This is a genomic window from Bacillus cereus group sp. Bc031 (assembly GCF_027716265.1).
Classification (GTDB): domain Bacteria; phylum Bacillota; class Bacilli; order Bacillales; family Bacillaceae_G; genus Bacillus_A; species Bacillus_A paranthracis.
In genome coordinates, this window is the sequence record NZ_JAQFUL010000038.1 from 1 (window position 1) to 48900 (window position 48900).

The following is a 48900-nucleotide window of genomic DNA, read 5'->3' on the forward strand; positions in this document are numbered from 1 at the left end:
TGTTGAATACAGAAATCATCTTCTTGATGCCGCCTAACTTTTTTTAAAATGTCCTTTACAAAGGGTACGGATTAAATCACACCTACCTTTTTTATTTCATCTTAATCTTTTCTGGTTGAAACCAAATTGGCTTTAATAGCTCAAAGTCTTTATGATCCTCTAAAACTATAGTAAGACGTTCTAACGTATCATCTAACATATGCGGTGCTGCTCGTAATGTCCAGACAACTGAAGAGAAAACTGTCATGCCAACGTACACTGCATATAATTTCCAGAACTCCTCAGGTATTCTTCCGTTATAATATCCAGTAATTTGCCCAATCGCATATGGGATACTAATGTCTCGTCCAAATAGTGCGATTTTTACGAAATCATGAAGTGGGTCGCCCCAATCATAGCCATTAAAATCAACAACACCTACATATTTCCCATCTCGCACAATTATATTTTCTAAATGAAAATCATCGTGTTGAAATCGATTTGGGCGGTTTTGTAAATACATTTCATTTTCATCGATAAACTGTATGATTTTATCATCATTTTTTATTTTTATTCCGCATGTTTTATATGCCTCTACATATTTTCGATGTTTTTTCATTGCTCTTTCATACCATGGAAGTAAATCCTTAGGAGCTTCATATGTATGCATTTTTGCTAAATCTTTTCCTGCCTCTATACCAATTTCATATTGTTCTTTTGGTGAATACGTGGGCAATAGCTTCTTTGCATCTTCCCCTTCTAAATATGAAAAAATACTATAGCATACACTTTCATCTTCCAATATACCTATTTCAATCGGCTTTTGTGCCTGTATGTTACGTTTTGCCATTTCATTTAAAATTTGAAACTCTATTTTTCTTCTTTCATACTCTTGTATATCGCCAATCCGTAACAAATATTTTTCCTCATCAATTGTCGTAACTATATATTTCTTATCCGGTGAAAAACCTTTAGAAATTTCTACAATATTCGTTGCATCTTTTACTATTTGTATATTGTTTTGCCATGTTGTAATTGTTTTCATGTATATTCCTCCTTACATTTCTACATTTGGTGTATAAGCCACTTCTATAATAAACCCATTCGGATCATAAAAATCAATCGTATAGTACCCTTCCGAATAATGATTCATTTCCATCGGACCACGTATTATCTTTATTTTCGTGCTAGAAAGAAATTCTGCTACCTCATCAACTATTTTTCTATTAATAGCTTGGTAACAAATATGTCTTGGTCCTAAAGTTCTTACGATTTCTTCATCTACTTCTTTAAAATATATTTCACTTTCTCCTGTGCTATATGCTACTTCATTTAACTTTCTCCAGCCAATTATAGAAAATAACATATCATAAAAAGAAATGGACTCCTCTAAATTCGCTACCCAAAATTCAATATGATGAATACCTGCTCAAAGTGTATTCATATTAAGAATACGCCCCTTGTACTACTTGCACAATTTCCATCGGTTTATTAACCATATAATCTGGTGCATCTTTTTTCACTGTTTCAATGACATCATATCCCCAAGATACCCATATTACGTTCACCCCAGCCTTTTTACACGCTGCTACGTCTCGCTGTTCGTCACCGACGTATAACATATCTTTCTCCGTTATCTTTTTCGATTTTAAAAACCTTTTAATCATTTTATCTTTACCGAACAAATTTTTAGAACAATACACTTCTTGTATATTTTCTATATCATTATTGTGTAAAAACGCCCGAATATGCTCTTCTGAGTTGGATGATATGACTGCAATTCCGTAACCTTTTTTATGTAGTTCATCTAATACTTCCTTCATCCCATGGAACAAAATAAGATCTTTTATGGCAGGTTGATACAATTTATAAAACTCCAGCGCTAATATTGGTAGTTTATACAGCGGTACATCAAGTTGTTTACATCTTTCTGGCATCGTTAATTTACGTAAATACTCAATTTCTTCTTCCCTTACCGTTTTATATCCGTTCTTTTCAGCAAGTTGATTATAAATTGGTACAAATATATTTTGTGAATCTACTAATGTGCCATCAAAGTCAAAAACAATATATTTTTGCATTGTCCTACTCCCTTTACTTCTTTTTCTAAACCTATTTTATTCAACAACATAGTCGTCTTACCCTTCTATAAACATAAAAAAAGAACAAGATTTCTCTTGTTCTTTTTAAGAAAGCCATTTTGGCGGCACATTCGTATTCCAATAAATATTTCCCAACTCATGATGTCCGGAGTACCCATCATCAAAACGGTGATAGTGGAAATTAAAATAATACCCATCTTGCGGTGGATGATCTCTTCTTACGTGGAAACGCAATAAGTCATTTCCTGTTTTCGTATCGTAAACGTGAAAAATCTTTTCATTATTTCCACCAGCTGGTTTTTGAGAAATCGCTAATGATTGTAACGAATCTTCCGGTACATCATTTGCTAGTTCAGCAATTGCCTCTTCAATCTTCGGTAATATTACATCTTTAAACTCATCTTCAATTACTGGACCAATTTTAGTACCAAACTTTTGCATCGACTGTTTCTCTGCTTCTTGCATTGCATAAGTAATAAAAGTATCGGTGGTTAACCTGTCATTCGTTTCTTCATATGTATAGGACGTACTCTCCAAATTTTGTTGCCCAGCTGTGCTCGTAGGCTTGTCCGCAGCTTTGGCATTATCAAGCAATATGGAAGGAGGCGTCACTAAACCAAATGTAAATACGGTAATTAATGCGACTAAGGTTTTTCTAAACCAATTTGGCATGTATGTTTCCTCCCCTTTCACTCATTATATTTTATATAACGGTTGTTTTCTCTATTATACAAAATGATTGTAATTTTTGCACTTTACAATTTTGTTAACGTTCACATATTTTTCACTTGAATATGAAATTGTAAGATTTCATACAATAAAAATACAACAATAATGAGGAGGAGCTCCGATGACTTTAGATGCCATGTATTCCGCCGCAAGCATACTCGTTTTAGTATATTTTATTTATCAATGTGTTACGGATTAGAAAAAAGAGCCATTTTTCGGCTCTTTTTTCTATGGTAAGAATACTATCCAACCAATCCATACTATAAAAATGACTCCAGCAATTAAAGCTGGTAATAAATAAAAATGAGAAAGTATAACTATTCCATATAAAAGTATTACTGGAAGTAATAAATAGCCATCTGCCCTCCATCTTAACAATAGTAATTTTCCTTCATCACAATATAAATGAAGAAACATTTTTTTCGCAAACTCAGTCCAATAATCGCGTGCATAGCGGGAAATTGCAAATAAAGCAAATGCAAGAATAATAGCGGCAATCCATTTCGGACTCATAATAATACTGACAATGCTTATACATACAATTTGAATATAAAATATTCGTGCACTACTTGTACGGAAAAATTCTTTTAAAAAGGATTCAACAATACGATAATCCGTTTTCTTTCCTAAAAACTTTTTAGAACGCGGAAACATCCACGGCTTTTTATTCGAACTACTCGGTTTAGCTGCATGACCACCAACTTGCATAATCCCACTCGTCCAGCGCATACTTTCTTCTTTTTCTCTCTCAACTTCTTTAAAAAAGCAATTTTTATAATTTAATTTTTCTTTTATCAATATGATAATTAGAAACACTGCTAGACCGATACTTAGTATAGAATACAATGGATTTTTATAAATAAGAAACAAACTCAATCCAAAAAAGGATAGACTTATAGAAAATATTACATTTTTTATAATCCATAGTAGCCATCGTTTCCCCACACGTACATGAATAAATCTCGTTAATAACGCCAACAAAAATCGAAATATAGTAAAGAATAGCCAAAATAATACGACTTGTATCTTCGTCACTCCAATACTTTTCATCAACACTGGTAACATCGCAACAACAACTACTACATTCGTTATTGCTATTCGAATAAACGTATATGTCATGCCATACTGGATTAACTTTTTCATGTGAACAGGATACGAAATTAAAAATAAACTATCCGCTTGCTCAAAAAATGAGCGAACTCCTCTTGCATATGTAATCACATAAAATGCGAGTAGGCCTAATCCGAAAAAAACCGTCTCTCCTATCGCTAGTTCTTCCATCCATAGTGAACGATAATAAATTCCCATAAATATAAGTGCCGGAATAATAATATATAGCGCAACCGTCCAATCAGTTATAGAACGTATGGACTTCCATTTGCGCCCCAGTTCATGGCGTAATCTTTTATAAAATTGTTTTTTAATCATGCTGTTCACGCCTTACGATTACATCAAAACAATCTAATAATGAACTTCCTGGCATTTCTGCTAACGTTTGAATTGCCTCTAAATGGCCATCTGCGACTAATGTACCTTGAGAGATGAGTAAAAATCTTTCGCAAATTCTTTCAGCTGTATCTAATACGTGCGTACAAAGTAAAATTCCTGCCCCGCGTTCTTTTTCTTTATATAAATAACTTAAAAACTCTTTCGTAGCTACTGGATCTAGTCCGATAAAAGGTTCGTCAATGATATAAAAATCTGGTTCTGTTAAAAACGCTAATATAAGCATCGATTTTTGTTTCATACCTTTAGAAAACTTTGATAAATACTCATGTTTATGCTTATCCATTCGAAACATATGTAATAACTCTTCAGCTTTCCGTTCCCAGCTTCCGGCTTCGTTCTCGCGAGCTGCCATTAATAATTCAATATGTTCCCAAAGCGTCAAATAATCATAATATGTCGGGTGTTCTGGCACATATGCATACGGATTTTTCTTCTCGCCAAATGATATTTCACCATCCACATTTACAAGTAACCCGAGTATCGTTTTAATCGTCGTACTTTTCCCGGCACCATTTGCACCAATAAGAGCAACTAATTCACCTTTTTCAATAGAAAAAGCGATATCATGAATTGTTTTTTCACCTATTTCATATCCAGCAGAACGGATATTTACTTCTAACATACATTCCCCTTCTTTCCATTTCCAATACAAACAAGGAAAAGAATAATATATAACTATTTATATATCATTATAAAATATTTACTTTCCTAGCAGGAAAAAATATTTTTTAACAGAATAATAAATGTTTGATTACATTTTATTGGAGTGGATAATATGTCTTTTCAAATTCGTGAAGCGACGATAGACGATATAGATGCGCTTTGCTCTTTGACGAAAGAATTAAAAGGTTCCTCTATTTCCTATGAAGATATGAACAACCGATTGCAATTCGTACAAATGAGTCCTTTTGATTTTTTATATGTTTATGAGGAAGAAGAAACTATATTTGGATTACTTGGGTTTCGTATACGTGAAAATTTAGAAGATGTAACTCGTTATGGGGAAATTTCAATTATTAGCGTTGATTCTACAATACGACGAAAAGGCATTGGGCAAGTATTAATGGATTATGCAGAGCAATTAGCAAAGAAGCATAATTGCATTGGCACATGGCTAGTTAGTGGAACAAAAAGAGTAGAGGCTCATCCTTTTTACAAAAAATTAGGATATGAAGTAAATGGTTACCGATTTGTAAAATATTTTTAAACTACTTTTTAACGGAAAGGACTATAACTATGACAAACTTTCAAGCAATTTTCATTGACCGTGACGGTACAATTGGTGGCGATACTACAATACATTACCCAGGATCATTTACATTATTTCCTTTTACAAAAACATCCTTGCAAAAACTAAAAGCTAATCATATAAAAATTTTCTCTTTTACAAACCAGCCAGGTATCGCTGACGGGATAGCAACTGTAACCGATTTTGTACAAGAATTAGAAGGCTTCGGTTTTGATGATATTTATGTATGTCCTCATAAACACGGTGATGGTTGCGAATGTCGTAAACCAAATACAGGCATGCTGCTACAAGCAGCTGAAAGACACGGGCTTGATTTAACACAATGTGCTGTAATTGGTGATCGCTGGACTGATATCGTTGCAGGAGCAAAAGTGAATGCGTCAACGATTTTAGTACGAACAGGCGCTGGATACGACGCTTTACATACGTACCGAGACAAGTGGGCACATATTGAACCAAACTACATTGCAGAAAACTTTGAAGATGCGACAAATTGGCTTTTAAGTCAACTATAATGCAAATGAAAAGAGACGCCTTCAAAATGAAAGCGCCTCTTTTCATCTAATATTTTTTAAAACGTCAATTCATAATGGAAATAACGATTATCTCTCAAATAACCATTTTCAGCGTATAATCGCTGCGCTGATAAATTATCAATCTCCGTTTGTAATTTTACACCTTTTGCACCATTTTCTAAGGCAAATTCTTTCGCAGCTTCTAATAATTTTTTTCCTGTTCCTGCTCCGCGCTTAGCAGCTTGCACAAATAAATCATTTAAAATCCATAATTCTTTCATCGAAATAGAAGAAAATGATGGATATAATTGCGTGAATCCAATATATTCCCCGTCTTCAACTGCCACGAAAATAACTGATTCTTTTTTCTCGATTCGATTTCTTAAAAATACTTTTGCTCCTTCTAAATCGGAATCTTGTCTATAAAACATACGATAGTTATTAAAAACTGATGCTAGTCCATCTAAATCTGCAATTGTTGCCTCATATATTCTCATTTTACTCCATTCCCCTTCCAATACTGTCTCATTATATCCGTGGCCCATTTAGGCTGTACGATTTCTTCTTTCGGCATAAACTCTTTCATTATCGGCTTTATATCCAATATAGGGGTACCATCAATAGCATCTAACCCCTCAACAATAATTGATTTACCTTCTCTTTTCATTACCTTTACAATGGTTGCTCCTATACGATTCGGACGATTTTTCCCGCGCTGTGCAAAAATCCCTACTTTAGGATAATCATGATTATTTCTAGGATGTCTAGCAACATATTGAATTTGTTCATCAGTTACTTTGTGAAAATAAAAAACTACTTCAATATGAGAAAAATCTTCAATCCCTTGTATACTTTCTTCTGTATACATTTCCGTTAAAGTAATATAGGATTTTACTTCTCCCCACTCATCGTCTTTTATTTCCTTTCTTTCATTATGTACAAATGCGATTGGTTGAACTGAAAACATACGCATTCCCCCTTACATGTAACCACTTACATTATAAAATATTTTCTGAATGTTTTCCACATATACAAATTAGGTTACATAATATAATTATAATCTATTTCCTACAGCGAAATTAACTGCTTCAACTGCATGTATATAAGTCGTATCGAATATTGGAATGGATACGTCTTCCTGCTTTATTAATAATCCTATTTCTGTACATCCTAAAATGATACCCTGTGCGCCTTTTTGCACTAAATCTTCTATAACTGTTTTATAATACTCTCTGGATTGAGATACGATTTTTCCTAAACATAATTCTGTATATATGACTTCGTTTATTTTTTCTCTATTTTTTTCTAATGGCACTATGACTTTTATATCATTCTCTTTAATACGTGATTTATAGAAATCTTGCTCCATTGTATATTTTGTTCCAAGTAAACCAACAGTTTGAATACCTTTTCTTTTCATTTCTTTCGCAGTTGCATCTGCGATATGTAAAACTGGAATATGAATATTCTCCTTTATTTTCTCAATTACTTTATGCATTGTATTTGTGCAAATAATAATAAAGTCTGCGCCTCCCATTTGTAATGAATATGCTGCATTCCCTAGAATTTCTCCTGCACTATCCCAATCACCGCTAGACTGGAATCCTTCAATCTCTTCAAAGTCTACACTATTAATTAAACATTTAGCTGAATGTAACCCACCTAATCTACTTTTTATTTCTTCATTTATGATTCGATAATATTCAGCAGTTGATTCCCAACTCATACCACCAATAAGACCTATCGTTTTCATTAAACCCACACCCACCTTATACTATTTATTCAAGATAATTTCGAAATTTTATTATGTATATTATACATAATAAAACAAGACTTTACGTTTGATATATAAAGTCTTGCTTTAACTATTTCCAAGGAAATTTTATAAGAATATTCTGAAATTAATCACCTAATGTTTTTATAGAATCTTCATATCGATAATGAAAACATTCTCGATACAACTGTTTAATTTCATCATATGATGGCACACGTGGGTTATTTGCTGGACTTCCACTTTCAATTGCATCTGACGCCATTTTAGAAATAGCTTTTTCAAATTCAACTTCACCAATTCCGTATTCTTTTAAATTTGGAATACGAAGATCAAAACAAAGTTTTTTTATTTCCCCCAGCGTGTAGTCGGCTACTTCTTCATCACAATAGGAATACAAATCTTTATTTAAACAGCGGCCGATTTCCGCTAATCTTTTTACCGCACTACCTTTTGTATATTCTAAAACTGTAGGTAATAGTATTGCATTTGATATACCGTGTGGTACATGAAATAATGCCCCAACTGGCCTCGACATTCCATGAACTAACGTAACAGATGCGTTTGAAAATGCAATTCCAGCTTGTAAGGAAGCAATCATCATCGCTTCTCTTGCCTCCATATTCTCCCCATCTTCATAAGCAATACGTAAATATTTCATAATACTTTCAATTGCTGAAAGAGCGAGTACATCTGTAAGTGATTGTGAAACTTTAGAAATATATGCTTCGACTGCATGACATAATGCATCGATCCCTGTTGCTGCTGTAATATGAGGTGGTACAGAACGTGTTAAAATCGGATCAATAATCGCTACTTGCGGGGTAAAACTCGGATGCTTCATCATCATTTTTACATCTGTTCGTTTATTCGTAATTACTGCTACACTTGTTACTTCTGACCCAGTACCCGAAGTTGTTGGAATTGCAATGAGCGGTAGCGGATCATTGTCTATTTCCATATCCTTTTGGACATAATCTTCTACTTCTCCGCCATTTGTATATAACACCGCAACTGCTTTTGCTGCATCAATACAACTTCCACCACCAAGACCGATAATAAAATCACACTTTTCTTCTTTACAAATAGTTAACGCCTCTAACACGTGTATATTTGTAGGCTCAGCATTTACCTTATTATATGTAATAACGGTAATACCTTTTGTATTTAATTGTTGTATACAACTCTCAACATATCCTAAATTCTCCATAATTGTATCCGTAACTATAAACGCTCTTTTCCCGAATTTCTTGGATTGTTCCCCCAGTTTTTCAAGCGAATTTCTTCCATATAATACAGACTTCGGCATACGAAATTCAGCAACTTCTTGCAACTACTCCACCTCTTCTTTCCCTAATTCATGTTTTCGTCTATAAAATATCTATTTAATAAATCCCTGTTAAAGTATAGAACGTGATAACTAAAAATACAGCAAGCGTTTTCAAAACTGTAATTGCAAAAATATCTTTATATGACTGTTTATGAGTTAATCCGGTTACTGTAAGAATAGTAATAATAGCCCCGTTATGTGGTAGTGTATCCATTCCTCCTGATGCCATTGATACGATACGATGCATTACTTCTAACGGAATATCAAATTGATGAGCCGCTGCAATAAACTTATCTCCCATTGCACTTAAAACGATTCCCATTCCTCCTGATGCAGAGCCTGTAATACCGGCTAAAATATTAGTCGTGACTGCTCCATTCACGAGAGGGTTTGTGAATGTGGCAGAAATGCCATCTCTCATGATTGCAAAACCTGGAAGTGCGGCGATGACACCACCAAAACCAAACTCAGCTCCTGTATTCATTGTCGCAAGTAACGCTCCGCCAATACTTGTATTCAATCCAGCTTGAAATCCTGTTACGACTTGTTTCCAATATAATAATAACGTTGTTACAATACCTATTATAAATGCCAATTCTACCGACCAAATTCCAACTACTGCACTTAATTCTACTTTGCCAAATGCTTTCATACCAATTGTAGAAAAATCAAAACCATTCGGATACCACTTCGGTATCATGATAGTAAAAACTTTATTCATTACACCTACTAAAACAAGTGGTATAAAAGCAATTACTTGCTGTGCTCTTGTAATTTCAAGGCTTTTCAGTAACGGCATATCTTTTTGTTCTACTTGTAAAGAAGCTGCCATTTCCGTATTCCCATCGTTAAAACCAAAATATCCTTCTCCAGCTGCTTTCGCCTTCTTACGTCTACTCTCTAAATATAGTAAACCTAACGTAAGTACAAAAATTGCTCCTACAATACCAAGTACCGGCGCAGCATAAATGTCTGTTTTAAAAAACGTTGTAGGTATTACGTTTTGAATTTGTGGTGATCCAGGTAGCGCATCCATCGTAAACGTGACTGCTCCAAGAACAATCGTTCCAGGGATTAAACGTTTTGGAATATTCGCTTGTCGAAACAGCTTTGCTGCGAATGGATATACAGCAAACACTACTACATACACACTAACACCGCTATATGTTAAAATAGCCCCCATTAATACAATTGCTAATATCGTACGTTTTTCACCAACTAACTCTATAATTGTCTTTGCAATTGAGTCCGCAATTCCTGACATTTCTACTACTTTCCCAAATATTGCTCCAAGTAAAAATACAGGAAAATATAGTTTAATAAAACCTACCATTTTCTCCATAAAAATATTCGAAAAGAAAGGTAATACAAAACTAGGCTCTGTCAAAAACACTGCAAATAAAGCAAAAATCGGTGCAAATAAAATAACAGAAAAGCCTCTATAAGCTACAAACATAAGTAAACTAAGTGCTAATAATATAATAACTAGCTCCAATTATACCCCTCATTTAACAGAATATTCAAACTTTTATCGATAAACTTCTACTACTAATCTTTTGATTCTGACATCCCTCCTCTTATTCATACAAATTTTTCATGCTAAAAATGTCTAATTATAAGTATTCGATTACATATGAAAAATCCCTTTAAACAAAAAACGATTTCATCATCATACGTTATAAAGGGATTATTAGTCTCTATATTTACTTCTTTATCAAACTATTTTCTAAACAAAAATGATGTAGTTCTTTTACATCATTTACGATATGAGTCGCACCAACTTCAGTCAATTCCATTTCACTACCATAGCCATATAAAACGCCAATCGATGCAATTTCATTATGATTCGCGCCGATTATATCGTGCTTTCTATCTCCAATCATAACAATTTCTTCTTTATTAAGTTCTTCATTTGTTTGTAAAATATGAGCAATGATTTCTTCTTTTTTTATTCTTGTACCATCTAAATTACTTCCAATGATACCTTCGAAATAATTTGTTAGTTGAAAATACTCTACAACTTGTTCAGCAAATATAGTAGGCTTTGAAGTTGCTATAAATAAACGATTTCCAGTATCTTTTAATTGTTTTAAAAGATTTGGAATACCCTCGTAAACATTATTCTCCAACAATCCACGTTGCTTTAAATATTCTCTGAAATAAAAAACAGCTCGTTCAACTTCTCCTTCATTCATATTATATCTCTCTACAAATGATTGCTGGATGGGTGGACCAATAAATGAATCTAACTCGCTTATATGTAATTCTTCAATGCCAACCTTTTTTAATGCATACAATACTGAATTGACAATCCCTTCTTTCGGATCCGTCAATGTTCCATCTAAATCAAATAAATATGTTGTGTACACGTTTCAATCCCCCACTCATTTTACTTTATAAGTAACCTATAACAGATCTCCCCTCTTTCCCTTCTATTATAATACTATCATTATCTTTTTTTCTGAAAAATTACTTTTCCTATGTCACATACTTTCAGTTACAAAAAAAGATACATATGGTAAAGTGAAAAAGTTACAATTATTTTAATAGAAACTGGTGAAACAAATGTCAATTACGTTAATTTTTATAATGGCTTTCACAATTATTATCCATGCGGTTGAAACTAGCTCTTATAGTATTCGATTAGCTGGTGTACGTTTAAAAAAGATTGCCGTTGCCTTATCCGTCGTAGGAATGGTACTGCTTATTTCTAGAACATCTAACTTACTACAAGCCTTTTTAATCGGTGGTATTGTCGATGAAGCAAAACTAGATTCTTCTATTGATTTAGAGCATATTATACGTCTCGTTCTATTATCTGCTTCTATCGGTACATTACTTGCGATTATACTGTATCCAACTTTGACAAAACTATTTGGATACGTCATTCAAAATTTTGAAACAGATGGTTCATTCATTCGAATGATGAAGACGAATAACATTCAAAAGTTAAAGTACACAAAAAAATATGTACGCTTTCCAAAGTTAGAAATGATTCATAGACTACGCATTGGTGGTATTCCAAAACGTATTATGCTTATTAATATGTTTGCTACTGCCATTTATACAGCAGGTGTTCTTTCTGCCCTTTACGCTTCATTTCTAAATCCAGATTATGCAACAAACGCAAGTACAGCTTCTGGTCTTGTAAATGGTTTTGCTACAATTTTATTAACCGTACTACTCGATCCACGCATCGCTCTTTTAACAGAACGTGCTTTACAATCAGAGAATGGTGCTGAGTCTATGAGTAAAATGTACGGTTGGCTAATGATTTCTAGACTTTTCGGTACATTATTAGCACAACTACTATTTGTACCAGGTGCTTACTGGATTTTATGGATTATTGAACTAATACATTAATTTACTAGAAAGGTGAATATATCAATGAATATCCAAACAGAGCAACATATCATTCGCTTAATAGAAAACGACGAATGGATGATGGACGTATTACAATTAGCAAAATCACTAGAATTACCTGATTGATGGATTTGTGCCGGGTTTGTTCGTTCTAAAATTTGGGATACTTTACATAACTATGAAGCTAAAACGACTATGCCTGATGTTGATGTGATTTATTATGATAGTCTACATAAAGATGAGATATACGAACAATCATTAGAAACGAAATTAATGAATATGGATGCTACTATCCCTTGGTCTGTAAAGAATCAAGCTCGTATGCACGTAGTAAATAATATGCCACCGTATTCTTCTTCTGTTGATGCTATTTCTAAATTCCCTGAAACAGCAACGTCTTTAGGGGTTACATTAGACGAAAAAAACAATGTTATATTAACAGCTCCGTGCGGCATTGAAGATGTTCTTTCCTTACAAGTGAGACCAACAGCTCATTTTCTGGAATCGAAAGAGCGTATACATATGTACAAAAACAGAGTTATTAAAAAGAACTGGCAAAGTAAGTGGCCTAGCATTACAATCACATATCCAGAAATTTAGAAAGGATGCTTCTTATTTAGAGAAGCACCCTTTTCTTCATTTCAAAAAATGTATGACTGTTTCTGCAAACCTATTTGCTTCCTCATAATGAGGTGAATGACCACTTTCTTCAAATACGATATACTTGCCGTTTCGGGCATCTTTATTAAATATTTCAATTTGTTTTTCACACGTTACAACATCATATTTTCCTACTATTAATAACATTGGATTCTGTACATCTTTTATTTTAGATAATAATGACGTATGACATGCTCCCTCTAATTTTAATCTATCAAAGTGAATTTTGGAGCGATTTGAAAATTCTTCCCACTCTTCATCACTATATAAACTCTCATCTGTCTCATCTTCCTTATTATTGTAAATCTCCATTCTTTTTTCTTCTAATTCATCACTTAATCTTATATAAGCTTCTAACAACTCTTCTGAACAAGCATTGCTAGATGAATAAAATAAACACGCTTTTGCTACTTCTTCTTTTCCATATTTTTTTAATAAGTCCGCTGTCTTTTGTAATAAAGCTCTACTTGTTAATGCAAAATCGAAAGTTGGCCCTTCAAATATTATTTTCTCTATTGAACTTGGATATATCGACGCATATAACAATGCTACATATCCACCGAAAGAATGTCCAATTACAGACCACTTCTCAATTTGTAATACTTTTTTTAACTCCTCACAGTCTTCAATTAAATCTTTTAATCCAAAATCTTCGTCCTCAGTAATTTCTTCTGAGCGACAAACACCTCTTTGATCTATCATAATTACATATAAAGAATCTTTTAAACGTTCCGCTTGATGAAATGAAAAATCGTAACAACTTTCTCCTGGTCCACCATGCAAGTATAGAACTGGTTTATTTTTAGGGTTTCCATGCGTTTCAACGTATAGCTTTTTTCCTCTAATATGCATGTATTTCCCTGCTTCTATCAAATTCGCCTTTATGATCATCACCTTCTTTTTTTACTGAATATTATAACATCAACTGTTAAATAATCCCTATTATATTTAAAAAGACGATAATGATTGCGAGTGGTGCTACAAATCGAAGTAAAAACGCCCAACAAGTAAATACTTTCTTTCCATAATTTCCACCTACAAAAAACTCTGCTTCTAATACCTTCTTTTCCATTTTAAATGAAACGAAAATACTAATGAATAGTGCACCAAGTGGCATTAATATATTACTAGATAAGAAGTCTACTGCATCAAAAATATTTTTTCCGAAAATCGTAATATCACTCCATACTCCAAATGATAACGCTGATGGTATACCTACTAAGAAAATGCAGAAACCGATCATCCATGATAACTTTGTTCTTCTTTCTTGTTCGCCATTTGCTACTGCTGAAACAACTGTCTCTAATAGTGAAAATGCCGATGTTAATGTCGCAAATGTAAATAGTGCAAGGAATACTGTTAAGAAAAACCCACCAAATGGAATTTGACTAAATACTGATGGTAATACGATAAATAGTAATCCAGGCCCTTCTGTTGGCTCCATTCCTAATGAAAATACGGCCGGAAAAATTGCAAGTCCTGCAAATAATGAAACAAATAAATTCAATCCAACAATTGTTATTGCTGATTTTGGTAAACTTTCTTTTTTATTTAAATAGGAACTATACGTGACCATAATCGAGATCCCGATACTAATCGCAAAGAAAGATTGCCCCATTGCGAACAAAATACTTTCTGAAGTAATCTTTGAGAAGTCTGGTTGTAAGAAAAACTTCACACCTTCCATTGCATTATCAAGTGTTAATGAGCGAACAATAAGAGCGACAAATAAAACGAACAACGCTGGCAACATATATTTACTTGCTTTTTCAATTCCGTTTTGTACACCTTTTGATACGACCCAAATCGTAATGAACATAAAAGCGAAATGTCCCATAATTGCCCAAACAGGATTTCCAATTGTTTCAGTAAATAATGAACCGTAATTTTGTCCTGGAGTAATAAGTTGTCCCGTTACTCCTCTGAATAAATAAATTAACACCCATCCACCTACAACACTATAAAACGAAAGTAATATAAAACACGTTCCTACGCCAAGGCGTCCAATCCAGTGCCACCCTGTATTTGGTGCAATACTTTTAAATGCGCCAACTGCTTGTTTCTGCGTACTACGTCCAATCATAAATTCAGCTATAAGTAGTGGTAATCCAATTAATACAGTAAATAATATAAAGATTAAAAAGAATGCTCCTCCCCCGCTCTTGCCGGCGATATAAGGAAACTTCCATATTGCGCCAAGTCCAATTGCCGATCCGGCTGCAGCCATTATAAAACCTAATTTCGAAGTCCATTGCTCCGTCTGTTTCATCTCATTTTCCTCCTAATAGAATCATTTTATATAAATAATTAAATTTTATAGACCAATCCGAATAAACCCTCCATTTCTATTTCCATAAAATAAAAAATGGCTCAACGTCTCTATATAAAGAGACGCTAAGCCATTTACTTAACGCGGTACCACCCTTATTGATTCCATTATGAATCCACCTTAGTAGTAATCGTTTGATTACAAACCTAATATCGAAGGTTAACCGTTAAGATTTACTAAGAATGTGATTCCGTTCCACCTTACTGCTCCTAGGCGAGTTCAGGATGTCATTTGACTATGTCACACCAACCCATAGCTCTCTGTACAAATATACGACCTTACTACTCCTATTCAACACATTTAAATATTTAGAATATATTTTCTTTTGAAATTAATATGAAGTATATCGGTTATATTAGTAACTGTCAAGGGACATATTAAATTTTAATGAGAAAATGCGGAATTCCTTCCCCTATTATTAAGGGATAAGCCTTGTACAGTCCCTTGGAAAAGCACTTGCCTCTCGTACGTTTGTTAATTCTAACAATTTGCAAACAACTCTCTCTAAGCCAATTCCAAAACCACCGTGCGGAGGACAACCGTATCGGAATGTATTTAAATAAGATTGAAATTTATCTGGATGTAATCCTTTTTCTTTAAAAGAAGCAAGTAACATTTCATAATTATGAATTCGCTGTGCCCCTGATGTTATTTCTAATCCTTTATATAGTAAGTCGAACGAATCAGTAATAGATGGATTCTCGTTATTCGGCAACGTATACATCGGTCTCGCTTCTTTCGGATAATGTGTAATGAAAACAAATTCACTCTTATATGTTTCCTTCACATATTTCCCTAGTAACTTCTCACCTTCTGTATCTAAATCCCCAATTGGCGATTCTTTCCGATACTTACTTTTCAAAATTTCTTGCGCTTCTAACAATGTGATCTTCGGTATTTCTGTAATGACAGGTACTTCTATTTGTAATAGTTGTAGTTCTTTCTCACAGTTTTTTGCTACTTGTTGAAACATATATCGTAATACATCCGTTTCTAATTGCATCACTTCATGAAAATCATTTATAAAGCCAATCTCTACGTCTAACGATATATATTCATTTAAATGACGGGAAGAATTGTGATGTTCCGCTCTATATACAGGTGCAATTTCAAAAACACGTTCTAATCCTCCCGCTACCATCATTTGCTTGTAAAACTGTGGTGATTGAGCTAAATACGCTTCTTTTTGGAAGTATGGAAGCTTAAAAACATTTGCTCCTCCTTCTGCCCCTTGCGAAACAATTTTTGGAGTAAATATACGTGTGAAATCGTTCTCTATAAGGAATTCACTAAAGCTCTGGACGAGCGTAGATTTCACTTTAAATATAGCAGCGGTTCGCTCATGTCTTAATGATAATACCCGTTCATTCAGTAGTTGATCTAAGCCAACTTGTAACTTCTTTTTATTTATTTCAAATGGAAGTGGTTCTGCGCCATTTAATATTTTCACTTCGTGAGCAAGCACTTCAATCCCTAATTCTGTTTTCGAAGTCTCTACTATTTGGCCTACGACTTGAACAACACTCTCCACATCTACTTTAAATCCAGCTAGCTCGTTTTCTAATACGCATTGCATAACCCCTGATCGATCCCTTATTAATAAAAAACTAACATTACCTAGATGACGAATCTTTTTTACCCATCCTTGAAGTAATACAACCTTTCCGCTTTGCTTCGTACATTCTTTTGTGAGTGAACGCTTCATTATTGACTCCATTATTTTTCCCTCCTGTAATTTTATATTTATTTACGTTATTGTTGTCATCGTCATCATCCACGGTCACTCACCTCCCTTAAAAGAATACAAAAATCCGCCCCTATAAATAGGGACGGATTTTTCCGCGGTACCACCCAAATTGTCATAATGACCATCTTAGTCCTGATAACGGTAGGTACCGTTTGCTTTTACTAATTATCACGTTCAAAGCAACACTCACAGGTGTCTTTCCATCATGCAGTATCGCAATCTTCTCAGCAACCAATTGCTCTCTGTAGACCTTTGCATCATGTACTTTTCCTGATCATCACTTTTTGTATTTACAGAGTATTCTATCTATTCGCACTATAAAATGCAAGCACTTTTTAAATATATTTTAATTTTTCACATCCAGTTTTGTACAATTTCCTCTAAAGCCATTCCACGTGAACCTTTCAGTAAAACAACATCCTTTTTCGTTATTACTTTTAATACTTCCTCTGCTATCTCGGCTTTATTATCAAATGATTGTACTTTTCCTGCATGATAGTTCTTTCTTGCTTCTTCCGCTACAATTTCGGCTAACTCTCCATACGTAAATACATATTGAATACTCTCTTCATTTAACATTTTACCAATTTCTCTATGATATGTTTCACCTTTCTTCCCTAACTCCAACATATCCCCAATCACTATCATTTTTTTCTTATAGGCATTTAACTTCTGTAACGTTTCAATTGCAGCCTTCATGGAGGAAGGACTGGCATTCCATGCATCGTTAATAATCGTAAAACCTGCTTTAGCGGTTAAAAACTGAAAGCGCATTTGTGTAATATTTATTTGTTGCAATGCTTCTTGTATTTTTTCTGTAGGGACTTTGTAAAATTGACCTACAGCGATTCCGACAATCGTATTAAAAATATTATGTTTTCCATATAAGGGAACATCGTACTGTATTTTTGAATGATTTAATTTAAAATGAACACCATATTCATCTAATTGTACGTTCGTTGGAAACAAATCATTTGTATACTTTCCACCAAACGACTTACTTTCTATACCTAGCGTATTAATATGTTGAGAAAGTAATGGCTCATCACCATTATATAAGAACAGTCCACCGTCATGTAATCCGTCTACAATTTCAAATTTAGCCTTCGCAATCTCTTCTCTTGATCCAAGCGTCTCTAGATGTGACTGTCCAATCATTGTAATAATCGCTACATCTGGCTGTGCGATTCGTGATAAATTTCGAATTTGTCCTTTTTCACTCATTCCCATTTCAAGTATCAAAAACTCAGTATCTCGTTCCATTTCTAAAATTGTTAACGGTAAACCGATTTGACTATTAAAATTACCTTTTGTTTTATGCACTCTATAAGTTGAACTTAAAATGCTTCCTATTATATCTTTTACCGTAGTCTTGCCATTACTACCTGTAATTCCTATTACTTTTACATTTATCTCTCTTCGATAAAATTGTGCCAATTGTTGCAAAGCAAACAAAGTGTCATCCACAAATATAATTGGAATCCCTTTTGGCGGAGTACCGTAAGACTTTTTCCACAAGGAAGCGACAGCTCCATTATCCATTGCTTCTTTCACATACTCATGCCCATCTTTCATCCTAATGATTGGAACAAATAAATTTCCTTCTTTCATGTTTTTGGAATCTATGCAGACACCATGTATCTGTATAAGATGAAACGATTCTTGTAATCCTTCTCCATTTACTACTTCTTCAAGTTTTTTCAAATTCATTTGAATCAAAGTATCACCTTTTTCCATTAAATTACATATTTACTGTTTTATTTACACATATTAATAAAAATTTTATATCGAGGTGTGTATATGCAAAAAGCGATTAGTTTCTTTCTCCTATTGTTTTGCCTAATTGTAGTAAACGAAACGTACGCCTATTCACCAAAATCTTTACCAATCTCTCAAAACTCTGATCAATGGCAAGTGAATATTGATAAACCGAAAAAAACAAACAAGAATATGCTTCAAGCTAAAAAAGATGAATTTCAAACATATCAATTTTCATTGAAAAATGTTGGAAACAGTGAAGTATATAATGTACAAGTCGAAGTATTCCGCAACGAGCCAAAATCAAAAACGAAATATGAACTCTTTTCTCTAAAGGAAAGTCGTTTAGCAAGTGGAAAAACTGGATTTGAACATGCTAATTTTCCAGTTGCTACAAAAGCGGATGAAGTTGATGTAATGATTACTTGGCAAGAACACCCTTTCCGCTCCATGAGAAATGGTCAAAAAGTAGAGTCTAGAAAATTTAAAGAGCATTTTGTTTTTAAAGACGAAAAAAACAAATGAAATGCGAATAAATTTACATTATCATTCATATAGCTTACTTTACTAGTACCAGTTCTTAAGCAAATTAAAAAGTCGTGGCTTATACATGCCACGACTTTTTATATTAATTCGTACTAATTCCTCTCGCTGCCCAAATACGATCGATATCAGCGGCATGTTGTCCGCCATATAAAAGAGCATCTGCTTGCTTAATCGCTTTCGCTCCATCACTGAATTTAGAGTTTGGTGTTAACGACCAGTGCGATTGTAAAATAATTTTCGTTGCAACATCACGACCAAATGCTTGCGCCATCTCATATTGTCCTTGAGCCCAAATTTCTCCATCATCATGTACTTCATTCGTAACATCTTTCGGATACACTTTATTATTATCTAATCGGCGTAAGCACGTTGGATCTGAACTAGAATAAGCAGTCGCATCCCATTCTCCAACACATGCTTTTCCGTAGCCTGTTGTCGATACTGCATCTTCATACGTAGCACCTAAGAAATCACCAAATCCTTCTCCCATCGCTCCACCTTCTGCAGAACTACCGAAGCCAGGAACTTGGTTATCTTGAATTGAATGTCCATATTCATGTGCGATAATACCTGCATCTTCTGCATCATCTACTCCGCCAGTACCAAAGGTTAAAGCTTTCGTTGTCGGAGAATAAAATGAGTTGTCCGCCGTTGTTCCATTCACATTCACTTTAATAGAGCGATTATTAATATTTTTAAAACCTAGACTTTGAATGTAACGTTGTAAAGTATCAATATGATAATACGACATCACATCTTCAAAGCTATCATTTGCACGTGTATAGTTAAATTGTAAGTTTGTAGATTTCGTTTTTGCTTTTGAGGAAATCGTTACATACTCTCCAATTAAAAATCCTGTCCCATCTAAACCTTTTAACGTAACAGTCTTTAATTGGTTCGTTAGTGCTGTTGAATCTGCATCATTGTTATCTTTTAAACCTACTTTACTACCGCTAGATACGACTGGATTAGGTAAAAATACTTTTCCTGATCCTTCTGCTTTACGGTTTATATCAACCTTTTTAATTAACTTTCCATTTTCTGCATCAACAAATGTTTCCCATGCACCAAATGGATTATTAGAATGGACTACAACTTTATATACTGGACGAGCAATTCCTTCTTCAACAATATATCCAAATTCTTTCTCTGTAGGAGCCCATAAGTTTTGTTCACTTACTTCTCCAACATACGCCATTGATTTTTGTATTGCATCTTTTTCACTAATTTTTGTAGTAGCTTCCTTCACACCTTTAACAGATTGATAATCAGAAACAGCAAGTACTCCCTTTCCCTCTCCGTTAAGAGTAACTGTAATTTGTTTTGAAAATACAGGCGCACCATTCACAACTTGTTGGAACCTAACATATGAAGCTACTGACGTTTCTGTTGTAGAAATATATTGTAAGTCTGAAAGGTCTGCTTTTAATCCATACTGCGCAGCATTTTCTTTTAAATATTCTGTTGCTTTTTTCTGCGGCGAATAAGCTTCTAGCTTTACTTGCTGTTGTTTTTCCAATGCCGAAACTGTAGAAATTGTCCCCATTACTAACGGCACAGTCATTGCCATTGCCACCATTTTTTTATTAAACATAGAACCACTCCCCCTAATAAAGTAGCTCAACCTTATCCCATTACCACTAGGCAATCATTCCCCATAAAATGGGGGGAATAAAAATTGAATCTACGAGTAATTCTCTATGAACAATTCTATTACCTTTCCATTTAGGGGGAGTGAAATTTTCTCAATATTTATGTGTAAAGCGAAAACAATACTTTAGAAAGAAATTTTCTTGAGGTCCTATCGAATCGATTATGAAAAAATTAGCCAGATAAATATCTATCATACAAAAAGGAAGTTGGAATGATTCCAACTTCCTTTTCTTTACTTAGTCGCGCTTAATTTAATACGAACTTTCGTCTCACCTAAAGATAGTTCATCATCTTCATTCGTTAAGTGACCAAATGTAAATTGTTTAACGAGTAAGTTTTCTTCCAACAACTCTTTATGATTCGTTAACGTTTGCTGTAGTTCTTCCTCTGTATCAAGAATTACATCTACTCGTAAATTAACAGGTAAATTCAACTGCTTACGATATTCTTGAACGGCGCGAATGAATTCACGTGCTACCCCTTCTTGTAGCAATTCTTCCGTTACATTCGTATCTAACATTACTGTATATTGTCCGTTAGTTGTATTAGAGAATCCAGATTTCGCAACTTTCTCTACTAATACATCTTCAGTCGTTACAACTATTTCTTCTCCTGATGCTACTTCGTAAACTGCTCTTTCTGTAGAGACAAAGTTTTGTACCTCGTCTTGTGATAATTGTTTTAGCCAGCCATTTACTGCATTCACATTTTTACCGAACTTCGGCCCAGCCGTTTTAAAATTCAGCTTTAATTGATAAGATGTGTATTTCGTTTCATCGAGTTCAACATGGAACGCCTTCACATTTAACTCATCCATAACGATATCACGGTAAGATTCCCAATCCATATCATTTTCATTATGCTCAAGTAATACAAGTTCCGCTAACGGCTGTTTTACTTTTAAAGAATGTTGATTACGATTACTTCTTCCAAGTTCAACAACTTGTAAAACTGCATCCATTTCCGCTTCTAATTTCGGCTGAAGTAGTGATTCATTTACAACTGGATAATCCTCTAAATGAACGCTACTTCCAGTTAAATTCAAATGAATATCTTCAGCGACAAACGGTGTAAATGGTGCAATTAGTTTACTAATTGTTACAAGCACTTCATGAAGTGTCTCATACGCAGCTGCTTTTTCAGCATTCATACCAGATTCCCAGAAACGATTACGTGATCGTCTTACGTACCAGTTACTTACTTCATCTACAAGCGTCGCGATTTCACGAGCTGCATTCGTAAATTGATAATCATCAAGTGCAGTTCTCACTTTTTTCGTTGTGCTATGCAATCTTGATAATACCCATTCATCCAATTTCGTCCGCTTTACGTCATACGTTTCGTTCGGATTATACTCATCTAAATTTGCATATAAAACGTAGAAGCTATACACATTGACTAATGTATCTACAAATTTAGATTTTGCTTCTAATACTGTTCTTTCAGAAAAACGCTTCGCATTCCACGGAGCACTGTCAACGAGTAAAGCCCATCTTAAAGCATCAGCACCAAACTTCTCTACTAAATCAACTGGATCTAGTGCATTCCCTTTACTTTTAGACATTTTCTGTCCTTCCTCGTCTAGAACATGCCCTAGTGATAGCACTCGTTTATACGGTACTTTTCCAGTATATAGTGCTGATACAGCTAATAAACTATAAAACCAGCCGCGTGTTTGATCAATTCCTTCTGCAATTACATCTGCTGGAAACTGTTCTTCAAATAACTCTTTATTTTCAAACGGATAATGATATTGCGCAAATGGCATCGAACCACTATCAAACCAAACATCAATTACTTCTGGTGTGCGATTCATTGTACTTCCGCATTTTTCGCAGCAAACTTGCACTTCATCTACATATGGCTTATGCAATTCTAAGTCTTCAGGTGTCTCTTTCATACTATGCTTTCTTAAATCAGCAATGCTTTTCGGTGCGAATTGATGATCGCAACTTTCACATTCCCATACGTTTAATGGTGTTCCCCAATATCTATTTCGGCTAATATTCCAGTCCACCATGTTTTCTAAAAACTTACCAAATCGTCCATGTTTCATATGATCTGGATACCAAGTAACAGTATCGTTGTTTTGTAAAAATGTATCTTTAATTGCAGTCGTTCGGATTAACCAACTTTCACCTGCATAATAAAGAAGTGGTGAATCACAGCGCCAACAATGTGGGTAACTATGCTCATACTTTTCTTTATGATAAAGTAAACCTTCCTTCGCTAAATAACGAACGATATCTACGTCACAATCTTTTACAAATTTACCTTTCAAAAATGGTACTGCTTCTGTATATTCACCTTTCTCATCTACAACATGTAAGAATGACAACCCTTCACTTTGAACGACTCTATAATCGTCCTCTCCATATGCTGGAGCAATATGAACGAGTCCTGTACCACTATCTGCCGTTACAAAATCTGCTCCGATAACGCGGTACCCATTTGTAACTTCTTTCATCGGAAACGGTGCTGTATAAGAAGTATTTAATAATTCTTCTCCTTTATGAACAGATAATACTTCATAGTTTTCTTTTAATACATCTCGTACACGTTCTTTCGCAACAATGTATGCATGACCTTCTTGTTTCGCTTTCACGTATTCCATATTTGGATGTACAGCGAGTGCAACATTTGCTGGAAGTGTCCAAGGTGTTGTCGTCCAACCTAGGAAGTATTCATTGTCACTATCTTTCACTTTAAACTTAACTGTTGCACTTAAATCTTTTACTGTTTTATACCCTTGGGCAACCTCATGTGAACTTAGTGAAGTTTGACAACTTGGGCAATATGGTGAAACTCTATGTCCTTTATACAATAATCCTTTTTCATGAATCGTCCCTAAAATATGCCATACACTTTCGATATATGGATTCTCTAACGTAACGTATGGATCATCCATATCTACCCAATAACCGATACTTTCAGTGAATTCACGCCACTGCTTCTCATATGTGAATACACTCTCTTTACACTTCTTAATAAATGGTTCAATTCCATACTCTTCGATTTCATGTTTACCAGAAATACCAAGTTGTTTCTCAACACCTAATTCTACAGGTAAACCGTGTGTATCCCATCCCGCTTTTCTTAATACTTTATAACCAGACATCGTTTTATATCTTGCTACTACATCTTTAATTGTTCGTCCAAGTGCATGACCTACATGTGGTAGTCCGTTCGCCGTTGGTGGTCCTTCATAAAACACAAAAGATTGTGCGCCTTCTCGATTCTGAATTGATTGTTCGAAAATGCTCTGCTCGTTCCACTGTTTACGAATACGTGTTTCTCTCCCTACAGCTGACTCTTTTACATCTACTTTCTTCATCTACAATCACTCCTTTTGAATGTTTTAAAGCACACAAAAAACCCGTCCCTATAAAATAGGGACGGGTTTACCCGCGATACCACCCTAATTCTATTAGCTCTTCACTAATAGCACTTAGCAACGTACTATCATACGTGTTCTTTGTAACGGTAGACATCCGTCCGAGCTTACTCATTTTCAGCCTCGGCTCCTCGGAGATGATTTTCAAATAACGTCTGCACACCGGCTTTCAGCAACATACCGGCTCTCTGGGGAACAGTACACTATTTTACTCTTTCTCGTCTTCAGATTTGTATACTTTGTTAAAAGCTATTTTATGCCATTTGGTAATCAATTGTCAACTAATTCGAAATATATATTTAATTATGCCCTTTTTTCACTATTCTTATACAATTACTTTTCAAATTCTCGCAGTGCTGCTAAATTTTCATCATCCTCGATAAGTTCAGCGAAAAATCCCGACTCATCCTCACGAAGTACAATTTCAAGCTCTTCCTTCGCCTCTTCATTTCTGTTTAACTGCGCTAAATAACAAGCACGATCGTATCTCGCTAACAAATCACTCGCATCAATTATTAATGCTTCATTTGCTATTTCTTCTGCCTTTCGTGTTTGGCCAGCACCATGATATGAAGATGCTAAAGAAAGAAGAATTGCTGTTTCATTCGGATGATGGATAGAAGCATTTTCTAATACGTGAATTGCCTCTTCAAACCGTTCTTGACTTTGATATATTTCTCCTAAAGCAAGAAATGCTCTACTTACAAATGGTGTTTGCTCCGTTAATTGTAAAGTAATCTTTTCTGCTTTTCTTTCTTCTCCTGCTTTAAAGAATACTTGTGCCTGAAGAAGAAGAGTATCGTAATCATCTGGTAACTCTCGAACCATTTGCTTCGTTAATTCTGCAGCATCCCGTAACCTATCTTCTTCCTCACACTCTATGAAAAGATTTACAAGTTGCTTGGCTACATCGTAATCCCATTTACTTTCTAATGATGTTTGCAATACATCTATCGCCTCTTTATACATCGCCACATTCTCATAAAATAGTGCAAATCGCTGCGCTGCCATACTATTTTTCGGATTTAACTGTAACGAAATTTCATATAAATCAATGATTGTAGTAATAATCGAAATTTCTTTCGCACGGTTTTTCATACGATAAAGAGCTCTCGTAAATATGGATTTCTTCGGCTGTTCATTTTGTTGACGTTCAATCCATCTTTCTGTAACTGCAGATGCAGCGTACATAAACGCCATACTTCTTTCTGCCTTTTTGACTTTTAATATGTGAAGAAAATCTCGTATGTTAGACCATTTCTTATGTTGTTCTATCGCTTTTACATATACATCAAATATACGTTCATTATTTACATCTTTTTGTATAACCTTCATTGCAATTTCAATTGCTTTTGCATTTCTATTTTTCACTAATACTTTTGCATAATGATATAAAACTTCTGTATGCTCACTATCTAATCGTAGTGCCTCTTCAATCTGTGCTTGTTCTTTATCTATTTCATCCATCGCTCCATACACATATGCAATCGCATCTAATCGCCATATTTCAGGCACTTCGTCCACTAATTGTTCTAGTTCAGTCAGCAACTCTTTCTGAAGATTCATTTCTACTGAAAGCTGCGCCAAATATTCCATATTAATATGCAGCGGCTCTTCTTTCATCGCCTGAACCATATGACTTTGTTCTTTAGAACGATTTTCTTCTTTTTCATATATTTCCGCAAGCTGTAAATGTACACCGACGAAATTCCCATCAAGCTCTAAACATGTTTCATATGCCTGTTTTGCTTCCGTCAATTGTCCTAATGCCATAAGTGTTTCACCAATTCGGTAATACGGTAATGCCGTTTCCTTTTGTTCTATCGCCCTTTTATATCTTTTCATCGCTTGGCCATACTGTCCGATAGATTCATATAAAATACCTGTATAACAACCATATTCACTTACTTCATTTCTTTCTTTTTGTAACGTTCTTAAGAATGCTATACCTCGCTGCACAAATACCGTTCCTTTAATTCGATTCACATATTCATCTAACGCGCTTGCTACATTATATTCGCTCTGCTCTATACCACTCTCTAACTTAGACAATGCTACTTTAAACCCTTCTTCACTTCCACCAAGTTCAACTTCAGCATCCCATAAAACCATTCCCGCATTCATAAGAAAATCTTGGCTCTTTTCAATTTGTTTTTCAATACCGAGAATATATTCTTTTGCTTCCTTATATTGTTCTCTTGCCATATAAACTTGCGTAAGTCCGAAGTGAGAATAAACATCATCATGATTTTCTTCTAAAGCACGAGTATACAACGATTCTGCTTCTTCCAGGCTATCATTTTGAAAATGATAGTCACCCAGTTTTACATATAGAGGTGCCTTATCATCACAATTCTCAATACCTTTTAATAAAATTTCTTTCGTACTTTCTTCATCCTTCAGATCAGATTCGTATATTTCTGCAAGTTTCGTATAAATGTAAGGTGCATTACTATCCAAATGAATCGCTACTTTAAGCCCTTTTATCGCTAAATGTAATTTCCCTAAATGATGCGCACATCTCGCTCGCTCATACCATACATGTGCCTCATTTTTATACTCTCTTAACAGGTCGTTAAAGATTTCATACGCTTCTTCATATCTTTCTAAATCTATTAATATTAACCCGTGATTCGTTAAAGTAAATCTTTCTGGACTACGTTCTAAAGCAACTTGAGAAAACTGCAATGCCTTATCAGATTGATCGATATACATATAGGATAACGCAAGGAAACTCCAAGCAATCGGCTGATCTGCGTCTAATTGTAATGAGGAACGAAAACTTGAAATCGCTTCTAAATAACTTTCCTGCTCAAAAGCATACCTTCCGTTTATGAAATGATATAAGGCACGACTATTTTTCTTCTCAACACTCGCAAGCATGTGCCCAGATTTTTCTAACTCTTCCAGGCGAATAAAGCACTGTGCACCATGTAATTTAACAAAATCTGAGTTAGGAAATTTCTCCATTAACTTTTCTATACAATATAAAATAAATTCTTTATCTACTTCAACATCTAAATGCTTAACCGTATATAACCACGTATTCGGATTATCACTCGTCCCTTTTAAAAACTGTACTAAGTCATGAATCCCCTCTTTATCTTGTTCATCCAAATGATCTGTTAAAGAAAAAATAGATTTAAAATAATGATGTTCTTCTTCATTTAAAAATGATAGTAGTTCCTTCTTTTCTTGCGGAACAAACGTAATTGCTAAACAACCTGTATAACGATATTTTTCTTGTAACTTACTATATTCCACAATAACTGGCTCTATAAAGTTCGGATCTTGAACATAAAAGGCCTGCAATGTATCATCATATCCAGCTAGTACTTGTACATGTGAAGCATGCTCAATATCTATACTTAATAAAACAGGAATTCCTTCATCAATCAGTCTCTTATAATTCTCTTCATTACCTTTAAAATAACGATATTCATAACCTAATTCTTCTAAATAAGAAACAGTATCTGAAAACTTCGATCCTGTCATATCAAAAATAAACTCTGCTATTTCATCTTGTGTACGTTTTTCTCCCCATAACTGCAACATCATTTCTAAACTTGTCGGCACACAATAATTATCCTTTTGTACAATGGGAACGATCGGCAGGTGAACCTTTTTTCCATCTGGATTTTTTTCTAAATTATGATATAAAGACCCTTTTAAACTTTTTTCTTCTTTTAATAACTGTTGTAAATCTACAAGTTTATTCATTTTGTACAGTGCTTCTGCTCGTAAATGTACGAAATAAGCTTTATACGCATGATAAGGAAGCTGTTTATTTATGTTATCTATTACTGATAACATATCTTCGTACTTCCCTAAATCTAATACATATTTTATCTTTTCAAAATGAAAATATGGTACTTGTGGGAACTTTACAATTGCATCATCAATTAGCTCCAATGCACGTTTTTGTTCTCCTTTATTCGCATATAACTGTGATAATAAATAGGTAGATAACTCTTCACAATCTTTATGCTGCATACCAGCTATAAATTGTTCTTCTGCTTTCTCCCATTCACCTGTATGCATATAGACGTATCCCCATTTATCAAACACGGCACGTTCACTGTACTCCTCTGCCTTTTTCATATAATAAAGAGCTTCTTCATTTCGTTTCATTTCTAAAAGACATCTTACTAACGTAAAATATGTTTTCGCTAAAAAATCGGCATCTATTTCTTCTTTATTGCTCTCTTCTAAAGCGTCTTTTAGCAACTGTTCTGCTTCAAGAATTTTCCGCTCATCAATTAACTCATCACAATATAAAGAGAGCGTTCTCATATTTGGGAATTTTTTATAAGCGTAGCGAATGAGGAATGAACTGTATTGGTGCATAAGCCCTTCATCAGTAAGGCGAATTAATATATCAAACTCCTTATGTGAAGGAATATTAGCAAGCCAATTCTTCACATAAGATAAAGTATTCTTTTCTTTTATATATGAAATTTCATTATTTATTTCCTGTAATCCATCTATAAATCTCTTGTCTTTCAAACAAGCATCTAACTGCTTAAAATCTAGCATGTATTCACCTCGAATATTTATTTATACTGCTACTTGCTTAGATTTTACACATCATATTGTATGTATTCAACTAAAATCTCCTATAATGGATAGTATTATTTAATATTATTCAAATTTATAACAAAATATAGTAAAAATGATTGTTTTTCTCTGTATTTTGTTTGATTAAATGGAATAACGTAACATGCGGATCTTATTTTTATATAGCTGTAATCAGTACATGAAATTATATCGGCGATAATTCAAATATATCAGCGATTCTTTCATTTTATCGGCGATTTTCAAAATATATCGACCGATCCTTAAAATATATCAGCGATTATATGTCGAATATCGACTTATCGACATTCAGCGACATGTTTCATCGTATTACTACCTATTAACATACTATTTCACCAAATGTAATTTTCATATTCGGAGCATACACTAATGAAGAATGTATATGAAATGCTTTAAAAAATTGTAGTTCAGCTTCATATTGAGCTAGCGCATCATCATATGTTAATCCTCTGTCTATTAAACGTCCTATAAATTGCTGTTTATCACCTGGATTCCCCGCAATCCCCTCTTCCTTTAATGAATGATACAACTTCGCTTTACCATGATGGTGCATATTAGAATCTAAAAAGTTCACTTTATCACTTACTCTACATTCAATATTTTCCACGCCTAATTCACTTAAATATATCGGTATTTTCATACCAATATTTCCATCTTTTCCGCTTCTCTGTGTGTCACTTTCAAATAACTTCTGCAAAGTGCCTAACCTAATAATTTCCGATTGCTCCTCCCCATCTAACACATATGAAGACATATTTGAAATCCAATGTGGTTCAAAACAGATTATTTTTCCGCCCTTTTTAACTGAATGCATCATTTTTTGTAACATCGTTTTTGGTGAACTCATATGTAACAAGAACGCATGACAAATTGCTATATCGTATTTATCGTTCAATTCAATTTCTGTAGCATCTCCTTCAAGAAATTCTGAATCATACGGAAGTAAACGAAACAACTCTCTCGCTTCCGCTATTAATGTTCCCCCGCTATCAATGCCTGTATACTTTGATCCTTTTGGAAGTAATGGCATTAATATTAAGCCTAAATAACCATATCCACAACCGTAATCAACGATATGTACTGGCTTAGTGATTCTCCAAACTGTATTTACTAAAAAACTTACATAATCGTCATTGTAATATAGATCTCTCGTATTCTTTAAATACGCTAGTTTACTGTTCCAATCGTACGTTTCCAAGTTTAACGCCTCCTTTTATATACACCTATTACAATTCTCCATTTAATAAAAACATTCCTATGCTTTAAACAATCCTTCAAATATAGTTTTGATAATGTGAAAATACTGCTTACACCGTTCCTATACAAAATAAAAAAGGCATACATATCTGTAATGATATATACACCTTTTTATGTTACATCTCCTCAGGTGCCTCCACCCCAAGTAAACGTAATCCCTCTTTTAATACAACCGTCACAGCATACACTAATGCCAGTCTACTGTCTTTCTCTTCACTCTCTTCTAATATACGCACATTCCCGTAATATTTATTAAACGATTGCGCTACATCTAATACGTATTTCGAAATAACCGATGGTTCATTTTTGTTGAAGGCTATTTCAATTACTTGTGGGAATTTATTAAGTAATTTTACAACGCTCCAGCTATGATCATCTTTTAATGCAAACGTACACGTTTCAAATTCTACGCTTTCTTTTCTTAAAATAGAGCAAGCACGTGCATGTGTGTATTGTACATATGGGCCTGTTTCCCCTTCAAATTTCAGCATATTTTCTAATGAGAATTCAATATTATGCATACGCTCATTTTTTAAATCGTGGAAGATAACTGCGCCTACACCGACTTGCTTCGCTACTTCTTCTTTCTGTTTTAAATTCGGATTTTTCTCTTCAATATTTTGTTTTGCAAGTTCGATTGCTTCCTCAAGTACTTCTTCTAGTAAAATAACTCTTCCTTTACGTGTCGACATTTTCTTACCATCTTTTAAAATGAACCCAAACGGTACATGTTCCATGCCGTCAACCCAAGTGTAGCCCAACTTTTTTAATACAGTGAAAAATTGATTGAAGTGTAAACTTTGTTCCGGGCCAACTACGTATAACGCTTTATCAAAACCAAATGTGTTTTGACGATATAGCGCTGCTGTTAAGTCACGCGTTGCATAAATCGTCGCACCATCTGATTTTCTAATTAAGCAAGGTGGCATTCCCTCTTCTTCTAAATTAACGACTAATGCGCCTTCTGACTCTTCAAGTAAATCATGTTCCTCTAAAATCCCAATAAAGTCTTCCATTAAATTATTATAAAAAGCTTCTCCTTGAAAATTAGTAAATTCCACACCGAGAAGTTCATAAATACGAGAAAATTCTTTTAAGGATTCGTGGCGGAACCAATTCCAAAGCTCAACAGCTTCTTCATCACCTTCTTCTAATTTCTTAAACCAAGCGCGTCCTTCTTCTTCTAATTCTTCGTCGTCTTTTACCTCTTCATGAAATTGAACATATAACTTAAATAATTCACGTATTGGATCCTCTTTCACTACTGCTTCATTTCCCCATTTTTTATAAGCTGTAATTAACTTTCCAAACTGTGTTCCCCAGTCTCCAATATAATTAATTCCTACAACTTCATAGCCACATTTTTCAGCGATATGTTTCAATGAATTTCCTATCATTGTAGAGCGTAAATGCCCCATTGAAAATGGCTTTGCGATATTAGGAGAGGAATAATCGATAACGACCGTTTTTTCATATCCAAAATGATTGTGACCGTACTCTTCTTTCTCCGCTAAAATCGTTTTTAATACTGTATCACTTACCGTTTCACGATTAAAAAAGACATTTACGTAAGGACCAACAGCCTCTACTTTCGCAAAAAACGGATCACTTAATTTCTGTGCAACTTCCTTTGCAATAATAGCCGGTGCTTTTTTATATTGCTTCGCTAATGAAAAGCATGGGAACGCTGCATCTCCGAATTCATCTTGTTTCGGTGTTTCAATTAAATCTAAAATTTGCTGTTGCGTTAATTCATTCGTAAAAATATTAGATAAACTTTCTGCAAACTGCTTTTTATAATCCATGCTACAACCTCCTTCATTTTTAAAATACAAAAAACTCGTCTCTAAAAAAGAGACGAGTTTGAACCCGTGGTACCACCCTTGTTGTTCATTACGAACCACTTTCCCGTTTATAACGAGGACAGGGGGCCTCGGCTTACTCTACTATTCGTTCAAGAAGCATCTCCGAAGTGCGCTTCATCTTTTTCTTCCGCACTAGGCTCACACCATCCCTAGCTCGCTTTCCTTCTAAAAAAGACTACTCTCTTCATCACAGACAGTATATTTAATTAATTATTGCTTATTATACATCTTTTCAAACAATTAGCAAGGGTCAATTACACCAAAGTGAAACTTAGCACTTTTTCTTTTGTATACGTGAAAATTGTGTTTTTCAAATCTAGAACTACGGAAATGATCTTTTAATACGACACGCTTTCTCGCCACTCGCTTCGCCTCCGCAATTGTTTCATCAGTAATATCATGATACAAAGCGAAATGTTTTAATCCTTTAATTCCGTCAGATTCTATGACAGTTTCTTCAAACATCGGATCGAGATAAACGATGTCATAGCTATTATCTTCACATTGTTTTAAAAATGCGAAGTGCTCCGTTTGCTTTACATCAATTCGTTGCATTGCTTCATCAATTTCAGAAACAGATGAAGACCATGTTTTCAAACCATTTTCCATAATATAAGCCATATACTCATTGCCTTCAAGTCCTGTTACTTTTCCGCTTTCACCAACAATATAGCTCGCTACAATACTATCTGATGCCATCCCGAGCGTACAATCTAACACTGTCATTCCTCTCTCTAATTGCGTGGCTTGTACAAACGGATCGTGTTCTCCGCGCATTAACCTTTTCACACGAAACATCGCTGAGTTCGGATGAAAGAAAAACGATTCTTCCGTACCTTTTGGATAAATAGCTAATCGGTTCTTCCCTACGACAAGTACATCTTGTTCATTCTGTTCATGCAGCTTATGTACTGGTATGTCATTACGTTTAACGAAAGAAGCATTTAATTCTGCTGCTACCCTGTTTGCATAAGCTGTCATTTCTTTGTTCGTTCTTCCTGCTGTTGTTACTATCATTTTTTCACCTCTATATAAAGAAAAGAGGGAGATTTACTCTCCCCCTTCTTTAGCAATTCTTTTCGAAAGCTTGTTCTAAATTCGTAATAATTTCGTCCATAGTTGCACCTTCAATTTCATGACGGTGAATGAAGTGAACAACTTCTTTTCCTTTTAACAATGCCATAGATGGTGAAGACGGAGGAATTTCTCCGAAGTATTCACGCATTTTTGCAGTAGCATCTTTATCTTGACCTGCGAATACAGTTACAAGATGATCAGGTTGTTTTTCAGCACGAACAACCGCTTGACCTGCTGATGGACGTGCTAAACCAGCTGCACAACCACAAACAGAGTTTACAACTACTAAAGTTGTACCTGTTACGTTTTCCATAAATTCTGTTACAGCTTCTTCTGTAGTTAACTCTTCAAACCCAGAACGCACTAACTCTTGGCGCATTGGGATTACCATTTGGCGCATGTATTCTTCATAAGCATTTGACATCTTGTAATCTCTCCTTCAACTTTCATTCCAAATTCATCATATCACGCTCTATTAATAGGTGCAAAAGAAAGATAACGATGATTTCATTTTTTTGTAGGGATTTCACAAATCCCTTCGCGGCAATGTCCAACTGGGACAAGTTTTCTATTGTTAGCGATATAATCGTATACTTTACTTCCAAAACCAAATACGATAGATAGCTTTATAAAAGGTACGGCAAACCAATAAGATGGAACGACCTTTGCTAATACATATATGCTATGAATGCCGTCATACCACTTATTATTTTTTAAAATATACAATCTTTGTTCCATCTTACTTTGTAGTTCTTGAGAAAGTTCATACTTCTCAACTACATCTTCATCTCAAAATGAAAAAAATTTCACCTTACCCTTTTTATCTAATTTTTTCGTACGTTCTGCAACCGCCGTACACATCGGACACCAACTATCATAGAAAACAATCATACATTATTCCCCTTTACGAGACTCCGTCATTTGTTTCCATACAGAACCTTTTGCTTCTTCTCCGCCTTCAATACGCTCTAACGCTAGACGTGCTTGCATTGCTACTTCAAACTCTGGATCATCTTGCGCTGCTTTTAATGCTGGAATCGCACTTTCGTCTCCTAGTTCAAATAAGAACATCGCTGCACGCCATCGTACTAATTTACTTGGATCTTTCAGAGATTTAATCATAACGAACATCGCTGCTGGGTCACCTACGTCTGATAAGCAATCACCTGCTGTACGACGAACACTTACAGAGCGATCTAATAAGGCTTTATATAATAACGGTAATACTTCATCACCTTTTACCATACCTAAATATGCTGTTGCTAAACGGCGAATCGAAACTTTTTCATCATCTAACGCCATCTTCAACACTGGAATATCTTCTTCAGTAGGATCCATTTGTTCTAAAGCTGCAAAACGTTTTTTCCAGTCAGCATCTTTCATCATCTCTTCTGTTACTTTATATGGCTCACGCTTTTGAATCGTTACTTCAACAGCACCTGCCTGATTTAATAATTCTTTAACCGTTTCATTTACACGTTCTTCCGGATAAGCAGCAACAATCTCTTCTACTACTTCTTTCCCGATTTCTTCAAAATTACCGTAACGTGTACTTTGTTCCACCCATTTACGTTCTTTTACAACGTTTGGTGCAGACATTTGCACTTTCATAATTGATTCTTTAAAACGGTCAGGTAAACCAACACGTTCTTCCGTCGTTCCATCTGTTAACTTTACTTGCATTGGAATTGTAAAGAACATTTGAACAAACACTTTCACTTCCCCAAAATGAGCAAGTTGTTGTTCTTCACTTTCTTCCACTACTTCTTCGCCAAAAACAGCACGAACTTGTTGTAATAACACTTTCCAGTCATACTTTGCATTTCGCTCCACTGCTAAAAAGTCAGCTACATGATATACACCTTTAATGCCTTCAATTTTCAAAATTTCTTGCACTTGCATTGGCGCTTGTTCTTTATTTTCATTTGTATAATTATTACGTGCTCCTGATGGTAATACTTCATTCAAAATAACTTTCATTGTATTTGGACTTGGCGTCGGTTCAATTGCTTTAATCTTCACGTAAATAACTCTCCTTTATTGCATGTTCTTAGCTGTATTGTAACATGTTATCACGCTATACTCCTACTCGGATGCTTAATTTTACTATTTACCTTTCTACATCGCCGGAAAGTTTCATTCATTCTATTTTCACCTAATCATTCCATAACTATAGTTAAAAGTATAATTGACAATTACATAAAAAGGGATTAACCTTAACTCATAAAATGACCGTGGTCATTTTATGAGCAAAGTCATTCAAAGGTGGAGTGATAACAAATGAACAATGTCATAATTATTGGTGGCGGTATTGCTGGACTTTGCGCAGCAATTTCCTTACAAAAAATAGGAATAGAAGTAAAAGTATATGATAAAAACAATGAGCCTACTGTTGCTGGTGCAGGTATTATCATTGCCCCAAACGCAATGCAAGCACTTGAACTATACGGCATTTCTAAGAAAATCAAAAAATTCGGCAACGAAAGTGACGGTTTTAACCTTGTATCCGAAAAAGTTACTACTTTCAATAAGTTAATTATTCCAACTTGCTATCCAAAAATGTACTCCATTCATAGAAAAGATTTACACCAATTACTACTTTCTGAACTAAAAGAAGATACTGTCAAGTGGGGAAAAGAATGCGTAAAAATAGAACAGAATGAAGCAAGCGCCTTAAAGATAGTATTTCAAGATGGTAGTGAAGCACTCGGTAATATACTCATTGCGGCTGATGGTATTCATTCTGTCATTCGAAAGCAAGTAACACAAGGCGATAATTATCGTTATGCAGGATATACGTGTTGGCGCGGCGTAACTCCTGCTAATAATCTTTCTTTAACAAATGACTTTATTGAAACTTGGGGAGCGAACGGTAGATTTGGTATCGTCCCTCTTCCCAACAACGAAGTATACTGGTATGCGCTCATAAACGCGAAAGCTAGAGATCAAAAATACAAAGCTTACACAACAACAGATTTATATAATCATTTCAAAACTTACCATAATCCAATCCCATCTATTTTAAAGAACGCATCGGACATTGATATGATTCATCGTGATATTATAGACATCACTCCAATGAAACAGTTTTTTGACAAACGCATCGTATTCATTGGGGATGCTGCCCATGCACTTACTCCGAATTTAGGCCAAGGTGCTTGCCAAGCAATTGAAGATGCGATTATTCTGGCTGAATGCATTAAAAATAATGCTCATTATCGTCAAGCATTTTTAGAATACGAACAAAAACGACGAGATAGAATTGAAAAAATCTCAAATACTGCATGGAAAGTTGGAAAAATGGCACAAATAGAAAGTAAACCTTTAACTATAGTAAGAAACGAAGTAATGAAACGTATGCCAAAATGGGTTTCTGAAAAGCAAACACATGAACTATATAGTTTTCATTTATAACATGTAACTATAATGAAAACTATAAACAGAATTATGACGTAAGATTCTATTTGAGATTATCTCTTAAACAGATATAATTGTTTTTGTTAGGAGTAGATAAAATGCTTAGAGAAACGAGAAAAAAAGAGTTAAAGGAACTTATATTCCTAAAAGCAGTACAGCTCTTTCAAGAACGCGGGTACGAAAATGTAACGGTTCAAGATATTACTACTGCATGTGGGATAGCGAAGGGCACTTTCTTCAACTACTTTCCGAAAAAGGAAAACATATTATTATTTTTAGGTGATTCTCAAATTGAGCTATGGAATGAAAGTTTAAAAACTTACGAAAATGTGGAACATCCAAAAGAAAGAATCAAACTTGTTTTAGGCGATTTACTGGATCGATTTACTGGACATGGTGATTTAATGAAGCATGCCGTCTTTGAGATTATAAAGTCAAACTACTTAGTAGAAAATGAATTAAAAAGTATACAACAGCTACAAGAAGGTTTGTCTTCAATTATTACAGAAGCGAAAGAGGCAGGAAAATTAAACAGTCAATGGGATATAAATATTATCACTTCTACTGTTATGAGCACTTATTTTTATACACTAATGTCGCATTCGCTACTACATGGAAATGAAATCATTGCGAAAAATATTCTCAATCAACAATTAGATGTTGTTTGGGAAGATATTAATCAAAAGTGATAGAGGGCTATGTTACTAGACCCTCTTATTACGATGCCCCCTCCCGCCTTCTCTCCAAAAAGGTTATACTCTCAATCACAACTTCAGTTCTATATATTCTCTTGCCTTGTTCATCATCGTAATTACTCGTCTGAATACGCCCTGTAATCCCAACAAGTGAGCCCTTCTTACAATATTCAGTTACATTCTCAGCCGATTTTCGCCATACGACACAATTAATAAAATCTACTTGTTGTTCACCTAAACTATTTCGAAATCCTCTATTCACCGCAACACATGCTCGTGCATATGCGACGCCTTGCTTTGTGTAGTATAATTCTGGCTCCTTTGTCAATCTACCGATTAATACAACTCGATTCATCATAAGTTATACCACCTCACATATTTTTCTTCATTGTAAATAAAAATGTATGAAGGGTAAAAAGCGTAAAATAATATATTTTAAAGTAAAAAAGATTATTTTTTATGCTATAAAAGAAAAAAAGAAACCTTACATATTTTAAACATGTAAGGTTTCAAAAATTATACTTCACTGCATGAAATGTAATATCCTCCACGAGCCATCTTTATTTCCGCACGATACAATACTTCTTCTAAGTAAAAAGTTATCGGTTTTACTTTACTCTCAAATTTAAGTTGTTCATTACATTCAGCTGCATAACTTTCAATAGCTGAAGTAATAACTTCTCCCGATGGATACGTTAAAGCATCATCTAGTTCTATGAAAAAACTTTTAGAAAATAATTTTTTCATAATCCCTTTCTTCTCTTTCATCATATTCCATCCACTTCAATTTAAAGTTACCAACATCCATATTATACCACATCATCAATTTATCTTTGAAAATAAAAAAATCCTGCATTTTTCATGCAGGATTTTTTATTAGTCATTTTTCGTAAAGTAAGAAACGAAACGAAGAATTTCTAAGTATAACCAAACTAATGTAAGCATTAGTCCCATTGCAGTGTACCACTCCATATATTTCGGAGCTTGACTACGTACACCATTTTCGATTAAATCGAAATCTAGTAATAAGTTTAGTGCAGCAACTACGATAACAACTGCACTAATAATAATACCGATTGTACCGCCTTGGTGAATGTACGGAACCGTTACACCAAACATGTTTAGTAGAAATACGACTAAGTACATAACCATAATTCCAAGTGTTGCTGCCATTACGCCTGTACGGAATTTATCCGTTACTTTTACTACACGTGTTGCATATAACACTAACATTGCAAATAGAATTGAGATTGTTAGTAAAACAGCATTTAAAACGATAGAATCGCCAAATTTCATTGTATAAACCGCTGAAATACTACCTAACACAACCCCTTCTACTGCTGCATAGATTGGTGCACCAAAAGGTGAAATACGTGGGAAGAACATAGATGCAAATGCGATGATTGCCGCAACGATTAAAGCGCCAATTAATACTGGCATCTTCATCGTACCCTCTATCATCTGGATGTATGAATAGACAGACGTTGCAAGTAGCAAGATAAGCATAATAAACGTTTTGCCTACTGTTCCGCCAATAGTCATCGCAGAAGCACTTGCTCCCTCTTTACGGAATGCCTCTTTTTTCAACATTGGATTAGATGTTCTCATTTTTTCCCTCCTAAAATAGGTTCTACCAATAGTGTAAAGTTTTTCTCTTTACTTTTCAATATATGCAGCTTGTTTTTATTTTAATCCTTCAACAATGTCCGATAGTTCACTCCATCTTTCCATCGTTTTTTCTAGCTCTTCTTCTGTTTTCTGCTGTGCTTCAGACAATTCTTGCGCTTTCGTAAAATCAGAACCAACATTCGCAAGCTCTTCTCCAATTGATTCTAGCTTTTCTTCAAGTTCCGCAATTGTATCTTCAATAGTTTCCCATTCGCGCTGCTCGTTATATGAAAGTTTACGCTTACGTTGTTGTTTCGGTGCTTCTTCCACTACTTTTTTCTCTTTCTGTACTTCCGCTTTCTCAATAAGTTCTCTCGTTTTTTCCATTTCTAAATAATCCGTATAACTACCTAGAAATTCACGCACTTCTCCTTCTCCCTTAAAGATGAATAATTCATCTACTACTTTATCTAAGAAGTAACGGTCATGTGATACAGTTAAAACGACACCGGGGAAATCTTCTAAATAATCTTCTAATACAGTTAATGTTTGTGTATCTAGATCATTCGTAGGCTCATCGAGTAATAGTACGTTCGGTTCTCCCATTAATATACGTAATAAATATAAACGTCTTCTTTCACCGCCAGATAATTTGCCAAGCGGTGTACCATGTGAATGCGGCGGGAATAAGAAACGTTCTAACATTTGAGACGCACCAATTACTTTTCCGTCTGTCGTATGAATGACTTCAGCGATTTCTTTAATGTATTCAATCATACGTTGATTTAAATTCATCTCTTCATTTTCTTGCGTATAGTAAGCGATTTTTACTGTTTGCCCAACTTCAATTTCACCACTATCAGGAGATATTTTACCTGCAAGCATATTTAATAGCGAAGATTTCCCGCTTCCATTCGCTCCAATAATTCCGATACGATCGCCTGGTTTCACGATATGATTGAAGTTGTTTAATACTGTTTTATCGCCAAATTTTTTCGTTACATCTTTTAACTCAAGTACTTTTTTCCCAAGGCGACTACCGCTAAGCGCAATATCAACTGACTGTTTTGCAGCTGGCCCTTCTTGACCTTTTAACTCTTCAAATCGTTGAATACGTGCCTTTTGCTTAGTCGAACGAGCTTTTGCACCACGGCGAATCCATGCTAATTCGCGGCGATATAAGTTTTGACGTTTTGATTCCTGCGCAAGTTCTTGTTCTTCACGAAGTGCTTTCGCTTCTAAAAACGTACTGTAATTCCCTTCATAACTATACAGTTTTCCATTGTCTAATTCGAAAATACGATTCGTCACACGATCTAAGAAATAACGATCATGAGTTACAAGTAATACTGCACCTGTGTACCTTGCTAAATATTCCTCTAACCACTCAACTGTCTCATGGTCAAGATGGTTCGTAGGCTCATCTAAAATTAATAGATCCGGTGTTTCAATAAAACACTGCGCCATCGCAATACGTTTTTTCTGCCCACCAGATAAATTTCCAACAGTTGCTGTGAAATCCGTAATTCCTAGTTTCGTTAATAACGATTTTGCATTCGCATTTGCTTCCCACGCACTCATTGCGTCCATACGTTGTTGCACTGCAAATAATTGTTCCTGTACCTTTTCATTACTTGGATCTTTTTCGATATGTAATAGCGCCTTTTCATAATCACGAAGAAGACGAATTAAAGGTGTATCACCATGGAAGACTTGTTCTAATACTGTTAATTGTTCATCAAACTCTGGTTGCTGTGATAAATAACTAATTGTATACCCACGTGAATGAGTCATATCACCTGTGTCAGGAATTTCTGCCCCTGCAATAATTTTTAACAACGTTGATTTACCAGTACCATTTACACCAATAATTCCGGCACGTTGTCCTTCTGCAATACTAAATGATAATCCATCAAATAACGGTTTCTCTCCATATGATTTTGATAAGTTTTCCACAGTTAACATTTTCATATTTGTGCATTCCACTCTTTCATAAATTGTTCAATAAACTGTTCCATATAACGATGACGAACTTCAGCCTCTTGTTTTGCTGCATTCGTATTCATTAAGTCTTTTAGTTTTAAAAGTTTTTCATAAAAATGATTTAAAGATGGGTCATTATTTTTTCTATATTCTTCTTTCGTCATCACTTCACGAGGAGGAATAGTTGGATCATACATTAGTCTCCCTTTCGCTCCGCCATACGCAAATGTGCGAGCTATTCCAATTGCACCAAGAGCGTCTAAGCGATCTGCATCTTGAACAATCTTCCCTTCAATTGACTCCACTTTACCGCCATGACCACCTTTATAAGACATATTGGCGATAATATGAAGAACATGCTTACTTTCCTCTTCTTCAACATGTAACTCTTCTAACCAATCAGAAACTTTTTTCATTCCTGCTTCTTCACTTTCATTTAACTTCTCATCTGCCACATCGTGAAGTAATGCTGCCATTTCAATTATAAAACGATTTCCTCCTTCTTGCTCGGATAAAGAAATCGCCAGTTTATGTACACGCTCAATATGATACCAATCATGCCCACTCGCATCTTTTTCTAAAATATGTTTTACAAAAGTAATTGTTTTTTCTATCTTTTCTTGTTTTGTCATTTTATCTTCACCCAGTTACTTATTGTAACACGCCCTTATTTTTTCATCACATATTTTCTTGTCCGCCCATACACTAGGTGGTAGGCATCATCATGAAGGAGGAATAAATATGTTCTATAATAATCAACCGCCTTACCCAAGGCAACCATTTTACCCTCAGCAACAAGAACAAAGATATACAGAACAATATGAAGAACAAGAGCAACAATATGAACAAAATCCATATGCAGCGCCACAAACTCAAGAACAACAAGTTCAACAAAATCCATATGACACACGTCCAAGTTACGAATATCCTCAAAATCCATATGCAGTACCACAAACTCAAGAGCAACAATTTCAACAAAATCCATATGTAGCACCGCAAACTCAAGAACAACAATTTCAACAAAATCCATATGTAGCACCGCAAACTCAAGAACAACAAGTTCAACAAAATCCATATGTAGCAGCACAAACTCAAGAACAACAGTTTCAACAAAACCCATACCCAACTCAGCCACAACAAACTCAAGTACAACAACAAATGTATCAACCAAACTACGACGCACGTGTCTCACCACCTAAACCGCCAACATTAGATATTACACAACCACAAATTTTACCGCCTGGACCAACACTGGATATTACACAGCCTCAAATTTTACCACCTGGACCAATTACAGAACCAACGCAACAACAGATTCAACAAGTTGTCGGTACACAGTTCTTACCTTTAAAGAAACCTGTACTAGATTTCGTAAAACCTTGGGTAGATTACGGTTTAAATGAAGCAAAACATACATCACATAAACACGCTTTAACAGAAGTTGCTGCCATTATGTTTTTAGTTGGGAAAGGCTTTAATCCAACGATTGCACATTATATTGTGGAATCTTGGGAGAAGAATGAGCAGTTTTAGTTTTATGCTATATAAAAAGATAAAAGTGCCACAAATGTCTGCTGTACAAACATTTGTGGCACTTTTTATTTTTCACGTTATATCTTTTCTAAAATAGTATTAAATTAATCTTGTCTTCCGCTCTTCTATCCGAATTACTTTTCCACTTTGATATACAAATGATTGTTCACCAAATCCACTTTTGGGTGGTTCTATTAGCTGAACCTGACCATTTTCAACAATATATATTCCGTTTATTTCTAAATCAATTTCAGCTGTCATTTCAACAAGATTTTCTTTTCTAATTCCCACCAAGATTACTCCCATATGTTATTATTACTTTGTCGAAGTAAGTGGTTTTATTCATCCACTACGTGAGTAAAGGTGTGAAAATTTTTGAGTAATATGAATAAAAGCCGAATTGAAATTCTAAAAATGAAAGCAAAAAGAACTGGTAGTAGAAAAGAACTCGTAGACGAACTTTCTAATATTGTTACAGTTTCTATGGACTCATTTATGGATCCAAAATCTAATGATTTATTTTGTAAAGACTTATTTAACACGCTAACACAAACTTCAAACATAAAAAACTTTGGTAGCACTAATTATGAAGAAAACAGAAGACTATCAATAGTACTGTTAAAAGAAACAGCTAAAACCATTAAATTTCCAGTTGATCAAGGGAGGCTCTTTTTCTCTAAGGGTGGTAAAATTGAAGCAGTTAAACTGAACATTGGTGAAGTATTTGAGAATTTAGAAGAGTTATCAACCATATCAAAATTTCTAACTGGATATGCAGATTTTGTATTAGTTGGGGATGATTTAGAATTCGGGATCGTTATTGAGCGCACTGAATATCACTACGAATTCAGTATGTGGGGCGTATCCACAATATGAAATACGAAAATACAAAAGACCACTTCAAAATGAGAGTGGTCTTTTTATTACTTTATCTATCAACCTTTTCAAATGATTCATATCAACACTTTCTTTTAAGACCTTTTCTTCCTAGGACCTATAATCAATTTAATCGCCGTTCTTTCTTGATCATTAATAGTAACCTCTTGAAATGCTGGAACAAAGGCTAAGTCAATACCACCTGGAGCAACAAATCCTCTTGCGATTGCAATTGCTTTAATCGCTTGGTTTAATGAACCCGCTCCAATCGCTTGAATTTCTACATTTCCACTTGTTCTTAGTACACCTGCAATTGCGCCTGCGACTGAATTGGGGCTTGATTTTGAAGATACTTTTAATATATTTTCCATGTAAGTTGCTCCCTCTATTATTTAATTACTCTTTTGTTACCGTATAAAATATTTCAACGTATCTTTAACTACTATTCACACCAAAAGCAAACAATACTACATATGTACATTCATTCGATACTTTTTCTCTTCTTCCTGCCGTGCTACGTAAATAAAGGTCAACGACTCCAAACCTTATATATACAAATATTTAAAAGATATAAATTCACTTAAACAATCACATCATTGTAACTGAAGATACTCGTTTTACTTTTGCAGGTGCAATTACAATTTAAAAAGCATTCCTGCTACATTTCAAGAATTCGCTACCAAATACTTAACCTTTGTGCCTTCAAAAATTCCCTTTGTACCTTTTTGTTAATCTAATAAACATGAAAAAGCACCGAACTTTACTACTACAAAAGTTCGGTACTTTTTTCTCATTCTTTCTTATTTCTCCACATAAACCGACTTAACGATTGTACGATTATATGGTTGTCCTTCTTTATTCATCCCTTTTATATCCATCGTAACGTTATATACTCCTGGTTGCTTTATGTCCTTCAAAGCACCAGTAAATGTATTGTTATTCACATTTTGTAATTCATTATATTCAGAGACTAGTTTCCCTTCTTTATTCACGACTCTTACTGTTATGGAAAGATTTCCTTTCATTTCAGGTGCCACAGGTGATTTTTTCAGTTTATACTCAGATTTATTTGCTTTTACTTTTGTAGGCATTTGAAGAACAAATGGTGCGCTATTCTTGTAATCGCTTACAACTAAATATGCATCTTTCGACTGCTTCGCCATCATTTTAACTTTCCATTCTCCTACATCCATTTTATCAAATTTAAATGTTTTAATTGTCGCGCCACCAAAGAAAGATTCATCTTCACCAGTAGTTATAACTCTATCCTTATTTGTATACACTTTTCCTTTTGGTGATATCATTTGTACTTCTACATCCGACGAAGCAGTTAATATAGAAACAATTCCTTCTGCCTTTTTATCAACCGCAACAGTTTGCTCTATCCACTGATTTTGTGGCAATTCCCCTCCTAAAATGCTTTGATTTGAAGTTGTATTTAATTGTTCTATATTTTCATTTGAACTAGTGCTGGATGCTACTAAAGCTGGAACCGGTACATTTGCTGTACGTAAATACGGTTCAATTCGTGAGAACACAGCAGATCCTTTTCGTATATTATCATGATCAAATCTAGAATCTGTAAATAAATGCGTTCCATACGGCAGCTTAGCACTCCACTCATTTACTAGTCCATCATTTGAACCGTATGATGACAAATATAATCCACCCATTGATAACGCCGAAAATACAGGGCCCCAGCTAGTCCCAGTAACTGTATAATAACGGTTTAATTTAGCTGCTGGATTATTATCAATCGTTGAACGAAATTTTGCCATTTCGCCCATTTGTAATGAATACGTACCATCATCTTTTTGACCTAATATAGAAGCAAGCCATCCTGCCCACCAACTATATGATAAATCCGCTAAGTTTGATCCATGATGTGGCGTCGCAAGTGTAATAACATTTCCGACAAATCGATTTGCCCCATATTCTACTAATGCAGCTTGTGTATCGATACCACCTTTACTATGTGCTACAATATTAACTTTTTTACCGAAATGATTATATATTTCTTCTAATTTTTGTGCTAACAATTTTCCGTTATCCCACTGACTAGCTGACCCTTTCCCAGCAGCATCATATAATTGTATAAATACTGTTTGATAGCCTGCTTTCAAAGCATAGTCATACATATCATTCATATCGTGATATACTGTCTTTCCATACCAACTATCAGCATTCCCATTCCTTCCTTGCACAAAGAGAATTGGAGGCTTACTTTCATCATAATTAGCAGGTTTTTGACCTAAAAACCATTCTCCAGGTGTAAAGACTTCTTGATCTGGAAAGCCTGTTTTAAGCTCTTTTACAACTTCTGCTCGCACATTTGTGCTAATCATTGGAACCATGATAAAAAATACAATTAGTAAGGCAACACATCTTCTCATCAATCGCATGTTACTCCCCCCACATTTTTTGAAAGAAGGTGCTCGTTGTAATATTTTTTATCTTCTCTCTTAATACTAGATAATCTTTGTACTTAAACAAGACCCTGTCCCTATTCTTAAGAGATTACTAGTCCCCCTTCTTCCTTAACACACGTTATTCTCTTTGTTTCTATCTCTTCCTTTTGAGTGAATGCTACAAAAAAGTTTCTCAACAATTGTTAACTTTACTGAATCTAATATCCCCCAATTATTATTGTTTATATAAAGCATACAAATCTTGAAAAAACTTTAGTAAAAAAACACTTTATTATCAGCTAGTTATAAAAAAAGTTAATGAATATATGTGCTTTTATTTAATTAAATACAAACTAAACAAAATAGAAGCTAATATTGTAAGACTTTCCTATCATTAAATATTAAACTGAATTTTATGAATAGATACTAATATTTCCAGAAACATATATTATGATAATTTTCGCAGACTTGAATTAAACTTTTAGAAGTACTAACCTATTGGTGAGCAGAAGAAAATTCTGTAAAAAGAAAGGAGAATGCTTTATGATGACCGATTTACAAAAGGAGTTTTTTAAACGATTAAAAATTCCTGCAAAAGAAATAACATTTGATGATTTAGATGCAATTCTCTTAAAAATGGGATTGATTCTCCCCTATGAAAATCTCGATATTATGGCTGGTACTATTAAAAACATCTCAAAAAATAACTTAATAGAAAAGTTACTTATTCAAAAACGAGGCGGTCTTTGTTATGAATTAAACTCCTTATTGTATTACTTTTTAATGGATTGTGGATTTCAAGTATATAAAGTAGCTGGTACTGTTTATGACCTTTATGATAATAAATGGAAACCCGATGATGGTCATGTCATTATCATATTACATCATAATAATAAAGATTATGTTATAGACGCCGGTTTTGCCTCTCATCTACCTTTACATCCAGTCCCTTTTAACGGAAAAGTCATCTCTTCTCAAACGGGTGAATATCGAATTCGCAAACGAATTACCCGAAAAGGTACACACATTTTAGAAATGAGAAAAGGAGCTAACGGGGAATCTACAAATTTCTTGCAATCTGAACCTTCAGATGAATGGAAAATAGGCTATGCCTTCACTTTAAATCCAATAGATGAGAAAAAGGTTAATAATATCCAGAAAATCATTGTAGAACATAAAGAATCTCCTTTTAATAAAGGAGCTATCACTTGTAAATTAACTAATTATGGTCACATATCATTAACAAATAAAAATTATACAGAAACCTTTAAAGGCACCAAAAATAAACGTCCAATAGAATTAAAAGATTATGCTCGCATTCTTCGTGAATCTTTTGGAATAACGCAAGTGAAATATGTAGGAAAAACACTAGAAAGAGGTTAGCTGACTAAAAGTATTTCATAATAAAGCAGATTCCATATTTAGAATCTGCTTTATTTTATATTTTGTTATAAAGAAATTTGTTTTGCTCTTATCCTTTAATTTTCAATGATATACTCATCATCATATTTATCGTATTGGAGCCCTGACCCTATTTTTGATTCCGTAACTTGATCTCTTAAAAACGGTGCAGCTTCCATCTTGCTAGTTGCAATTTCAATTCCATATTTCTTCGTTAAATGGGCTAATTCTATTAAAAACCACTCTCTTCGCAATGTAACTGGAATATCAAATGTCCTTCTTTTCATATATAATAGCACCTCTTTAATTTTCATAACTTAAAAAACATTATAGTATATGCATGTCCATTTTAAATGTGCTATTAATAAAATATAATTTTAGTTTACATAAAATTATTATGTAACAGTAGAAAGAGGCTTGTCCTCCTCTTTCTACTGCAGAGATTTAAATTAAGAACATCTTGGTACACCGAAAGCTAAGAATAAACCTGCTACTCCCGCTGTAATCGGTACTTTCAAAGTAATTACATCGTCTACCTTCGTTACTAGAAAGTAAGCATTACCTTCTTGTAACACACAATTCACTAACAATTGAAATTCCATTCAAATCTCCTCCTTTCAATCGATATACTATACTTTATGAATTCTCTTTAAAAACGTAATAGGAAATATATCTATTTTTCCTTATATACAAAATAAATGTTTATAAGTCTATTAAAAATATTAATTTTCTAAATTTATATAAATTGTGTAATATCCAGTAAGTTCCTATATAATCAATAATGAAAATCTTACAAATGGAGGTATAAAAATGGCAATTTTGAGTAATATTGGTGCAGCTTTATTTTTTATTGCTTTTATTCTTTTAATCTTATGTATTATTTCATTTTTCAAGAAAAATGGAAAAGCAACACAGTATGGTCGTCCTACTGTTATTCTTTTTATGATTTCGATTATATTGATGGTAACTGGCTCAACAAATTCAGAACATCCAGTCATCGAATTTTTTACTATTTTAAGTTTCATTTTATTTATTTTCTTCCTTGTACTAGCAATCTTATCTGTAATTAAAAAGACAGGTGTAGCAAAAAAACAATTTATTATCACTGCTATTTTATTTGTTATTTTTGGTGCGTTATCAAGTATTTCAAATCCTACTTCTGAAAAAACGACAGCAACTAGTAAAAAAGTTGCTTCTAACACTACAGAACAAAAAGATAGCGACAAAAAAGAACTAGAAAAAAAAGAAGCAGACGAAAAAGCTCAAAAGCAAGAAGATGAGAAGCGTCAAGCCGAGGAACAAGCTCGTAAGCAAGAGGATGAAAAACGCCAGGCTGATGAACAAGCTCGTAAACAACAAGAAGAACAAAAACGTCTTGCTGATGAACAAACTCGCAAACAACAAGAGGAACAAAAACGCCAGGCTGATGAACAAGCTCGTAAACAACAAGAAGAACAAAAACGCCAGGCTGATTGAAGTGAACCCTGAAAACGGGACACCAATCAAAACACCTAAACCACTTGTTCCCTAAATTCTTTAGGGGATAGGTG

General features: G+C 34.4%; 44 protein-coding genes, 2 pseudogenes and 4 other annotated features. Of the genes and pseudogenes, 11 read left to right on the forward strand and 35 right to left on the reverse strand.

The genetic code is table 11. The features are described from left to right. Positions 1-91 precede the first annotated feature (91 nt). From PDQ33_RS15695 to PDQ33_RS15720, 6 genes are all read right to left on the reverse strand, one after another. Positions 92-1024, reverse strand: coding sequence for an aminoglycoside phosphotransferase family protein (locus PDQ33_RS15695; RefSeq protein ID WP_270394361.1), 933 nt, complete (start codon positions 1022-1024; stop codon positions 92-94). Positions 1025-1036: 12 nt separating this feature from the next. Then, positions 1037-1402 (reverse strand): VOC family protein, encoded by a 366-nt coding sequence (locus tag PDQ33_RS15700; protein ID WP_270394379.1) that lies wholly within the window; start codon positions 1400-1402, stop codon positions 1037-1039. A 22-nt stretch (positions 1403-1424) separates the two neighbouring features. Continuing rightward, complete coding sequence (locus PDQ33_RS15705) at positions 1425-2060, reverse strand: HAD family hydrolase (protein WP_061130561.1); 636 nt, start codon at positions 2058-2060, stop codon at positions 1425-1427. 105 nt (positions 2061-2165) lie between these two features. Then, positions 2166-2753 (reverse strand): YpjP family protein, encoded by a 588-nt coding sequence (locus PDQ33_RS15710; protein ID WP_001134413.1) that lies wholly within the window; start codon positions 2751-2753, stop codon positions 2166-2168. Positions 2754-3038: 285 nt separating this feature from the next. Then, positions 3039-4238 (reverse strand): ABC transporter permease, encoded by a 1200-nt coding sequence (locus PDQ33_RS15715; RefSeq protein ID WP_061130560.1) that lies wholly within the window; start codon positions 4236-4238, stop codon positions 3039-3041. Beyond that, a complete protein-coding gene (locus tag PDQ33_RS15720; protein WP_000895233.1) occupies positions 4231-4941 on the reverse strand; it encodes an ABC transporter ATP-binding protein in 711 nt (236 codons plus the stop codon). The genes PDQ33_RS15715 and PDQ33_RS15720 overlap by 8 nt, the downstream gene beginning before the upstream one ends. 153 nt (positions 4942-5094) lie before the next feature. Here PDQ33_RS15720 and PDQ33_RS15725 point away from each other — a divergent pair, with 153 nt between their 5' ends. Together PDQ33_RS15725 and PDQ33_RS15730 are read left to right on the forward strand one after the other, a co-directional pair. Next, positions 5095-5526: a GNAT family N-acetyltransferase gene (locus PDQ33_RS15725; protein ID WP_000009783.1), complete on the forward strand. Its 432-nt coding sequence runs from the start codon at positions 5095-5097 to the stop codon at positions 5524-5526. Positions 5527-5555: 29 nt separating this feature from the next. Further along, positions 5556-6083, forward strand: a complete 528-nt coding sequence (locus tag PDQ33_RS15730) for an HAD-IIIA family hydrolase (RefSeq protein WP_000181094.1) — start codon at positions 5556-5558, stop codon at positions 6081-6083. A 56-nt stretch (positions 6084-6139) separates the two neighbouring features. Here the strand turns inward: PDQ33_RS15730 and PDQ33_RS15735 are convergent, their stop codons facing one another. The 6 genes from PDQ33_RS15735 to PDQ33_RS15760 form a co-directional block, all read right to left on the reverse strand. Continuing rightward, positions 6140-6580: a GNAT family N-acetyltransferase gene (locus PDQ33_RS15735; RefSeq protein ID WP_001223863.1), complete on the reverse strand. Its 441-nt coding sequence runs from the start codon at positions 6578-6580 to the stop codon at positions 6140-6142. Then, positions 6577-7050, reverse strand: a complete 474-nt coding sequence (gene tsaA / locus PDQ33_RS15740) for a tRNA (N6-threonylcarbamoyladenosine(37)-N6)-methyltransferase TrmO (RefSeq protein WP_000493235.1) — start codon at positions 7048-7050, stop codon at positions 6577-6579. Before tsaA ends, PDQ33_RS15735 begins: the two co-directional genes overlap by 4 nt. Before the next feature lie 87 nt (positions 7051-7137). Beyond that, positions 7138-7836 (reverse strand): aspartate/glutamate racemase family protein, encoded by a 699-nt coding sequence (locus PDQ33_RS15745; protein WP_000848549.1) that lies wholly within the window; start codon positions 7834-7836, stop codon positions 7138-7140. 148 nt (positions 7837-7984) lie between these two features. Continuing rightward, the gene (gene eutG / locus PDQ33_RS15750; protein ID WP_001158502.1) at positions 7985-9187 is read right to left on the reverse strand and encodes an alcohol dehydrogenase EutG; all 1203 of its coding nucleotides are present in this window, start codon (positions 9185-9187) and stop codon (positions 7985-7987) included. Positions 9188-9239: 52 nt separating this feature from the next. Further along, positions 9240-10679 carry a GntP family permease gene (locus tag PDQ33_RS15755; protein WP_270394370.1) on the reverse strand — a complete coding sequence of 480 codons (1440 nt, stop codon included), beginning with the start codon at positions 10677-10679 and terminating at the stop codon, positions 9240-9242. Positions 10680-10887: 208 nt separating this feature from the next. Beyond that, positions 10888-11553, reverse strand: coding sequence for an HAD family hydrolase (locus PDQ33_RS15760; protein ID WP_000288834.1), 666 nt, complete (start codon positions 11551-11553; stop codon positions 10888-10890). 196 nt (positions 11554-11749) lie between these two features. On the opposite strand from PDQ33_RS15760, the gene PDQ33_RS15765 reads away from it, so the two are divergent. Together PDQ33_RS15765 and PDQ33_RS15770 are read left to right on the forward strand one after the other, a co-directional pair. Beyond that, positions 11750-12547 (forward strand): lipid II flippase Amj family protein, encoded by a 798-nt coding sequence (locus PDQ33_RS15765; protein ID WP_000028910.1) that lies wholly within the window; start codon positions 11750-11752, stop codon positions 12545-12547. A 129-nt stretch (positions 12548-12676) separates the two neighbouring features. After that, positions 12677-13147, forward strand: coding sequence for a nucleotidyltransferase family protein (locus PDQ33_RS15770; protein WP_270756142.1), 471 nt, complete (start codon positions 12677-12679; stop codon positions 13145-13147). 36 nt (positions 13148-13183) lie between these two features. Here the strand turns inward: PDQ33_RS15770 and PDQ33_RS15775 are convergent, their stop codons facing one another. From PDQ33_RS15775 to PDQ33_RS15790, 4 genes are all read right to left on the reverse strand, one after another. Next, entirely contained in the window at positions 13184-14098 is a 915-nt protein-coding gene (locus PDQ33_RS15775) for an alpha/beta fold hydrolase (protein ID WP_000584223.1), read from the reverse strand. A 37-nt stretch (positions 14099-14135) separates the two neighbouring features. Continuing rightward, a complete protein-coding gene (locus PDQ33_RS15780) occupies positions 14136-15476 on the reverse strand; it encodes a sodium-dependent transporter (protein ID WP_270394373.1) in 1341 nt (446 codons plus the stop codon). Positions 15477-15591: 115 nt separating this feature from the next. Next, positions 15592-15840: a binding site (T-box leader), on the reverse strand. A gap of 114 nt (positions 15841-15954) precedes the next feature. Then, the gene (gene aspS / locus PDQ33_RS15785; RefSeq protein WP_061130555.1) at positions 15955-17253 is read right to left on the reverse strand and encodes an aspartate--tRNA(Asn) ligase; all 1299 of its coding nucleotides are present in this window, start codon (positions 17251-17253) and stop codon (positions 15955-15957) included. A gap of 105 nt (positions 17254-17358) precedes the next feature. Then, positions 17359-17570, reverse strand: a binding site (T-box leader). 67 nt (positions 17571-17637) lie between these two features. Beyond that, complete coding sequence (locus PDQ33_RS15790) at positions 17638-19020, reverse strand: UDP-N-acetylmuramoyl-tripeptide--D-alanyl-D-alanine ligase (protein ID WP_139303770.1); 1383 nt, start codon at positions 19018-19020, stop codon at positions 17638-17640. Between the two features lie 63 nt (positions 19021-19083). Between PDQ33_RS15790 and PDQ33_RS15795 the strand changes: the two genes are divergently transcribed. Then, entirely contained in the window at positions 19084-19566 is a 483-nt protein-coding gene (locus PDQ33_RS15795) for a hypothetical protein (protein WP_061130554.1), read from the forward strand. A 103-nt stretch (positions 19567-19669) separates the two neighbouring features. Here PDQ33_RS15795 and PDQ33_RS15800 read toward each other — a convergent pair whose 3' ends face one another. The 9 genes and pseudogenes from PDQ33_RS15800 to PDQ33_RS15840 form a co-directional block, all read right to left on the reverse strand. Next, positions 19670-21181, reverse strand: coding sequence for a M36 family metallopeptidase (locus tag PDQ33_RS15800; RefSeq protein ID WP_270394377.1), 1512 nt, complete (start codon positions 21179-21181; stop codon positions 19670-19672). 291 nt (positions 21182-21472) lie between these two features. Continuing rightward, a complete protein-coding gene (gene ileS, locus PDQ33_RS15805) occupies positions 21473-24574 on the reverse strand; it encodes an isoleucine--tRNA ligase (protein WP_061130553.1) in 3102 nt (1033 codons plus the stop codon). Between the two features lie 54 nt (positions 24575-24628). Then, positions 24629-24868 (reverse strand) — a binding site (T-box leader). Positions 24869-24967: 99 nt separating this feature from the next. Beyond that, on the reverse strand, positions 24968-29170 hold the full coding sequence (locus PDQ33_RS15810; protein ID WP_270394222.1) for a bacteriocin-processing peptidase family protein: 4203 nt from the start codon (positions 29168-29170) through the stop codon (positions 24968-24970). Positions 29171-29549: 379 nt separating this feature from the next. Further along, entirely contained in the window at positions 29550-30428 is an 879-nt protein-coding gene (locus PDQ33_RS15815; RefSeq protein WP_061130551.1) for a class I SAM-dependent methyltransferase, read from the reverse strand. Between the two features lie 175 nt (positions 30429-30603). Next, entirely contained in the window at positions 30604-32292 is a 1689-nt protein-coding gene (gene argS, locus PDQ33_RS15820; protein WP_000384853.1) for an arginine--tRNA ligase, read from the reverse strand. A 45-nt stretch (positions 32293-32337) separates the two neighbouring features. After that, positions 32338-32552: a binding site (T-box leader), on the reverse strand. A 40-nt stretch (positions 32553-32592) separates the two neighbouring features. Beyond that, positions 32593-33369, reverse strand: coding sequence for a class I SAM-dependent methyltransferase (locus PDQ33_RS15825; RefSeq protein ID WP_229132976.1), 777 nt, complete (start codon positions 33367-33369; stop codon positions 32593-32595). Positions 33370-33418: 49 nt separating this feature from the next. Continuing rightward, a complete protein-coding gene (locus tag PDQ33_RS15830) occupies positions 33419-33853 on the reverse strand; it encodes a BrxA/BrxB family bacilliredoxin (protein WP_000063713.1) in 435 nt (144 codons plus the stop codon). A gap of 83 nt (positions 33854-33936) precedes the next feature. Further along, positions 33937-34320: pseudogene (locus PDQ33_RS15835) on the reverse strand (thiol-disulfide oxidoreductase DCC family protein). Positions 34321-34323: 3 nt separating this feature from the next. Beyond that, complete coding sequence (locus PDQ33_RS15840; protein ID WP_000692572.1) at positions 34324-35451, reverse strand: conserved virulence factor C family protein; 1128 nt, start codon at positions 35449-35451, stop codon at positions 34324-34326. A gap of 258 nt (positions 35452-35709) precedes the next feature. Between PDQ33_RS15840 and PDQ33_RS15845 the strand changes: the two genes are divergently transcribed. Beyond that, positions 35710-36843, forward strand: coding sequence for an FAD-dependent monooxygenase (locus PDQ33_RS15845; RefSeq protein ID WP_270756119.1), 1134 nt, complete (start codon positions 35710-35712; stop codon positions 36841-36843). Positions 36844-36944: 101 nt separating this feature from the next. Next, positions 36945-37535 carry a TetR/AcrR family transcriptional regulator gene (locus PDQ33_RS15850; protein WP_061130744.1) on the forward strand — a complete coding sequence of 197 codons (591 nt, stop codon included), beginning with the start codon at positions 36945-36947 and terminating at the stop codon, positions 37533-37535. A 28-nt stretch (positions 37536-37563) separates the two neighbouring features. Here the strand turns inward: PDQ33_RS15850 and PDQ33_RS15855 are convergent, their stop codons facing one another. The 5 genes from PDQ33_RS15855 to PDQ33_RS15875 form a co-directional block, all read right to left on the reverse strand. Next, a complete protein-coding gene (locus PDQ33_RS15855; protein WP_000982010.1) occupies positions 37564-37899 on the reverse strand; it encodes a single-stranded DNA-binding protein in 336 nt (111 codons plus the stop codon). Positions 37900-38057: 158 nt separating this feature from the next. Beyond that, on the reverse strand, positions 38058-38312 hold the full coding sequence (locus PDQ33_RS15860) for a DUF4318 domain-containing protein (RefSeq protein ID WP_000975123.1): 255 nt from the start codon (positions 38310-38312) through the stop codon (positions 38058-38060). 105 nt (positions 38313-38417) lie between these two features. Further along, positions 38418-39149 carry a Bax inhibitor-1/YccA family protein gene (locus PDQ33_RS15865; protein ID WP_001260642.1) on the reverse strand — a complete coding sequence of 244 codons (732 nt, stop codon included), beginning with the start codon at positions 39147-39149 and terminating at the stop codon, positions 38418-38420. Between the two features lie 75 nt (positions 39150-39224). After that, a complete protein-coding gene (locus PDQ33_RS15870) occupies positions 39225-41120 on the reverse strand; it encodes an ABC-F family ATP-binding cassette domain-containing protein (RefSeq protein WP_000783206.1) in 1896 nt (631 codons plus the stop codon). Then, positions 41117-41764 carry an HD domain-containing protein gene (locus PDQ33_RS15875; RefSeq protein ID WP_000165943.1) on the reverse strand — a complete coding sequence of 216 codons (648 nt, stop codon included), beginning with the start codon at positions 41762-41764 and terminating at the stop codon, positions 41117-41119. The genes PDQ33_RS15870 and PDQ33_RS15875 overlap by 4 nt, the downstream gene beginning before the upstream one ends. 109 nt (positions 41765-41873) lie before the next feature. Here PDQ33_RS15875 and PDQ33_RS15880 point away from each other — a divergent pair, with 109 nt between their 5' ends. Then, positions 41874-42665: a hypothetical protein gene (locus tag PDQ33_RS15880; protein ID WP_270394224.1), complete on the forward strand. Its 792-nt coding sequence runs from the start codon at positions 41874-41876 to the stop codon at positions 42663-42665. Positions 42666-42764: 99 nt separating this feature from the next. Here the strand turns inward: PDQ33_RS15880 and PDQ33_RS15885 are convergent, their stop codons facing one another. After that, entirely contained in the window at positions 42765-42956 is a 192-nt protein-coding gene (locus tag PDQ33_RS15885; RefSeq protein ID WP_000512846.1) for a DUF3954 domain-containing protein, read from the reverse strand. Between the two features lie 84 nt (positions 42957-43040). On the opposite strand from PDQ33_RS15885, the gene PDQ33_RS15890 reads away from it, so the two are divergent. Then, positions 43041-43541 carry a YxiF family protein gene (locus PDQ33_RS15890; RefSeq protein ID WP_000069081.1) on the forward strand — a complete coding sequence of 167 codons (501 nt, stop codon included), beginning with the start codon at positions 43041-43043 and terminating at the stop codon, positions 43539-43541. A 95-nt stretch (positions 43542-43636) separates the two neighbouring features. Here the strand turns inward: PDQ33_RS15890 and spoVS are convergent, their stop codons facing one another. Together spoVS and PDQ33_RS15900 are read right to left on the reverse strand one after the other, a co-directional pair. After that, on the reverse strand, positions 43637-43912 hold the full coding sequence (gene spoVS, locus PDQ33_RS15895) for a stage V sporulation protein SpoVS (protein WP_000427804.1): 276 nt from the start codon (positions 43910-43912) through the stop codon (positions 43637-43639). 429 nt (positions 43913-44341) lie between these two features. Beyond that, positions 44342-45943, reverse strand: a complete 1602-nt coding sequence (locus PDQ33_RS15900; RefSeq protein ID WP_270756138.1) for a lipase family alpha/beta hydrolase — start codon at positions 45941-45943, stop codon at positions 44342-44344. Positions 45944-46492: 549 nt separating this feature from the next. On the opposite strand from PDQ33_RS15900, the gene PDQ33_RS15905 reads away from it, so the two are divergent. Beyond that, positions 46493-47332: an arylamine N-acetyltransferase family protein gene (locus PDQ33_RS15905; protein ID WP_000988051.1), complete on the forward strand. Its 840-nt coding sequence runs from the start codon at positions 46493-46495 to the stop codon at positions 47330-47332. A gap of 95 nt (positions 47333-47427) precedes the next feature. On the opposite strand, the gene PDQ33_RS15910 is transcribed toward PDQ33_RS15905, so the two are convergent. Together PDQ33_RS15910 and exsG are read right to left on the reverse strand one after the other, a co-directional pair. Next, positions 47428-47637, reverse strand: a complete 210-nt coding sequence (locus PDQ33_RS15910) for a hypothetical protein (RefSeq protein WP_000830253.1) — start codon at positions 47635-47637, stop codon at positions 47428-47430. Between the two features lie 162 nt (positions 47638-47799). After that, a complete protein-coding gene (exsG, locus tag PDQ33_RS15915; RefSeq protein WP_000395675.1) occupies positions 47800-47952 on the reverse strand; it encodes an exosporium protein ExsG in 153 nt (50 codons plus the stop codon). 208 nt (positions 47953-48160) lie between these two features. On the opposite strand from exsG, the pseudogene PDQ33_RS15920 reads away from it, so the two are divergent. Beyond that, positions 48161-48823, forward strand: a pseudogene (locus tag PDQ33_RS15920) (excalibur calcium-binding domain-containing protein); the annotation flags it as partial. Between the last annotated feature and the right edge of the window lie 77 nt (positions 48824-48900).

Excerpts from the sequence above, each read along its gene's own strand:
- PDQ33_RS15695 (WP_270394361.1), bottom strand. The coding sequence starts at position 1,024 with ATGAAAACAATTACAACATGGCAAAACAATATACAAATAGTAAAAGAT.
- PDQ33_RS15705 (WP_061130561.1), bottom strand. The coding sequence starts at position 2,060 with ATGCAAAAATATATTGTTTTTGACTTTGATGGCACATTAGTAGATTCA.
- PDQ33_RS15710 (WP_001134413.1), bottom strand. The coding sequence starts at position 2,753 with ATGCCAAATTGGTTTAGAAAAACCTTAGTCGCATTAATTACCGTATTT.
- PDQ33_RS15715 (WP_061130560.1), bottom strand. The coding sequence starts at position 4,238 with ATGATTAAAAAACAATTTTATAAAAGATTACGCCATGAACTGGGGCGC.
- PDQ33_RS15720 (WP_000895233.1), bottom strand. The coding sequence starts at position 4,941 with ATGTTAGAAGTAAATATCCGTTCTGCTGGATATGAAATAGGTGAAAAA.
- PDQ33_RS15725 (WP_000009783.1), top strand. The coding sequence starts at position 5,095 with ATGTCTTTTCAAATTCGTGAAGCGACGATAGACGATATAGATGCGCTT.
- PDQ33_RS15730 (WP_000181094.1), top strand. The coding sequence starts at position 5,556 with ATGACAAACTTTCAAGCAATTTTCATTGACCGTGACGGTACAATTGGT.
- PDQ33_RS15735 (WP_001223863.1), bottom strand. The coding sequence starts at position 6,580 with ATGAGAATATATGAGGCAACAATTGCAGATTTAGATGGACTAGCATCA.
- tsaA (WP_000493235.1), bottom strand. The coding sequence starts at position 7,050 with ATGTTTTCAGTTCAACCAATCGCATTTGTACATAATGAAAGAAAGGAA.
- PDQ33_RS15745 (WP_000848549.1), bottom strand. The coding sequence starts at position 7,836 with ATGAAAACGATAGGTCTTATTGGTGGTATGAGTTGGGAATCAACTGCT.
- PDQ33_RS15765 (WP_000028910.1), top strand. The coding sequence starts at position 11,750 with ATGTCAATTACGTTAATTTTTATAATGGCTTTCACAATTATTATCCAT.
- PDQ33_RS15775 (WP_000584223.1), bottom strand. The coding sequence starts at position 14,098 with ATGATCATAAAGGCGAATTTGATAGAAGCAGGGAAATACATGCATATT.
- PDQ33_RS15780 (WP_270394373.1), bottom strand. The coding sequence starts at position 15,476 with ATGAAACAGACGGAGCAATGGACTTCGAAATTAGGTTTTATAATGGCT.
- aspS (WP_061130555.1), bottom strand. The coding sequence starts at position 17,253 with ATGGAGTCAATAATGAAGCGTTCACTCACAAAAGAATGTACGAAGCAA.
- PDQ33_RS15790 (WP_139303770.1), bottom strand. The coding sequence starts at position 19,020 with ATGGAAAAAGGTGATACTTTGATTCAAATGAATTTGAAAAAACTTGAA.
- PDQ33_RS15795 (WP_061130554.1), top strand. The coding sequence starts at position 19,084 with ATGCAAAAAGCGATTAGTTTCTTTCTCCTATTGTTTTGCCTAATTGTA.
- PDQ33_RS15800 (WP_270394377.1), bottom strand. The coding sequence starts at position 21,181 with ATGTTTAATAAAAAAATGGTGGCAATGGCAATGACTGTGCCGTTAGTA.
- ileS (WP_061130553.1), bottom strand. The coding sequence starts at position 24,574 with ATGAAGAAAGTAGATGTAAAAGAGTCAGCTGTAGGGAGAGAAACACGT.
- PDQ33_RS15810 (WP_270394222.1), bottom strand. The coding sequence starts at position 29,170 with ATGCTAGATTTTAAGCAGTTAGATGCTTGTTTGAAAGACAAGAGATTT.
- argS (WP_000384853.1), bottom strand. The coding sequence starts at position 32,292 with ATGGATTATAAAAAGCAGTTTGCAGAAAGTTTATCTAATATTTTTACG.
- PDQ33_RS15825 (WP_229132976.1), bottom strand. The coding sequence starts at position 33,369 with ATGATAGTAACAACAGCAGGAAGAACGAACAAAGAAATGACAGCTTAT.
- PDQ33_RS15830 (WP_000063713.1), bottom strand. The coding sequence starts at position 33,853 with ATGTCAAATGCTTATGAAGAATACATGCGCCAAATGGTAATCCCAATG.
- PDQ33_RS15845 (WP_270756119.1), top strand. The coding sequence starts at position 35,710 with ATGAACAATGTCATAATTATTGGTGGCGGTATTGCTGGACTTTGCGCA.
- PDQ33_RS15850 (WP_061130744.1), top strand. The coding sequence starts at position 36,945 with ATGCTTAGAGAAACGAGAAAAAAAGAGTTAAAGGAACTTATATTCCTA.
- PDQ33_RS15855 (WP_000982010.1), bottom strand. The coding sequence starts at position 37,899 with ATGATGAATCGAGTTGTATTAATCGGTAGATTGACAAAGGAGCCAGAA.
- PDQ33_RS15860 (WP_000975123.1), bottom strand. The coding sequence starts at position 38,312 with ATGATGAAAGAGAAGAAAGGGATTATGAAAAAATTATTTTCTAAAAGT.
- PDQ33_RS15865 (WP_001260642.1), bottom strand. The coding sequence starts at position 39,149 with ATGAGAACATCTAATCCAATGTTGAAAAAAGAGGCATTCCGTAAAGAG.
- PDQ33_RS15870 (WP_000783206.1), bottom strand. The coding sequence starts at position 41,120 with ATGAAAATGTTAACTGTGGAAAACTTATCAAAATCATATGGAGAGAAA.
- PDQ33_RS15875 (WP_000165943.1), bottom strand. The coding sequence starts at position 41,764 with ATGACAAAACAAGAAAAGATAGAAAAAACAATTACTTTTGTAAAACAT.
- PDQ33_RS15880 (WP_270394224.1), top strand. The coding sequence starts at position 41,874 with ATGTTCTATAATAATCAACCGCCTTACCCAAGGCAACCATTTTACCCT.
- spoVS (WP_000427804.1), bottom strand. The coding sequence starts at position 43,912 with ATGGAAAATATATTAAAAGTATCTTCAAAATCAAGCCCCAATTCAGTC.
- PDQ33_RS15900 (WP_270756138.1), bottom strand. The coding sequence starts at position 45,943 with ATGCGATTGATGAGAAGATGTGTTGCCTTACTAATTGTATTTTTTATC.
- PDQ33_RS15905 (WP_000988051.1), top strand. The coding sequence starts at position 46,493 with ATGATGACCGATTTACAAAAGGAGTTTTTTAAACGATTAAAAATTCCT.
- PDQ33_RS15910 (WP_000830253.1), bottom strand. The coding sequence starts at position 47,637 with ATGAAAAGAAGGACATTTGATATTCCAGTTACATTGCGAAGAGAGTGG.
- exsG (WP_000395675.1), bottom strand. The coding sequence starts at position 47,952 with ATGGAATTTCAATTGTTAGTGAATTGTGTGTTACAAGAAGGTAATGCT.